Source organism: Bhargavaea cecembensis DSE10 (genome assembly GCF_000348905.1).
GTDB classification, from domain to species: Bacteria; Bacillota; Bacilli; order Bacillales_A; family Planococcaceae; genus Bhargavaea; species Bhargavaea cecembensis.
On sequence record NZ_AOFT01000013.1, the window covers coordinates 1 to 56269 of the forward strand.

60 protein-coding genes, 1 tRNA gene, 1 other RNA gene and 1 riboswitch (1 of these 63 cut by a window edge) are annotated in these 56269 nt (G+C 56.0%); of the genes, 41 read left to right on the plus strand and 21 right to left on the minus strand.

The genetic code is table 11. The features are described from left to right. The 4 genes from C772_RS11765 to C772_RS11780 all read right to left on the minus strand — a co-directional run. On the minus strand, nt 1-204 hold a 204-nt coding region (locus C772_RS11765; protein WP_035002220.1), incomplete at its 3' end, for an HTH domain-containing protein. A 201-nt stretch (nt 205-405) separates the two neighbouring features. Continuing rightward, nucleotides 406-1623 (minus strand): ABC transporter permease, encoded by a 1218-nt coding sequence (locus tag C772_RS11770; RefSeq protein ID WP_008300220.1) that lies wholly within the window; start codon nt 1621-1623, stop codon nt 406-408. Then, nucleotides 1620-2300: an ABC transporter ATP-binding protein gene (locus tag C772_RS11775; protein ID WP_008300222.1), complete on the minus strand. Its 681-nt coding sequence runs from the start codon at nt 2298-2300 to the stop codon at nt 1620-1622. Before C772_RS11775 ends, C772_RS11770 begins: the two co-directional genes overlap by 4 nt. Nucleotide 2301: 1 nt before the next feature. Beyond that, entirely contained in the window at nt 2302-3621 is a 1320-nt protein-coding gene (locus tag C772_RS11780) for an efflux RND transporter periplasmic adaptor subunit (RefSeq protein ID WP_008300225.1), read from the minus strand. Between the two features lie 331 nt (nt 3622-3952). Between C772_RS11780 and C772_RS11785 the strand changes: the two genes are divergently transcribed. The 4 genes from C772_RS11785 to C772_RS11800 all read left to right on the plus strand — a co-directional run bounded on the left by C772_RS11785 (nt 3953) and on the right by C772_RS11800 (nt 6588). Further along, a complete protein-coding gene (locus tag C772_RS11785) occupies nt 3953-4555 on the plus strand; it encodes a trimeric intracellular cation channel family protein (RefSeq protein ID WP_008300226.1) in 603 nt (200 codons plus the stop codon). A 722-nt stretch (nt 4556-5277) separates the two neighbouring features. Then, a complete protein-coding gene (locus C772_RS11790) occupies nt 5278-6063 on the plus strand; it encodes a class I SAM-dependent methyltransferase (RefSeq protein ID WP_008300228.1) in 786 nt (261 codons plus the stop codon). 13 nt (nt 6064-6076) lie between these two features. Next, on the plus strand, nt 6077-6262 hold the full coding sequence (locus C772_RS11795) for a hypothetical protein (RefSeq protein WP_008300230.1): 186 nt from the start codon (nt 6077-6079) through the stop codon (nt 6260-6262). A 65-nt stretch (nt 6263-6327) separates the two neighbouring features. Continuing rightward, the gene (locus C772_RS11800; protein WP_008300232.1) at nt 6328-6588 is read left to right on the plus strand and encodes an iron-sulfur cluster assembly accessory protein; all 261 of its coding nucleotides are present in this window, start codon (nt 6328-6330) and stop codon (nt 6586-6588) included. A gap of 50 nt (nt 6589-6638) precedes the next feature. Here C772_RS11800 and C772_RS11805 read toward each other — a convergent pair whose 3' ends face one another. From C772_RS11805 to C772_RS16680, 5 genes are all read right to left on the minus strand, one after another. Then, nucleotides 6639-7406, minus strand: a complete 768-nt coding sequence (locus tag C772_RS11805; RefSeq protein WP_008300234.1) for an STAS domain-containing protein — start codon at nt 7404-7406, stop codon at nt 6639-6641. Beyond that, nucleotides 7360-8037: a cobalamin B12-binding domain-containing protein gene (locus C772_RS11810; protein ID WP_008300236.1), complete on the minus strand. Its 678-nt coding sequence runs from the start codon at nt 8035-8037 to the stop codon at nt 7360-7362. Before C772_RS11810 ends, C772_RS11805 begins: the two co-directional genes overlap by 47 nt. Nucleotide 8038: 1 nt before the next feature. Continuing rightward, nucleotides 8039-8383, minus strand: a complete 345-nt coding sequence (locus tag C772_RS11815) for a globin family protein (RefSeq protein ID WP_008300238.1) — start codon at nt 8381-8383, stop codon at nt 8039-8041. Beyond that, complete coding sequence (locus C772_RS11820) at nt 8380-8685, minus strand: antibiotic biosynthesis monooxygenase family protein (RefSeq protein ID WP_008300239.1); 306 nt, start codon at nt 8683-8685, stop codon at nt 8380-8382. Before C772_RS11820 ends, C772_RS11815 begins: the two co-directional genes overlap by 4 nt. Nucleotides 8686-8819: 134 nt before the next feature. Then, nucleotides 8820-8987: a hypothetical protein gene (locus C772_RS16680; RefSeq protein WP_008300241.1), complete on the minus strand. Its 168-nt coding sequence runs from the start codon at nt 8985-8987 to the stop codon at nt 8820-8822. A gap of 177 nt (nt 8988-9164) precedes the next feature. Between C772_RS16680 and C772_RS11825 the strand changes: the two genes are divergently transcribed. Then, nucleotides 9165-9551, plus strand: a complete 387-nt coding sequence (locus C772_RS11825) for an ArsR/SmtB family transcription factor (RefSeq protein ID WP_008300242.1) — start codon at nt 9165-9167, stop codon at nt 9549-9551. Further along, nucleotides 9541-11646 carry a heavy metal translocating P-type ATPase gene (locus C772_RS11830; RefSeq protein ID WP_008300244.1) on the plus strand — a complete coding sequence of 702 codons (2106 nt, stop codon included), beginning with the start codon at nt 9541-9543 and terminating at the stop codon, nt 11644-11646. The genes C772_RS11825 and C772_RS11830 overlap by 11 nt, the downstream gene beginning before the upstream one ends. Before the next feature lie 41 nt (nt 11647-11687). Here C772_RS11830 and C772_RS11835 read toward each other — a convergent pair whose 3' ends face one another. Further along, nucleotides 11688-11948, minus strand: a complete 261-nt coding sequence (locus C772_RS11835; RefSeq protein WP_008300246.1) for a hypothetical protein — start codon at nt 11946-11948, stop codon at nt 11688-11690. A gap of 242 nt (nt 11949-12190) precedes the next feature. Here C772_RS11835 and C772_RS11840 point away from each other — a divergent pair, with 242 nt between their 5' ends. Next, nucleotides 12191-12721: a GNAT family N-acetyltransferase gene (locus C772_RS11840; RefSeq protein WP_008300248.1), complete on the plus strand. Its 531-nt coding sequence runs from the start codon at nt 12191-12193 to the stop codon at nt 12719-12721. Between the two features lie 22 nt (nt 12722-12743). Here the strand turns inward: C772_RS11840 and C772_RS11845 are convergent, their stop codons facing one another. The 5 genes from C772_RS11845 to C772_RS11865 all read right to left on the minus strand — a co-directional run bounded on the left by C772_RS11845 (nt 12744) and on the right by C772_RS11865 (nt 17338). Continuing rightward, nucleotides 12744-13088 (minus strand): DMT family transporter, encoded by a 345-nt coding sequence (locus C772_RS11845; protein WP_008300250.1) that lies wholly within the window; start codon nt 13086-13088, stop codon nt 12744-12746. Next, nucleotides 13085-13408 carry a DMT family transporter gene (locus C772_RS11850; RefSeq protein WP_008300251.1) on the minus strand — a complete coding sequence of 108 codons (324 nt, stop codon included), beginning with the start codon at nt 13406-13408 and terminating at the stop codon, nt 13085-13087. Before C772_RS11850 ends, C772_RS11845 begins: the two co-directional genes overlap by 4 nt. 137 nt (nt 13409-13545) lie before the next feature. Then, nucleotides 13546-14736, minus strand: a complete 1191-nt coding sequence (locus C772_RS11855; RefSeq protein ID WP_008300252.1) for an acyl-CoA dehydrogenase family protein — start codon at nt 14734-14736, stop codon at nt 13546-13548. After that, a complete protein-coding gene (locus tag C772_RS11860; protein ID WP_008300253.1) occupies nt 14736-15932 on the minus strand; it encodes an acyl-CoA dehydrogenase family protein in 1197 nt (398 codons plus the stop codon). The genes C772_RS11855 and C772_RS11860 overlap by 1 nt, the downstream gene beginning before the upstream one ends. A gap of 23 nt (nt 15933-15955) precedes the next feature. Next, on the minus strand, nt 15956-17338 hold the full coding sequence (locus C772_RS11865) for an LLM class flavin-dependent oxidoreductase (protein ID WP_008300254.1): 1383 nt from the start codon (nt 17336-17338) through the stop codon (nt 15956-15958). 172 nt (nt 17339-17510) lie between these two features. Then, nucleotides 17511-17615: riboswitch (SAM riboswitch) on the minus strand. A 206-nt stretch (nt 17616-17821) separates the two neighbouring features. Between C772_RS11865 and C772_RS11875 the strand changes: the two genes are divergently transcribed. After that, nucleotides 17822-18013 (plus strand): hypothetical protein, encoded by a 192-nt coding sequence (locus tag C772_RS11875; protein WP_008300255.1) that lies wholly within the window; start codon nt 17822-17824, stop codon nt 18011-18013. Nucleotides 18014-18099: 86 nt separating this feature from the next. Here the strand turns inward: C772_RS11875 and cspC are convergent, their stop codons facing one another. After that, nucleotides 18100-18300, minus strand: coding sequence for a cold shock protein CspC (gene cspC, locus C772_RS11880; protein WP_008300256.1), 201 nt, complete (start codon nt 18298-18300; stop codon nt 18100-18102). 258 nt (nt 18301-18558) lie between these two features. Between cspC and C772_RS11885 the strand changes: the two genes are divergently transcribed. After that, complete coding sequence (locus C772_RS11885; RefSeq protein WP_008300258.1) at nt 18559-20151, plus strand: long-chain-fatty-acid--CoA ligase; 1593 nt, start codon at nt 18559-18561, stop codon at nt 20149-20151. 59 nt (nt 20152-20210) lie between these two features. On the opposite strand, the gene C772_RS11890 is transcribed toward C772_RS11885, so the two are convergent. Together C772_RS11890 and C772_RS11895 are read right to left on the minus strand one after the other, a co-directional pair. Then, nucleotides 20211-20753 (minus strand): DUF4256 domain-containing protein, encoded by a 543-nt coding sequence (locus C772_RS11890; RefSeq protein ID WP_008300260.1) that lies wholly within the window; start codon nt 20751-20753, stop codon nt 20211-20213. A 416-nt stretch (nt 20754-21169) separates the two neighbouring features. Further along, nucleotides 21170-21946, minus strand: a complete 777-nt coding sequence (locus C772_RS11895; RefSeq protein ID WP_008300261.1) for an enoyl-CoA hydratase-related protein — start codon at nt 21944-21946, stop codon at nt 21170-21172. Nucleotides 21947-22116: 170 nt separating this feature from the next. Between C772_RS11895 and C772_RS11900 the strand changes: the two genes are divergently transcribed. Continuing rightward, a complete protein-coding gene (locus tag C772_RS11900) occupies nt 22117-22482 on the plus strand; it encodes a hypothetical protein (RefSeq protein WP_008300262.1) in 366 nt (121 codons plus the stop codon). Here the strand turns inward: C772_RS11900 and C772_RS11905 are convergent. After that, nucleotides 22479-22985, minus strand: a complete 507-nt coding sequence (locus tag C772_RS11905) for a competence protein ComK (RefSeq protein ID WP_235046409.1) — start codon at nt 22983-22985, stop codon at nt 22479-22481. The two genes, C772_RS11900 and C772_RS11905, sit on opposite strands and share 4 nt — an antisense overlap. 180 nt (nt 22986-23165) lie before the next feature. On the opposite strand from C772_RS11905, the gene C772_RS11910 reads away from it, so the two are divergent. The 4 genes from C772_RS11910 (at nt 23166) to C772_RS11925 (ending at nt 29858) form a co-directional block, all read left to right on the plus strand. Then, on the plus strand, nt 23166-23408 hold the full coding sequence (locus tag C772_RS11910; RefSeq protein ID WP_008300264.1) for an IDEAL domain-containing protein: 243 nt from the start codon (nt 23166-23168) through the stop codon (nt 23406-23408). A 271-nt stretch (nt 23409-23679) separates the two neighbouring features. After that, the gene (gene uvrB, locus C772_RS11915; protein WP_008300265.1) at nt 23680-25662 is read left to right on the plus strand and encodes an excinuclease ABC subunit UvrB; all 1983 of its coding nucleotides are present in this window, start codon (nt 23680-23682) and stop codon (nt 25660-25662) included. A gap of 7 nt (nt 25663-25669) precedes the next feature. Further along, the gene (gene uvrA, locus C772_RS11920; RefSeq protein WP_008300266.1) at nt 25670-28540 is read left to right on the plus strand and encodes an excinuclease ABC subunit UvrA; all 2871 of its coding nucleotides are present in this window, start codon (nt 25670-25672) and stop codon (nt 28538-28540) included. Between the two features lie 97 nt (nt 28541-28637). Continuing rightward, complete coding sequence (locus tag C772_RS11925) at nt 28638-29858, plus strand: DUF4097 family beta strand repeat-containing protein (protein WP_008300268.1); 1221 nt, start codon at nt 28638-28640, stop codon at nt 29856-29858. A gap of 196 nt (nt 29859-30054) precedes the next feature. On the opposite strand, the gene C772_RS11930 is transcribed toward C772_RS11925, so the two are convergent. Continuing rightward, complete coding sequence (locus C772_RS11930; RefSeq protein ID WP_008300269.1) at nt 30055-30612, minus strand: N-acetylmuramoyl-L-alanine amidase family protein; 558 nt, start codon at nt 30610-30612, stop codon at nt 30055-30057. Nucleotides 30613-30764: 152 nt separating this feature from the next. Between C772_RS11930 and hprK the strand changes: the two genes are divergently transcribed. The 12 genes from hprK to C772_RS11990 all read left to right on the plus strand — a co-directional run bounded on the left by hprK (nt 30765) and on the right by C772_RS11990 (nt 41412). Beyond that, nucleotides 30765-31700, plus strand: coding sequence for an HPr(Ser) kinase/phosphatase (gene hprK / locus C772_RS11935; protein ID WP_008300271.1), 936 nt, complete (start codon nt 30765-30767; stop codon nt 31698-31700). A 41-nt stretch (nt 31701-31741) separates the two neighbouring features. Then, entirely contained in the window at nt 31742-32551 is an 810-nt protein-coding gene (gene lgt / locus C772_RS11940; RefSeq protein WP_008300273.1) for a prolipoprotein diacylglyceryl transferase, read from the plus strand. Nucleotides 32552-32610: 59 nt separating this feature from the next. Beyond that, nucleotides 32611-33558 (plus strand): nucleoside recognition domain-containing protein, encoded by a 948-nt coding sequence (locus C772_RS11945; RefSeq protein WP_008300275.1) that lies wholly within the window; start codon nt 32611-32613, stop codon nt 33556-33558. Then, nucleotides 33548-34207, plus strand: coding sequence for a pyrophosphatase PpaX (gene ppaX, locus C772_RS11950; RefSeq protein ID WP_008300277.1), 660 nt, complete (start codon nt 33548-33550; stop codon nt 34205-34207). The genes C772_RS11945 and ppaX overlap by 11 nt, the downstream gene beginning before the upstream one ends. Then, nucleotides 34204-34731, plus strand: coding sequence for an acyltransferase (locus tag C772_RS11955; protein WP_008300279.1), 528 nt, complete (start codon nt 34204-34206; stop codon nt 34729-34731). The genes ppaX and C772_RS11955 overlap by 4 nt, the downstream gene beginning before the upstream one ends. Nucleotides 34732-34974: 243 nt before the next feature. Continuing rightward, nucleotides 34975-36492: a tetratricopeptide repeat protein gene (locus C772_RS11960; RefSeq protein WP_008300281.1), complete on the plus strand. Its 1518-nt coding sequence runs from the start codon at nt 34975-34977 to the stop codon at nt 36490-36492. A 77-nt stretch (nt 36493-36569) separates the two neighbouring features. Beyond that, the gene (trxB, locus tag C772_RS11965) at nt 36570-37520 is read left to right on the plus strand and encodes a thioredoxin-disulfide reductase (protein ID WP_008300282.1); all 951 of its coding nucleotides are present in this window, start codon (nt 36570-36572) and stop codon (nt 37518-37520) included. Nucleotides 37521-37729: 209 nt separating this feature from the next. Continuing rightward, complete coding sequence (locus tag C772_RS11970; protein WP_008300283.1) at nt 37730-38212, plus strand: NUDIX hydrolase; 483 nt, start codon at nt 37730-37732, stop codon at nt 38210-38212. Then, nucleotides 38209-39102, plus strand: coding sequence for an RNase adapter RapZ (gene rapZ / locus C772_RS11975; RefSeq protein ID WP_008300284.1), 894 nt, complete (start codon nt 38209-38211; stop codon nt 39100-39102). Before C772_RS11970 ends, rapZ begins: the two co-directional genes overlap by 4 nt. A gap of 4 nt (nt 39103-39106) precedes the next feature. Next, nucleotides 39107-40087 (plus strand): gluconeogenesis factor YvcK family protein, encoded by a 981-nt coding sequence (locus C772_RS11980; RefSeq protein ID WP_008300285.1) that lies wholly within the window; start codon nt 39107-39109, stop codon nt 40085-40087. 33 nt (nt 40088-40120) lie between these two features. Continuing rightward, on the plus strand, nt 40121-41068 hold the full coding sequence (gene whiA, locus C772_RS11985; RefSeq protein ID WP_008300286.1) for a DNA-binding protein WhiA: 948 nt from the start codon (nt 40121-40123) through the stop codon (nt 41066-41068). Between the two features lie 80 nt (nt 41069-41148). After that, on the plus strand, nt 41149-41412 hold the full coding sequence (locus tag C772_RS11990) for an HPr family phosphocarrier protein (protein WP_008300287.1): 264 nt from the start codon (nt 41149-41151) through the stop codon (nt 41410-41412). A 65-nt stretch (nt 41413-41477) separates the two neighbouring features. Here C772_RS11990 and clpP read toward each other — a convergent pair whose 3' ends face one another. Further along, nucleotides 41478-42107, minus strand: a complete 630-nt coding sequence (gene clpP / locus C772_RS11995) for an ATP-dependent Clp endopeptidase proteolytic subunit ClpP (RefSeq protein ID WP_268743614.1) — start codon at nt 42105-42107, stop codon at nt 41478-41480. A gap of 181 nt (nt 42108-42288) precedes the next feature. On the opposite strand from clpP, the gene C772_RS12000 reads away from it, so the two are divergent. The 15 genes from C772_RS12000 to ssrA all read left to right on the plus strand — a co-directional run. Further along, a tRNA-Arg gene (locus C772_RS12000) sits at nt 42289-42360 on the plus strand. A gap of 208 nt (nt 42361-42568) precedes the next feature. Then, the gene (locus C772_RS12005; RefSeq protein ID WP_008300290.1) at nt 42569-43147 is read left to right on the plus strand and encodes a LemA family protein; all 579 of its coding nucleotides are present in this window, start codon (nt 42569-42571) and stop codon (nt 43145-43147) included. Further along, nucleotides 43147-43986 (plus strand): TPM domain-containing protein, encoded by an 840-nt coding sequence (locus tag C772_RS16945; protein ID WP_008300291.1) that lies wholly within the window; start codon nt 43147-43149, stop codon nt 43984-43986. Before C772_RS12005 ends, C772_RS16945 begins: the two co-directional genes overlap by 1 nt. A gap of 25 nt (nt 43987-44011) precedes the next feature. Continuing rightward, a complete protein-coding gene (locus tag C772_RS12015; protein WP_035002361.1) occupies nt 44012-44242 on the plus strand; it encodes a glutaredoxin family protein in 231 nt (76 codons plus the stop codon). A gap of 123 nt (nt 44243-44365) precedes the next feature. Beyond that, nucleotides 44366-45403 carry a sugar-binding transcriptional regulator gene (locus C772_RS12020; RefSeq protein ID WP_008300293.1) on the plus strand — a complete coding sequence of 346 codons (1038 nt, stop codon included), beginning with the start codon at nt 44366-44368 and terminating at the stop codon, nt 45401-45403. A 46-nt stretch (nt 45404-45449) separates the two neighbouring features. Continuing rightward, nucleotides 45450-46457 carry a type I glyceraldehyde-3-phosphate dehydrogenase gene (gap, locus tag C772_RS12025; protein ID WP_008300294.1) on the plus strand — a complete coding sequence of 336 codons (1008 nt, stop codon included), beginning with the start codon at nt 45450-45452 and terminating at the stop codon, nt 46455-46457. A 91-nt stretch (nt 46458-46548) separates the two neighbouring features. After that, entirely contained in the window at nt 46549-47733 is a 1185-nt protein-coding gene (locus C772_RS12030; RefSeq protein WP_008300295.1) for a phosphoglycerate kinase, read from the plus strand. Between the two features lie 26 nt (nt 47734-47759). After that, a complete protein-coding gene (gene tpiA / locus C772_RS12035; RefSeq protein WP_008300296.1) occupies nt 47760-48521 on the plus strand; it encodes a triose-phosphate isomerase in 762 nt (253 codons plus the stop codon). Beyond that, nucleotides 48514-50046: a 2,3-bisphosphoglycerate-independent phosphoglycerate mutase gene (gene gpmI, locus C772_RS12040; protein WP_008300297.1), complete on the plus strand. Its 1533-nt coding sequence runs from the start codon at nt 48514-48516 to the stop codon at nt 50044-50046. The genes tpiA and gpmI overlap by 8 nt, the downstream gene beginning before the upstream one ends. Nucleotides 50047-50066: 20 nt before the next feature. Further along, entirely contained in the window at nt 50067-51362 is a 1296-nt protein-coding gene (eno, locus tag C772_RS12045; protein WP_008300299.1) for a phosphopyruvate hydratase, read from the plus strand. A 450-nt stretch (nt 51363-51812) separates the two neighbouring features. Further along, nucleotides 51813-52040: a preprotein translocase subunit SecG gene (secG, locus tag C772_RS12050; protein ID WP_008300301.1), complete on the plus strand. Its 228-nt coding sequence runs from the start codon at nt 51813-51815 to the stop codon at nt 52038-52040. A gap of 63 nt (nt 52041-52103) precedes the next feature. Then, on the plus strand, nt 52104-52859 hold the full coding sequence (locus C772_RS12055; protein ID WP_008300303.1) for an alpha/beta hydrolase: 756 nt from the start codon (nt 52104-52106) through the stop codon (nt 52857-52859). Nucleotides 52860-52897: 38 nt separating this feature from the next. Then, nucleotides 52898-55357 carry a ribonuclease R gene (rnr, locus tag C772_RS12060; RefSeq protein ID WP_008300305.1) on the plus strand — a complete coding sequence of 820 codons (2460 nt, stop codon included), beginning with the start codon at nt 52898-52900 and terminating at the stop codon, nt 55355-55357. Between the two features lie 68 nt (nt 55358-55425). After that, a complete protein-coding gene (smpB, locus tag C772_RS12065; protein ID WP_008300307.1) occupies nt 55426-55896 on the plus strand; it encodes an SsrA-binding protein SmpB in 471 nt (156 codons plus the stop codon). A gap of 141 nt (nt 55897-56037) precedes the next feature. Then, nucleotides 56038-56269, plus strand: a transfer-messenger RNA (tmRNA) gene (gene ssrA / locus C772_RS16175) (it continues 126 nt past the right edge of the window).

Genomic DNA, 56269 nt, shown 5'->3' on the forward strand with positions numbered 1-56269 from the left:
TTTTGGTATATCCGGCCCGATCTGCTTGGGATCCAACCCTGCCTCCAGGAAGATTTCATATGGCGTCTTACCTTCCTGATAGGCCTTCACGGCATTCAATTTGAATTCAGGCGCGTATTGTATGGTCTTATCCGTCACATGAAGGACGTTAGGATTGTCCTCGAGAAGTCGGCGAATGGATTCATTAATCGGTTGGCGGCTCATCAAAATCTCCTCCGTTCAACTTTGTGTTCAGTATAGCGGAGTTTTTGACCACGCAAAAACCCCGAACCGGGACTTTTTTAAAGTGTCCGTAGTTCGGGGTTCAGTTCATCATTGCTGATTCGGGGTCTAATTCCACTGTTATTTCTTGTTTTGCACCACTCAACTGAACGGGTTACATCGCATGCGCTGCCTCTTTCCTCATTATTCATACCTCAATGCATCAATCGGACTCAGCTTGGAGGCTTTATTGGCCGGCAAAATGCCGAACACAATCCCGATCATGGATGAGAAGAGAATCCCTACAATGACGACGACCGGATTGATGATCGGGGAAAACGGCAAGAACACGGCGGCTACCGCTGTGACGAGTGCCGCAAAACCGATTCCGATCAGTCCGCCAAGTGAAGTCAGCGTCACCGATTCGATCAGGAATTGCCGGAGAATCTGGCCTCGTGTGGCCCCGAGTGCCTTGCGCAGGCCGATTTCTCTCGTGCGCTCGGTGACGGAGACGAGCATGATGTTCATGACTCCGATGCCGCCGACGAATAGCGAGATGCCGGCGATGCTGCTGATGAACAGGGTGATGGTCAGATAGAAGCTGTCGAATTCTTCGACATAGGCGGACATGTCCTCGGCGACATACATCCCTTCATCGCTGCCGGTGAGTTCCGTCAGCTTCTCTGCTGCGGCAAAACCGGTTTCCGTCAAGTAATCGGGCTGGTCAGCGATGATGTTGATCGTATCAATCTCCGGACTCCCGAACATCATGGAAATGAGTGTGCGGGGCATCAGCATCTGGCCGTTCGAGAATCCCTCCATGTGCCGGAACTCCGGGGGGAGCGTGGACTCGTATACCCCGACCACCTTATACGGATTGTTATTGATGTCGATGATGGCCCCGACCGCTTCTTCATCCGGTGCAAACATGTTCTCACGGGTCAGGGAGTCAATCATCGCGACGCGTGAGTAGCTGTCAGTATCCCTTGTGTTCAGGCGGCGCCCTTCCAATAGTGTCAGGTCTTTGGCGATAAAGTACTGGTTGTCGACACCGATGATTTCCATGTCGGCAGTGTGTTCGTTATGGTTCATCGTGCCCCAGCCGCTGTTGGTGCCGAGAACATATTTCACGCCGGGCACTTCGTTCACTGTATCCAGATGTTCGGCGGTCACTGCCGGCGGTTCGACCCACATCATTTCCCCATTTTCTTCGTACGTGGTTTGTTCAAAGTAGAGGGGGATGGCATTTTCGTCCGTACTGAACAGGTCATCCGCCATCTGCTGGCGGGCACCGTCTCCGATCGCCACGACGATAATGACGGCGCTGACGCCGATGATGATGCCGAGCATCGTCAGGATGGAGCGGATTTTATGGTTCCAGATGGAGGACAGGGCGAGTGCAAAACTTTCCCGGATGTTCATGATGTCACCTGCCTGTCATCCACGATCAGGCCGTCACGCAGGACGATGATGCGGTCCGTCCAGGCCGCGATCTCTTCCTCATGGGTAACGATGATGACCGTCTTGCCTTCGCGGTTCAGTTCGGTGAGCAGATCCATGATTTGCGCACCTGTCCTTGAGTCAAGCGCGCCTGTCGGCTCATCCGCCAAAATGACGGTGGGATGGTTGACCAACGCGCGGGCAATGGCGACACGCTGCTTCTGGCCGCCTGACAGTTCGCTCGGCAGATGTCCCGTCCTGTCCTTGAGGCCGACTTTCTCCAGAAGGCCGAGGGCGCGTTCGGACCGCTCTTTTTTCGAAACCCCTGCATAGAGCAGAGGCGTTTCGACATTCTTTTGGGCGTTCAGGCGGGGGAGCAGGAAGAACTGCTGGAACACAAAGCCGATATGCTTGTTGCGCAGGCCCGCCAGCTGTTTTTCATTGGCCTGTTTCACATCTTCTCCGTTCAGGGAGTACGTGCCGCCGGTCTGCTTGTCGAGAAAGCCGATGATGTTCATCAGCGTCGACTTGCCGGAACCGGACGGCCCCATGATGGCCACGAATTCACCGTCCCTGATTTCCAGATCCAGGCCACGAAGGACGGGAACAGAAACACTGCCGCTCCCATAGGTCTTGGTAATCTGAGAAAGCCTGATCATGTCAGTTCGCCTCCGATTCGTCGGCTTCCGGCTCCGTTTCTTCCGGGGCTTCCCCGCCTTCTGCCGGCTCTGCTTCTGTTTCCGTTTCATCCATCATGCCCGGCTCTTCCATACCTTCGACCATATTCACGAAATCCGGAACTTCCTGGCCGGGTTCGAGGTTGTTCATCATGATGACGTAGGGGTTGGTGACGACCAGATCGCCGGGTTCCAGGCCTTCCGCGACGCCGGCGAACTCGTCATTCATCTCACCGAGCACCACCGGGCGCTTTTCAAGGATGTTGTCGTCGTTGATCACATAAACAAATTCATTGCCTTCCTCGTCCATATCCAGCGCCATATGAGGGATGGCCAATTGTTCGCTCTGTTCAAGGTCGGAGACATTGATCTCCAGTGATACATGGAATCCTTGGCGCAGATCTTTCGTGTCTCCGGCAATGGCAACCGTGAACGGATACATCGTCACATTGCCGCCGCCACCTCCGAATTCATCCATGCCGCCCTGGTCACCTTCAGGAAACTGGGAGACGGATTCGATGGTGCCATCCCATGTCCGGTCTTTAAACACTTTGGGCCGGATGACGACCGCCTGTCCCGGCTTGACTTTTACCGTGTCAAACTCGCTCATCGTCCCGATCACTTTGAACGGGCCGCTCGAAATGATGTGGACGATCGGCTCGGCGGATCCGTTTTCGGTGGGTTCCACATTTTTATTGACCTTCACGACGGTGCCGGCAATCTTGCTTTTGACGGTCAGTTTTTCTTTCTGGATGGCCGTCTCATCAATTGTCTGCTGAGCCGAGCTGACTTCATCTTTAATGCCTTCGATGTCCATTTCGAGCTGGACGATTTCCTTGGACGCGGCATTCAGTTCTTCTTTCGTGATGTCGGGATTTTTCTTCATGTCTTTTAAGAGTTTTCGCGCTGCCGCCAATTCATCATTTGCGATGGCCAGGCGCTTTTTTGTCAGATCACGCGTTCGGACGGCTTTATTGTATTCACTGTTCACAGCGGAGTCATCATATGAATACAGCGGAGTGTCCGCTTCGACAACCTGGTTTTCCTCTACGAAAAACTCATTCACTTCACCATTTTCGGCTTCATGGAACACCTTCTGTTCGTCGCTCGGGATAATCTGTCCCGTGACAAGAATGCTCTCGCCCAGCTCCTGCATGGCGACAGGCTGTACCATTACCGGCTCGTCAAGCTCTTCAGATGCACCGGCAAGAAACAGCCGGTCCTTGAAGACAAATGCCGCTGCCCCCAGCAACACGACGGCGAGGACGATGATGCCTGTCCAAATCATGGCTTTCTTCTTCATATTTTCCCCCTTGATATTCAGCGCATCGTTTTCTATCTATTTGCCTTTTGCGCCCTTTATGTTTCCCCGTACCCAAACATGGATTTAGGGCATGAAAAAAGTGCTCCGCCCGTTGCTGGTCATCGGCCACTTACATCTGAAAAAAACGGGATGAGCACATTTCCTCATGATTATACAATATTTTCCGAAAAAGAACCGATATAAATTGGATATTATTGATAGAAATATGATGACAATTGAAGGAATTTGGTGATTGGACTCATTCCGAATGCCATCTATAATGGAGATTCATGAAGGTTGTGATGTTCGATGGGAAGGAAGGGGCTGTCCAATGACTTGGGACGTATTGAATATCATCGGTACCCTCGCCTTTGCCGTCAGTGGTGCGCTCGTCGCGATGGAGGAGGATTTTGACATTTTCGGTGTGATGATTCTTGGGTTCACCACGGCATTCGGGGGCGGGACGATCCGCAACCTCCTCATCGGGATTCCGGTGGAAGACATCTGGACTCAGGGCAATCTGTTTATCCTGGCCTTCACCGCCATTCTGGTGGTGTTTCTGTTTCCGACACACTGGTGGATCCGCTACTGGAACCGATGGGGCATCTTTTTCGATGCGATCGGACTGGCTGCGTTTGCCATACAGGGTGCCCTCATGGCCGTCTATTCCGGCGCATCGCTCGCCGGGGCCATCGTGGCCGCGACCCTGACCGGTGCGGGTGGCGGGATGATCCGGGATGTGTTCGCAGGAAGAAAACCGATGATCTTCCGGGATGAAATCTATGCGCTTTGGGCGGCACTCGGCGGCCTGCTGATCGGCATCGGACTGATTAAAGGGGCGTGGATGACCGGTGCCCTGCTCGTGGCCATAGTGCTGCTCCGGATGCTGTCCGTCCACTACAGATGGCAGCTGCCGAAACGCTCCCTGACATAGATGAGTACGTGGTAATCGAAGAATAACCGACAAGCATCCGACTGTATGGAGAAACGGCGAAAAATGCTTGGCGGACTGACTGATGCCCCTTTCCGAATTGGAGGAAAGGGGTATTCCTGTGGTACTCAGCTGAATCCGCCACGTTTCGGAGTGGGAGCGCATTATACCATTTGAATCATGAAGCTGTTCCTGAAGTCACCGTTCTATTCGGAACCTTAATCCATTCCTACTATTAATAACTAATGTTGAAGGATTTTCCTTTCGTCTTTAGAATAGGATACAGCAAAGAGTTTGGAGAATTCTCCGGAAGTTTATCATCTTTTTGTGCTAGGGGATGGGAAGATTGGAGGAATGAAAAGACAGAACGACTGGAAGACCTGATCAGGAATTGGCGTACATACTGCACAGAAGAAAACTTTATCGGAATAGGATCGTCCAGAAAGGTTTACAAAACCCAAGAAAAGGTCATCGAGGTTCATCTTCACTCGATCGGTCACCTGCAATCCCAAAACGAACTGGCCATATACAACGCCATGATGCAAAGAAACTCCATGCGATTTTTGCGGCCGTTCATTTTGTTGACGAGCAGGCATCAATCAATCTTATTACGGCCCATCCCGCGCAGAGAAAACCAATCATTTGAGATCGATCCGGAGAAAGATACGGATCAGGATAAACGGTGTTATTCATGCGGTAAGGAATAGGACTAAGGAGGCCATTCAATGAATGCTGACTTCGGGAAAGTGGCGAAGGGCTATGCGCTTTACAGGAATGACCTGACGGATAATCTGTTTGAAAACCTCGCGATAAGGGGCCTGACATTTCGGGGGCGGGCAGTTGCGGACCTTGGGGCCGGCACCGGCGTACTGACGCGGATGCTCCTGGAGCAGGGGGCTCAGGTGACGGGAGTCGAGCCTTCTTCAGAACTGATCAGGGAAGCCAGGTACATCGACCGGGAATCAGGTGCGGAAATCGATTACGTGAACCGGTATGCGGAAGACACCGGGCTGCCTGAACAGTTTTTCGATACCGTGACTGCGCTGCGTGCGTGGCACTGGTTCGACGGACCGACCGTACTTAAGGAAGTGAAGCGGATCCTGAAGCCAGGCGGAGATCTTCTGATCATGGACTCCGGATTTGTCAGCGCCGATCCGGTTGTGCAAGAGACGATGGGCCACATGAAAAAGGCCATACCCGGCCGGATCAAGCCCGCGGGAAGAAAGGCGGATTCCGCACAGTCCATCAATAGTTTCCCGGTGGAGTGGTTTGCGGAGTGGCAGTCCCACGGGTTTGAACTCAAAGAGCTGTACAACGAGGATTACACGGTGGCCTTTACTCCGGAAGCCTGGTGCGGGCGGATCAAGACGCTTTCCTGGATGCTGCACCTGGAAGAGTCCGAACGGGACCAGATTATGGACAGTCTGAAACCTCATCTGATCCGGCTGTTCGGGGACCGGACCTATGAAATCGGCCATAAACTCCACGTGGTCTTATTGAAAAATGTCTGAGGAGGATTTCGCAATGCTGAAAAGCAGCGTGAGGTACGGCCTCTTTCTCTTTGCCGGTCTGACGCTGTGGCAGTTGATTGTTCATCGGGAAGTCGAATGGGGGATGGTGGTCGCCGTAAGTGTGCTGGCCGGCTTCTTTAACCTCTTGTGGGATTGGGCGAAGGTGCCATACGACTGGAACAAGCGGAGCGGAGATTGAGCGGCTTCCGTGCAGGCGGTGGTATACTCGAGAGGACAATTGTTCGACCGGAGGAGCGAAGGCACGTGTTGATTACAAATGAAGCCAAAGAGTTATTGGAGCCGTTTCTGAAAGAGCGCGGCCTGGGCGGATTGCGCCTGACCGTGGAAACGGGCGAGTTCGGTCCCCAGTTTGCCATCACGTTCGACGAGCCACAGGAGTTTGATGTCGTGCAGGAGATCAAGGGAATCCGAGTGGCGATCGATGCGCAGCTGAGCGATACGGACCTGTTGACGCTGGACGTCGAGGAAACGCCGGAAGGGCGGGGCATCGTACTCCGGAGCTGACCAAAGAAGATAAGCAGGAGCATCCCCGGCGGGTGCTCCTGCTTTTTTTCTCACCTATGTAAAGAAGTGCTCAGTTCCTCTTTTAATGAATGATTGAACTGTACCCATTGGTTAAGGTGATGATGATTCAGTTCTTTTGCGAGATTCGGCTTGATTCCGATCAGTTTAATGACATTGCCGGTCATGAAGTTCAGGGTCTTCACCAGTTGGATAAATTTTTCGATGCCATCCGCATGGACTTCTCCGACGGCTGTCAGATCAAAGAGGACCACTTCATAATTCCCCCTGAAGACGGACTGCAGGCAACTCTCGGAAATGGTGTTGATCTTATTCGCAGTGATATCGCCAAACAGGGGAATCATGCACAGTGTTTCGGACAGCGGGATAAACGGGCCGGACAGTTCATCCATCCGTCTGAGTACCTGCTCGAGCTCGTCTTTTTTCTCCAATAATTCGAAGTCAGTAGAGGCCAGGCGATATTGGATGTTCATCAGCTTTTCGATCAGCTCCTCATTGGAACTGTCTTTCGGCAGTAGCATCATAGCGGCATGGTTGTCGGCGTCCCATTGAAGGTATACGTCGAACAGGATCAGGGGATTTTCTTTGGTTTTCATATTCAGTTCCAATTTGATCGGTTCCATCCCGGACTCCGAACTGATCCGGCCCAGTTTGTTGATCGATTCTGCATCGACCAGAGATTTAATGTGTCCATTGCTCAAGTCAAACCACTGATCGGCAAGCGCCGAATAGCTGACGATTCTTCCGTCCCTGTTAACGCTCAAATACGGGAGGGGAAGGGTTAGATTCAGTTGTTCCATTTTGCTGTCCTCCCGTCTCTTTATTTTGAATCCATTTTTCGGTTTCCGGCAAATCCTTCAGGATGACTGTATCTTCCGAGCAGTACGGGCGGAGGTCATAAAGATCCGTCAGGCGTCCGCCGACAAGGACAGCCGGCTTTTTCGGAAGTTGGCTGAAAGCCTCCACGTACTGTTTGAGCTTTGGCAGGTGATACACAATGGTGACCGACAGCCCGATCACGTCCGGCTTCCATTTCTCCGCTGTCTGAAGGGCATATTCCAGAGGCAGGCTCGGACCAAAATACCTTGTTTCCCATCCTTGTTCCTGAAACAGGCTGTCGACCATCTTCAGGCCGAGGTAATGCTGTTCACCGTCGAGGCAAAGAAACATTGCCTTGCCGGCGGTCGGTTCTTTCCCGAGGCCGAATGACAGTTTGGACAGGATAAAATCACAGGTCGCGGTTGCCAAATGCTCATCGGCGACCGTGATTTCATTGGTTTCCCACAAATGGCCGATATGCCGCATGGCCGGTGTCATGAGGTTGTGGTAAACATCCGGCCCGGAGGACTTGGGATAATTCTCGATGCATGCCCACGCCTTGTCCGGATCGCCTTCCAATAGACAGGAAGCGAGCGTTTCAATGTGTGTCATGTTACACCTCTTCCTTGAGGGTTGAGATGGCTTTGGTCAAGTATCGTCTGTAGCTTTCGGCCTGTTCGCCCGTTTCTTGTTCGAGCAGGGATCGGATGATTTCAAAGTTATCGATCAGGTGCTTCGTCTTCATGCCGTGCCGGGTCAAGATTCCGTTAAGCCAGACGGCGTAATCCGTGAAAACGTTCGTCTCGTTTAATTCATAGGCGGTATGAAGATGTCTCATATGGTGATGGTTATCTTCCCGGCACTTGGCTTTTCCCTGTTCGCCGAAACGTTCCAGGAGGGCCGGCTCGATTTCATAGATCTTTTCGGTTACCTGATTGACGATCTGATCTACGTTCACCTGGCCACCACCTTGAATTTGGACACCTTTGGAATGATGGAGGCGAGTTCCTGATCCGGATACTTCTTCTCCAGCTCATGGATCCTGCGGAAATCCTCGCTCCGTGCCCAGTTTAAGTAATGTTCTTTTGAATCGAATATCAATTGCACCGTCAATTCGCCGGGACGTCGGTCGTTCTGCAGCAGAAGGAAATCGACAAACCCTTCGGCCTGATCGACCAAGCGGGAGCGGTTCTGATAGATCCGGATGACTTCCTCCGATTTTTCCGGGGGAACATCAAAAGTTGAAAAGACACTATACATTGGCTTTCCCCCTTTTTCTAGCAAATCGTGTCTTGCAAGTTTAACATACTGGCACAAAGGTGGCGTCCAATCCGAATTCTGCGGGCATAAAAAGGGCAGGGCATCCGGTCGGATGCCCTGCCCTATTTTCATTATCACCAGTCAAACAGCCGCCCGAATGATCGGCCGATCCACGTCAGCATGCCCCACAGGAGCCTGAACGGCCAGATAAGCAGTTCAGGGAACCATAAGAAAAATTCCGCAATGTCGCTTCTGTCTTTTTTCCTCTTCTGTCCTCGCCCGTCCTGTCCCTGTCCGTTCATCGGTGATCTCCTCCAGTTAAATTGATCCTTTGCTTATCGATACGGTCCACTGCCTAAAAGGTTTCACCATGCTGCTGAAATTGTCGGATAATTCGTTCTGTCCGGATTGACAAATGAGTCCGGGCTTTCATACAATAAAGTCATACATTCAAACGGATATTAGAATGAGGTGGAACCATGTCATCCGAAAAGGTCACCAGACTTTCCAATGATACATGCGATACATTTAGCTACGACGAAGAGAAAGTCAGCCGCATCCGGGCAAAAATCGACCAGGTCAGCGGCGTTGAGATGATTTTCAAGGCATTGTCGGATGCCACCAGGCTGAAGATCGCCTATGCGCTCACCCTGGAAAAAGAGCTGTGCGTCTGTGACGTAGCCAACATCATCGGCGCCACGACCGCGACGGCTTCGCATCACTTGAGGCTGCTCCGGAACATGGGGCTCGCCAGATACCGCAAGGAAGGCAAGATGGTGTTTTATTCGCTGGAGGACGATCATGTCCGGCAACTTGTCTCGATCGCAATGATTCACGAAAAAGAAGGGATCCGCCATGGAAGATAATCAGAACATCTACCGGCTGCAGGGGCTGTCCTGCACGAATTGTGCCGCCAAGTTCGAGAAAAACATCCGTGCCATCGAAACCGTGGAAGACGTCCAGCTGAACTTTGGTGCGATGAAGATCACGGTGAAGGGAGACGCCTCGATCGAGCAGCTGGAAAAGGCGGGCGCGTTTGATGGCATCAAGGTGTATCCGGAACGCCAGCGGCTGGAGAAGCCGGAGCCGTTCTGGAAAAAGCGCGAGAACATCGCTGCGATGATTTCGCTCGTGTTCATCATCGCAGGGTATGTTGCTTTCTTCCAAGAGGGAGAAAACAGTCCGGTGACCATTGGGCTGTTCGCTTTGGCCATTCTCATCGGCGGATTCGATCTGTTCAAGGTGGGGCTGCAGAACCTGGCAAAGCTCGAGTTCGACATGAAGACGCTGATGACGGTTGCGGTCATCGGTGCGGCACTTATCGGCGAGTGGGCAGAGGGAGCAGTCGTCGTATTCCTCTTTGCGGTGAGCGAAGCGCTTGAAGCGTACTCCATCGACAAGGCCCGCCAGTCGATCAAGGCGCTGATGGAGATTGCGCCGAACCGGGCCACGGTCAGGCGCGGAACGGAAGTCATGGAAATCGATGTGGAGGATGTCCGGATCGGCGACATTATGCTCATCAAGCCAGGCCAGAAGCTCGCGATGGACGGCGAAGTCATCAAAGGGCAGTCTTCCATCAATCAGGCCGCCATCACCGGCGAATCGATCCCGGTCCATAAAATGGCCGGGGACGAAGTGTTTGCCGGCACCCTTAACGAAGAAGGGGCTCTGGAAGTCCGTGTCACCAAGCGGGCGGAGGACACAACCATCGCCAAGATCATCCACCTGGTGGAAGAGGCGCAGGCGGAACGGGCCCCTTCCCAGCAGTTTGTCGACAAGTTCGCGAAATACTACACGCCCGCCATCATGGTCGTCGCCTTGCTGGTGGCGGTCGTTCCGCCGCTATTGTTCGGTGCCTCCTGGTCCGAGTGGGTGTACAGCGGGCTTGCGGTCCTCGTCGTAGGGTGCCCTTGTGCGCTGGTCATCTCCACGCCGGTCGCCATCGTCACCGCAATCGGGAACGCGGCCAGAAAAGGCGTCCTGATCAAGGGCGGCATCCATCTGGAAGAGACCGGGAAGCTGAAAGTGGTGGCCTTCGACAAGACCGGCACGCTCACGGAAGGCAAGCCTGCGGTCACGGATGTGATCAGCTTGTCGGACATGGACACTGATGAGATTCTTGGTGTTTCCGGAGCGATTGAGTCGTTCTCGCAGCACCCGCTCGCGTCCGCAATTGTCCGGAAAGCGGAGCAGGCCGGAGCGGAAACAGTCCCGGCATCGGATTTCCGGTCAATCACAGGCAAAGGGGCTAAAGCTTCGATTGGAAACGAAACGTACTACATCGGAAGCCCGAACCTGTTTGAGGAAACCCTCTCGATACCGGAGGATGTATCCCGGCAGGTAAAAGAGCTTCAGGAACAGGGCAAAACCGTCATGCTGCTTGGGACCGGCCAGGAGATCAAAGGACTGATTGCAGTGGCGGACCAGGTGAGGAAAAGCAGTGCGTCCATCATCAAAAAGCTTCATCAGCTGGGGATCGGGAAGACCGTCATGCTGACAGGGGACAACGAGGCCACCGGCCAGGCAATCGGCCATCAGCTGGGGCTGAGTGAGACGAGGGCGGAGCTGTTGCCTGAAGATAAGCTGGCGTTTATCAGAACCTTGCGCGGACAAAACGGAAATGTCGCCATGGTCGGTGACGGCGTCAATGACGCTCCGGCACTGGCCGCCGCCACGGTCGGGATCGCCATGGGCGGGGCCGGGACAGACGCCGCGCTGGAAACAGCCGATGTCGCCCTGATGGCCGATGATCTTGAAAAACTGCCGTACACGATCGCCCTAAGCAGAAAAACACTGGCGATCATCAAGCAGAACATCTCGTTTGCCATCCTGGTCAAGATCGCGGCACTGCTTCTTGTCGTACCGGGCTGGCTCACGCTCTGGCTTGCCATCTTCGCTGACATGGGCGCAACCCTGATCGTTGTCGCCAACTCACTGCGGCTTCTGCGAACGAAAGAATAAAAAAGCAGGCCGGGATTGTTTTTCCCGGCCTGCTTTTTGTATTATTGGACACCCAGCGCTTCCTCGGTACAGGAGGAATGCGGGGGATAACCCAGTTCTTCCGCTTCCCCCAAGGTCGACTCCTCGATGAAATTGGTCGGGTCGGATTCCTCAAAACAGGAAGGCGCAATGTACGTTTTATGGTTATGGTCCAGGATGACTCTTGAATCTGAAGCGTCATCCTGGAGCAAGGCAAAGGCTGCAACAGCCAGAATGATCAGCAAGATGAGCGAGACAACCAGCACTTTCACGTTTTTCCGCATGTTCCTCCTCCTTCAATTGGGGTGCGTTCTAAAAGCCCAGCATAACATGGCTTCTGTGTATAACGATGTTTGTCCTCATCATGTTCGAAAACTGTAAAAAACAGTCGGGAATCCTGAACTTGGGTATCCCGGCTGCTGAAAATAAAAGTGGACCAAACCGTAAATTCGGCACTGATTATGGATGAAAAATGGTAAACTGACTTTGCAGAATTATTTAACCATGAAGCACGAGAGGAGAAAACATGTTTCCGACCTTAGATACAGAAAGATTGCGATTGAGAGAAATAACGAAGGCTGATGCCGGCGATGTATTCGCCTGTTTTTCCGATGAACGTGTCACCCGATTTTATGGGCAGGAAACATTGGACAGTATCGAAAAGGCAAAAGCTTTTGTTGATTTCTTTGCGAACAGCTACAAGGAAAAACGGGGAATCCGCTGGGGAATTGAAGTAAAAGAGCGCCCGGGCATCATAGGGACGATCGGGTTTAATGCCTGGTCGCCAAAACATAAACGGGCAGAAATCGGCTATGAAATTCACCCCGAACACTGGAGGAAGGGATACGCCTTCGAAGCGGTATCCGAAGTCATTCGATACGGATTTGACGAATTTGGCCTTACCCGCATCGGGGCTGTTGTGTTTATGGATAATGAAGCATCCAACCAATTACTGGCCAAAGCCGGCTTTCAAAGAGAGGGCATTTTGAGAGATTATATGTACCAAAATGGAAAGGCATATGACACCTACGTCTATTCCATTCTAAAAAATGATTGATGGCAAAAGCAGCGGAAAAACCTTAACCTGCAGGTTCCTCCGCTGTTTTCTTTCCGTTAGAGTTCAATAAGACGACGCCGCCGATGATCAGAAGCAGCCCGGCAATTTTTAGAGGGCCGAACAGCTCCCCCCAGACCAATGCGCCGAGCAGGGCAGTGAGGGCGGTCCCGATGCCGGACCAGATGGCATAGGCAAGGCTGAGCGGCACGGTCCTCAGGCAGAGCGACAGACAGTAGAATGACAGACCGTATGCCGTTGCGACGCCGAGGGTAGGGAGGGGGACGGTAAACCCTTCCGACAGCTTCAGCATGGCGGTGCCGAACACTTCGGTGATGATGGAGACGGCGAGATAGACATAGCCTCTCATTCGGCACCTCCGATATTCAGCAGGATGACGCCTGCGATGATCATGGCGAGCCCGGCAAGCTTCCTGCCGCCGAACCCTTCTTTATAGACGATGACGCCGACCATCGCGGTCAGGGCGGTCCCGAGCCCCGACCAGACAGCATAGGTCAGGCCGAGCGGCAGCGTGAGCAAGGTCAGCGAAAGGGCGTAGAAGGCGAGACCGTAGCCGGCAACGACGCCGAGCGTCGGCAACGGCCTCCTGAACCCATCGGTCGCCTTGAGCAGCGAGCTGCCGACCACCTCGCTGATGATGGCAAAGAGCAATAATAGGTAGGCATTCATCAGACGAACCTCTCTTTCTTTCCATTTAAAACTCTATCAACGGGGGGAAGGTTTGGGAAGAAAAAGAGATTCTAGATGCAAAAAAAGCCGGGAGCATTTTGGCTCCCGGCACATTCATCTATTATTTCCTGCGACCATCACAGAGGAGGCAGGCCGACGAGCGCTCTGCCGATTTGGTCCAGTGCGATATTATTCGACGGGGCCATCGGAATGCCGCCGCGTGCGTCGCGGTAAAGCTTTTCGAAAATACCGGTGTGATACCCGTAACCGCCCGCAACATCCATCGCCGTTCTGGCTGCAAAATCAGCAAGTTCTGTGACCTGGATCTTGCACTCGTTCACTTCAGCGGTGACTGTATTTAATGGCTCGCCCGCTTCATTTAATTCATCCAACTGTCGGGCGATGTCGATCAGCCATGCGCGGGAAGACTTGATGCAGATGGCGACCTTTGCAAGCTTGGCCCGGATCACTTGATGATCGGCAAGCGTATTCTGGAAGCCATGATTTTTTGTTTTCACCACATGATCGGTCGCTGCATCCAGCGCTGCCTGTGCGACACCAAGCCAGACGGCATTCAGGCCGATGATGGCCGCAGAATTTTGGTAGATGTCTTCCGGCGTCGCGTTCAGTAAGCATTTTTTATGAACACGGACATTTTCAAAAATTAGCGGGCCGCTGTGATTACCCCTCACGCCCAATGCACTCCACGGCTTAGCTGTAATTCCTTTATGCCGGCCATCCACAATGAAATAACTTTGTGCACCCAACTCTGTCGTGTTTGCCGTTCCGGTCTGGGTAACATAGAAATCCGCCTGGCCGCCGCTCGTGGCAAAGGATTTTGTGAAGTTTAAGATGAACTCATCGCCATCCTGGACGGCACGGCTCAGATTGTACCAGACGTGTCCGCCAGTATTCTTCTCGCTAATGGCGAAAGTCGTGATGGATCCCTTTTCCCGTACCGGAAGCAGCCAACGCCGCTTCTGGTCTTCGGTACCATAAAGATACACTTTCTCCGATGCGGCCACATGCATGGCATACACGAGGCCGGTTGAGGCGTCTGCCTTCGCAATTTCTTCCGCTGCAATCACAAATTCCGTATAGCCCAAGCCCAAACCTTTCAGGCTTTCATCAAACAGGATTGAATTCCAGCCTGCCAGGCCTAATGCTGTAAGGCTCTCTCGCGGGAACAGGCATTCCCGGTCATCCACCTTAACGTGGGGAGTCACATTTAGGGAAACGAATTCGTTTATCTCGTTTCGTACGGATTGCAAATACCGGCGGTCATCACGTTGTTTGTTGACTGTGCTGATCCCATGTACTCCCCCCATTAGAAGTAAACCTCATGAATCGGAAGTTCTTCATCATTTAACAGGTAATTGCCGATCCAACGCTCTTTATAGACAGTCGGATTATGGGAAGCGATGGTGCGGATATTGCGCCAGTGCCTGTCGTATTGCTTGGCTTCCCGGACAGCAGACGATCCGCCGACTTCAAATAGGATACTTGCCGACTGCAGGGCCAGTTCATCGACAATCACTTTTGCCTCTGCGGCTTCAAGTGCTGCCTGGTGTGTCTCGCTTAGCTGCACTTCGCCGTTTTGTGCGCTGTCCACCGTTCTTTGCAGGGCCTGGGCCGCCTGCAGGACAAGCGCTTTTGCCGCATAGGCATTGCTCGCCAGACGGCCCACCACTTGCTGAAGCTGAGGGTCTTCCGCAGGCGTATCGGACGTTGCATAGGTGAAGGTCCGTTTGCGGGTGAGGATGATCTCCTCGGCATCGGCTACAATTTCTTGCGCGATGCCGGCGATGACTGCCTGCAAAAACAACTGCAGATAGGAATTAAACGGCGTCTTGGCTTCCATCAGACTGAACTCATTTGGAGAGACGGTTACGTTATGGAAGCGGGTGGTTCCGCTGCCGGTGGAGCGCTGCCCGAATCCGTCCCAGTCATCCACAATCTCCACGCCCTCGCGGTCAGCTGGGACCACAGCCGCCACAGCTTCATTTCGCTCATTGGCCGCTGTGACGACAATATAGTCTGCGTACATCGTGCCTGTACTGTAGTATTTCGTCCCGTTCAATACATAGCGGTCCCCGTCCGGGAGGAGGGTTGTGTTAAATTGCAGTTTTCCTACGTTCTTCGATGAGATTTCCGTATAGGCATTGCCGAGGATGGCGCCTTCCGCCACTTTTCTAAGCCATTCTTTATTCCCTGAGGCTTCTTTGTCCAACAAATAGGCTTCCACCTGCCAGAAGTGGGCGCGCAAAACATGTGCAACGTCCGGGTCTGCAGCGGCCAGCCGGATCAGGGCTTCGAAAAGCTCCGGTATGGAGGCACCGCCGCCTCCGAGTTCAGCCGGCAGGCGCAATGCGCCGAACCTTGCTTGTTTCAGCAGGCGGATGGAGCGATAGGGATGTTCGGTTTCGGGCAATTCGCGTCTCCGTCTCGCATCGTCCCGGACAGCGGCAATGAGTTCGTCAAATTCAGAAGTGCCATATCGGATGGCTTGTTCTTTCACTGTCATTTTGCAGGCCTCCTGTCTTTGGGTTATTTAACCGGTTCCGCGATTCTCTTATACCTGTGTCCGGTATGGTCGCTCCGGAGATAAGGCGACTCACCGAAGAGCTTTTCGCGCAGTGTGCCTTCCCCGTATTCTTTCTTGAATAGGCCGCGCTTCTGCAGTTCCGGGATCACCAGCTCGACGATATCCTCGAAGGTGCCGGGGGTAATGGCGTATGCCAGGTTGAAGCCGTCAATGTCGGTTTCATCGATCCACTCTTCAAACAGATCTGCGACCGTCTCCGGTGTCCCGATGAATACCGGACCCAATCCGCCGATGCCGGCAAAGTTGGCGAGTTCACGCGGAGTCCATTTCTTGTTCGGGCTTGCTTTCGTCAGACCTTCCAGCATGGACTTGATGGCGTTCGTCTCGATGTACTTCAGCTCTTCGTCGGGGTCGAACTCGGAAAAGTCGATGCCCGACCATCCGCTCAGCAGGGTCATCGCCCCTTCGTAGCTCACATATTGGGCCAGGTCCTCATACTTGGCTCGGGCTTCTTCTTCCGTGTTCCCGACAATAACCGTCGCCAATGCGAGAACCTTGAGGCTCTCCGGGTCTCTGCCTTGCTTTGCGGCTTCTGCCCGCAACTTTTTCACATAGGTTGCGGTCGCTTCCTTGGACGGTGTCGAGATGAACGTCAATTCGGCATGTTTGGCGGCAAATTGTGTTCCGCGGGGAGAGGCGCCTGCCTGGTAAAGAACCGGCGTTCGCTGCGGGGACGGTTCGCACAAGTGAATCCCCGGAACGTTGAAGTACTCACCCTGATGCCCGATTTCGTGAACCTTATCCGGATCCGTAAATACGCCTCGTTCTGCATCCCTGACAACTGCGCCGTCTTCCCAGCTGGATTCCCACAGTTTATAGCAGACCTCCAGGTATTCATCTGCGATGTCATAGCGTTTGGAATGCTCGAACTTGTCGCCGATCTCAATGTTTTTGGTCCCGCTTTCCAGGTAGGAAGTGACGATATTCCAGGCAATCCGTCCTTTGGTCAGGTGGTCGAGTGTGGAAATGCGGCGGGCGAACGTATACGGATGCTCGAATGTGCTCGACGCCGTCAGACCGAAGCCGATATGCTCGGTGGCGTAGGCCATGGCAGAAATCAGCATGGCAGGATCATTGACCGGAACCTGTGTCGCTTCGCGAATGGTGGCTTCACGGTTGTTTTGGTAGACGTCATACAGTCCGATCACATCCGCGATAAACAGGCCGTCGAATTTGCCCTTTTCCAATAACCTTGCGAGATTCACCCAATATTCGATCGTGTTGTAGGTGTCGGATTGATCGTTGGGATGCTTCCAGAGCCCGGGGGACTGGTGCCCGACACAGTTCATGTCAAATGCGTTCAGATAGATTCTTTTTTTGCTCACCTGAAAAACCTCCATTACTGTTTTTCTCGCCAATTACTCTTATCAGTCTAGTCGGGATAAATGTTAATGGGGGCTCGGTGTTTTTCTGTGATGGGTTTCAGGCCGCTCCGCATGGGAACGACAACAAAAAGCCCCTTCCTGATGAGGAAGAGGCAATCATTATGATATTCCGCCCTCATCTTTCAAGCATACGCTTGCTGGACTTAGCACCTTGTTACATCGTAACGGTTGCTGCGGGATCTCAGGACCAGGTTCCTCCCCCGACTCTTGATAAGGAAAACGAGCTATTCAATTAGCGAGTAACCACATCGTAACCGAAAACCATTTAACTGTCAACAGTGAATTTTCTTATAATTAAAATCAGGTCAAACCCGCATGAGGGGGGGAACGGGGAGTCGCCAGTGGCTTGCTGAACCCGCCGGCCGGCCCCCGCGTGATCAGGTCATATGCTAGTATTGGAAATAAGAGGATAGGAGCGGGCGGATGTATCTGAAAACTCGTATCAGGCACTACTTGCCGGTGCTTGCGGCCATGGCGGCCACGTTTGCGGTGATTTCCATGGTGGTGGAGAAGCCTGACTATTCGACGGCACTGATTGCAATCGGGCTCGGCTTCGTGGCGGGGGAAACGATCCATTACCTGAATTCGAAAAAGACCGGTCGGACCACCAGATAACCCTTTCAGATGAGTGGTGCTGCAAACCGCATGCCAACGAAAAAGACCGCCGAATCAGCAATTGATTCGGCGGTCCTCATTTAAGATTAAGCTTTTTGAACGTTAGCTGCCTGAGCTCCGCGAGCGCCTTGCTCAACGTCGAACGTTACTCGTTGACCTTCGTCCAAAGATTTGAATCCGTCGCTTTGGATTGCGGAGAAGTGTACGAATACATCGTCTCCACCTTCACGTTCGATGAAGCCAAAACCTTTTTCTGCGTTAAACCATTTAACTGTACCTTGTTCCATTTTTGTTGCCTCCTAGTGCTTTCCCGCACATTGTATTACTATCGTTGCTCAAAGTATCCTCAAGATGAAGAGTGGATATTCATCTTATCCTTTACGCCGAACAAAAATAAGTTATTTGTATCATAACAGGCTTCGGAAAAAAATGCAAATTTAAATGATGACTGGAAAAAGCAATTCTTCCTGATGCTGTTGTAAACGTTTTCTGTTTCTATTAAAATAATTCTGACAAGATAAATGATTCTGAAGGGAGAGGGTTACATGTTTGCTGCGCTGACGCCGCTGGACTGGAAGCGGAGGGCGGTCAAGTACTACCCGGAGAAAATTGCGGTGATTGATGAGGACAAACAATTTACGTATAAAGAGTTTGCGGAGCGGGCGGACCGGCTGTCCATCGCACTGCACAACGCCGGCATCCGCGAGGGGGACCATGTCGCGGTCATGCTGCCGAACACGCACTATATGCTCGAAGCCTTCTACGGCATCTGCCAGATCGGGGCGGTCATGGTGCCGCTCAACTACCGGATCTCGCCTGCGGATATGGAATATATCCTGAACCACAGCGATTCCAGGATGCTCATCGTCGACGAGGAGTTCACGGCTCCGATCAAGGAGATTGAGGACAAGCTGAACTTTGACCAATTCGTCGTCGTGAAAGTGGACGGAGCGGAGCATGGCCTGCCTGCGGCGGACTATGAGACATTTATCGGGGACATCCCGGAAGACGCCAAGGTGCCGGAAGTGCAAATTGACGAGAACCAGCTGCTCACGCTGAACTACACGAGCGGCACGACGTCCCGTCCGAAGGGCGTCATGCTGACGCACCGGGGCAACTATCTGAATGCTGCGAACTTCATGTACCACCTGAGCGTGAAGCATGACGACGTCTACCTGCACACGCTCCCGATGTTCCATGCAAACGGATGGGGCGGGGTCTGGGCAATCACCGCGGCCGGCGCGACACATGTATGCCTGCGGAAGGTCGTGCCGCCTACTATTCTGGATCTGTTCGAAGACAAGAAGATCAGCCTGCTGTGCGGTGCTCCGACGGTCGTCAACATGCTCGTCAACGAACCGAAGGCCCAGGAAGTGAAGATCACGACAAAGCCGCGCATGGCGACTGCAGGATCCCCGCCGGCAGCAGCGCTGATCCAGCGCGCCCAGGACCTTCTCGGCCTGAACATGATGCACGTCTACGGCCTCACCGAGACGTCGCCGTTCATCCTCTACAACGAGTGGAAAGCGGAGTTCGACGGCAAGTCCGCCGACGAGCAGGCGGCGATCAAGGCGCGCCAGGGAATCGAGCTGGCTTTTAACGGCGAGACAAAGGTTGTCCGGGAAGACGGCACCGAAGTGGACTGGGACGGCATGGAGCTCGGCGAAATCGTCACACGCGGCAACGTCGTCATGGACGGCTACTACAAGGACCCGGAAAAGACCGCCGAAGCGATCAGGGACGGCTGGTTCCACACCGGCGACCTCGCCGTCACGTATCCGGACGGCTACATCGAAATCCGCGACCGCGCCAAGGACATGATCATCTCCGGTGGCGAGAACATCTCCTCCACCGAGATCGAAGGCGTCCTCTACAAACACGGATCCGTCCTGGAAGCGGCCGTTATCGCCGTGCCGGACGAGAAGTGGGGCGAAGTCCCGAAAGCGATCGTCGTCCTGCAAAAGGACCGCCCGGCGACGGAACAGGAAATCATCCAGTTCTGCCGTGACAACATGGCCCACTTCAAGGCACCGAAGTCGGTCGAAATCGTCGACGCCCTCCCGAAAACCGCAACAGGAAAACTCCAGAAATTCAAGCTGCGGGAAATGTACTGGGAAGGCGCGACGAAGGTGAACTGAATCGATGAAACTAAGCCCCGGACGGCTGTCCGGGGCTTTTAATGTTGGGCATTTGGCTGTCAGACCCTGAGGGATCCGCGGAATCCTCTGGCTGCGTAATATGAATCAGCACCGTTGTGATAGAGGAAGACCGTGTCATACCGGCGGTCACAGAAAAGGGCGCCGCCCAGCTTGCGGATACGCTCCGGAGTCTGCACCCAGCTGGACGTTTTCTTATCCACCTGCTCCAGCTCCTGCAGATGCCGGTACTCTTCCTCCGTCAGCATTTCGATGCCCATCTCTGCGGCCAGATCCATCGCGGAATTCTCAGGCTTATTCTTCTTTCTCTTCTCGAGTGCCTCCCGGTCATAACAGATGCTCCGGCGGCCTTTCGGGCTTTCCGGCGAGCAGTCATAGAACAGATACTCGCCCGTTTCCGGGTCTTTCCCGACGACATCCGGTTTACCTTCGGTGTCTTCCATCGCCTGGAGGGAACGGAGCTTGTCCGGAGCGGCTTCCAGACGGGATTGGACGTCCACCCATTCGATGCCTTCGTGGCGGTGCATGTTTTCTTCGAATCGTGTTTTCAGTACGTCGAGCAGTTCGTTTTGGTTTTGTGTCATGGAGGAGCCTCCTTGATCATGGGATGGATTCAGTATACCTAAATTTCATCAGATGCTCCGGCAAAAATGCCGACTTGATATAAGTAGGGCGGATTTGCAATTAGGATGCTGTAGCTGAAATATGGAGACCGAAGTTCCAGTAAGGAAGCCTGATTTGAAATAAGGAAGGTCAAGTTGCAATATGGCATCCGGAGTTGCTACATGGGATCGGAAGTCGCCACATGGGCCTTGGACTTGCCACAAGGGCTCCGAAGTTGCCACAAGGGCTCCGAACTTGCCATATGGGCTCCAAAGTTGCCTAAAGGAGTCCTAACTTGCCACATGGTCCCAAAATCGCTGCAAGACTCGATTTGCAACATCGGACCGCCTCAAACTAAAAGCCGGAAAGTCCCGCAGCGGACTTTCCGGCTCTCACATTATCTCCCTTTAAACTCCGGCTTCCGCTTTTCTGCAAATGCGTTCAGCGCCTCGATCCGGTCTTCGGTCGGGATCGTCACTTCATACGCCTTGCGCTCGATGGCGAGTCCGGTCTGGATATCGGCGTTCATGCCGTGCTTGATGGCGAATTTCGCCTGCTGGAGGCCGATCGGGCCGTTGGCGAGCATCTGGCCGGCGAGTTCACTGGCCGCGTCCATCAGTTGCGCGGCAGGCACGACTTTTGTGACGACGCCGTACCGGTAGGCTTCTTCGGCCTTCATCCGCTTGGCGGTGAGGATGAGTTCAAGTGCTTTCGCTTCGCCCATGAGGCGGGGCAGGCGCTGTGTGCCGCCGGCGCCCGGGATGATGGCGAGGCTTGTCTCGGTCAGGCCCATGACGGCCGTTTCCGAAGCGATGCGGAAGTCGCAGGCAAGCGCCAGTTCCATCCCGCCGCCGAACGCGTAGCCGCCGATGACGGCGATGGTCGGCTGGGGCAGGTTTTCAATGGCGGTGAATACTTCGCCGATTTTATACAGGTTCCGTTTGACGTGCTGCTCGGGAAGCGTCTTCCGTTCCTTCAGGTCGGCACCGACGCTGAATGCACGGTCTCCTGATGCCGTAAACAGCACGACTCGGATGTCCGGATTGATTCGGATCGATTCGACGACCTGACCGAGATCGGTGATGAGTTCATAGTTGAATGCGTTCATCGCGGCCGGCCGGTCGAGCGTCACAATGCCGAGATGCCCTTTTTGTTCGTAGCGGATCGTTTCCATATTCAGTCCCCCTTATTGTTCGAAAAATCCCCCGTTTACAAAAACATTACCATGAGGCGGCATGTTCCGCCACCGCATGACAGAAAAAGGTCATTGCATAAACATGAAGGAATGGGGTAAGATAAAAACACGAACAGATGTTCTTTTTCTTCGGAAGGAGGGGAGGGACGATGCCGCTGATCCCGCCGGAGGCACTGCCTCACTTTGAAAACCAGATCTACCTGCCGATGCTCCTGATCATCCTGGAGCGCGACCGGCTCGCATTTGAAAAAGGCCCGTTCAAGCTCAAGCGCCCGTACCTCGCGATGATTGCGGAGGCGGAAAAGCTTGTGCAGAAGGACCTGAAGGAATCCCGTCTTTACATGCGCCGCCACTCGATGAAGGTGATCAAGGGGGACCATGACGACATGTTCACGGAGTATGTATTTATCCATGGCGGCTACGAGGACCACCGGCGCTACCTGAACGTCCGGCTGCGGAACCGGTCGGAGGAGCTGCTCGGGGTGTACCTGGCAATGGGCGACCGCGCCATCTAAATGAATTCCCGGTCAAGTCCGGGGTGGCGGAGATAATACTGCATCCGGGAAAACTTTTTGTCCAGCCGGCAGGCAAGGGCATACTGCCGGTTCATCGTCTGGATCGAGACATTGACCCGGATAGTGTCGCCATTCTCCAGCAGCACTTCACAGGAGCTGGAATCGCCCCAATAATCCTCAATGCCATGGAGGCCAATCCATACATTGTTCTCGGACTGGGGCGAAAGGGTCGGGAGGAAGATGCACGGCATTCCCATGTCCTGGACAATAAGAACAGGAACCTTGTGATGGTTTCCGATCAGCTTGCTGGAAATCTGGATTGCCTGGCGGAGAGTGGTCCCGTACATCTCGCAGGCCCGCTTAAGGTTATTGAGCGGCCTGTTGTCGAGAAGGAGCTTGTCTTTCTTCTCTGTAACGACTGTGCAGACCTTGCCGTCAATCACTTTAGGCTCAAGGGCCAGTGTGTCGAATGAAATATAATAAGGAGATGCCAGCCGTTTCATATCCAAAATAGATGACCCCCTGACTATGTATGCTTCTAATTATAGGAATGATTGGAAAGAAATCAAGACTTATTTCTTATTATTGCTAATTAACTGTGAATACCGAAAATTTAAAAATAACCGTTGCATTCCCCATCCTTTTGCATATATAATAGGAAAAAGCGCCAGGTGGTGAATGGAATGGAACATTACTATTCGTACGCGGAATTCCTGAAGGCGGTCGGCAAGGGTCAGGCGAGTCCGTCTGAGCAGCTGCTGAACGACATCTACATGGACCTGTTCCTGAAGCATGTGCACCGTGAACAGAACAGGGAGCGCCTGCTCAGCCTGATCGATGAGGCACTCGACAAGAAGGACATGGAAGCCTTTAACCTGTACACCGAACAGCTGAATCAGCTGGACGACGAAACCGGGAAACCGTAACGCTGGAGGATTGCTGACATCATGCCGAAATCATATTCTTGAACCGTCCGTACTGAAGGGGATCTGAGCCCTGTGTGCGGGCGGTTTTGTGTGTCCGGACCCGTTCAGACCGGCCGCTTGGAGGAAAGGATGACCGCTCCGATTCCTCAAAAAGCTGGTGTCAGAATGATAGAAAACACCTGTTCGCTTTTTGCTCGAGAAGAATAGGGGAATATGGTACGATAGTGACATTATCGTACGTTTTATGAACGCAATCGGAAGGGGACGGGACATGGTCCAGAAATTTGAACTGCAGGCACCGTATGAGCCTTTGGGCGACCAGCCGAGGGCAATCGACCGGCTGGTGGCCGGCGTCAGGGAAGGCAAACGGCATCAGACGCTGCTCGGGGCGACCGGGACGGGGAAAACGTTCACCGTCTCGAACGTGCTGACGGAGATCAACAAGCCGACGCTTGTCATCGCCCACAACAAAACGCTCGCCGGCCAGCTGTACAGCGAGTTCAAGGAATTCTTCCCGAACAACGCCGTCGAATACTTTGTCAGCTACTACGACTATTACCAGCCGGAGGCCTACGTGCCGTCGACGGATACGTATATCGAAAAGGATGCGAGCATCAACGACGAGATCGACAAGCTGCGCCACTCGGCGACGTCTTCGCTGTTTGAGCGGAACGACGTCCTGATCGTGGCGTCGGTGTCGTGCATCTACGGTCTCGGTAATCCGGACGAATACCGAGAGATGCTCGTGTCGCTCCGGGTGGGCATGGAGATCAGCCGCAACGAGCTGCTGCGGCGCTTTGTCGACATCCAGTACAACCGCAATGACATGAACTTCATCCGCGGGACGTTCCGCGTGCGCGGGGACGTCGTGGAAATCTTCCCGGCATCGCGCGATGAGCGGTGCATCCGGATCGAATTTTTCGGCGACGAGATCGACCGGCTGCGCGAGGTCGATGCGCTGACCGGCGAGATCCTCGGCGACCGCGACCACGTCGCGATCTTTCCGGCTTCCCACTTCGTCACGCGGGAAGAGAAGATGAAAAAGGCGATCGAGAACATCGAGATCGAGCTGGAAGAACAGCTGAAAGCGCTGCGCGCGGAGGACAAGCTGCTGGAGGCCCAGCGGCTCGAACAGCGCACGCGATATGACCTGGAAATGATGAAGGAGATGGGTTTTTGTTCGGGCATCGAGAACTATTCCCGTCACCTCACCCTGAAGCCGGCGGGCGCGACGCCTTATACGCTGCTTGACTACTTCCCGGACGACTTCCTCATGATCATCGACGAAAGCCACGTCACGCTTCCGCAGATCCGGGGCATGTACAACGGGGACCAGGCGCGCAAGCAGGTGCTCGTGGACCACGGTTTCCGCCTGCCGTCCGCGCTCGACAACCGCCCGCTGAAGTTCGAGGAGTTCGAGGCGCGGCTCCGCCAGGCGATCTATGTGTCAGCGACGCCGGGCCCTTACGAACTCGAGCATTCCCCGGAAATGGTCGAACAGATCATCCGGCCGACGGGGCTGCTTGATCCGGTCATCGAAGTGCGTCCGATCGAAGGCCAGATCGATGACCTGATCGATGAGATCCAGGAGCGCATTAAGAAAAACGAGCGCGTCCTCATCACGACGCTGACGAAGAAGATGTCGGAAGACCTCACCGACTACCTGAAGGAAATCGGCATCAAGGTCAACTACCTCCACTCCGAAGTGAAGACGCTGGAGCGGATCGAGATCATCCGCGAGCTCCGGCTCGGCACCTACGACGTGCTTGTCGGGATCAACCTCCTGCGGGAAGGGCTCGACATCCCGGAAGTTTCTCTTGTGGCCATTCTCGATGCCGACAAGGAAGGGTTCCTCCGCTCAGAACGCTCGCTGATCCAGACGATCGGCCGTGCCGCACGGAATTCGAACGGACACGTCATCATGTACGCCGACCGGATGACCGACTCGATGCGCGCGGCGATCGACGAAACCGCGCGGCGCCGCGAAAAGCAGATTGCCTACAACGAAGAGCACGGCATTACGCCGACGACGATCAAAAAGCAGATCCGCGACTCGATCCGTGCGACGCACGAAGCCGACGAAACGGCCACGTATGCGGAAAAGGCGACACAAGGGAAGAAGCTGACGAAGGACGAGAAGCAATCGCTCCTCGCTTCCCTCGAAAAGGAAATGAAAGAAGCGGCAAAGGCGCTCGATTTCGAACGGGCCGCCACACTGCGCGATACGATACTCGAACTGAAAGCAGAGGGGTGAGACTTGCATGAAGAACCAGGAAATCGTCATTCAGGGCGCACGGGCGCATAACCTGAAGGACATCAATGTCACCATTCCGAGGGACAAGCTGGTCGTCGTGACCGGCCTGTCCGGGTCGGGCAAATCCTCGCTCGCCTTTGACACGATCTATGCAGAAGGGCAGCGGCGCTATGTGGAATCGCTGTCCGCCTACGCCCGCATGTTCCTCGGCCAGATGGACAAGCCGGACGTGGACGCGATCGAAGGGCTGTCGCCGGCAATCGCGATCGACCAGAAGACGACGAGCCGAAACCCGCGGTCAACCGTCGGGACGGTCACGGAAATCTCCGACTATCTCCGGCTGCTGTACGCGAGGATCGGCAAGCCGATCTGCCCGAACCACGGGATCGAAATTTCCTCCCAGACGGTCGAGCAGATGGTCGACCGGGTGATGGAGCTGCCGGAGCGCACACGCCTCCAGATTCTCGCGCCCGTCGTCTCGGGACGCAAGGGCACGCACAAAAAGCTCCTGGAAGACATCAAGAAACAGGGCTATGTCCGCGTGCGGGTCAACGGGGAACTGTATGACCTGGATGATGACATCGACCTGAACAAAAACAAAAAGCACGACATCGAAGTCGTCATCGACCGGATCGTCGTGAAGGATGATGTGGAAGGGCGCCTCTCGGACTCCCTGGAAACGGCAGCGTCGCTTGCCGGGGGCCGCGCGATCATCGACATCATCGGCGGTGAAGAACTGATCTACAACGAACATCATGCCTGCCCGGTGTGCGGATTCTCCATCGGCGAACTCGAACCGCGGCTGTTCTCGTTCAACAGCCCGTTCGGCGCATGCCCGGAATGTGACGGGCTCGGCTCAAAGCTTGAAGTCGACCCGGACCTTGTCATCCCGGACAAGAGCCTGTCCCTTGCCGAAGGCGCCATCGCCCCCTGGGAGCCGACAAGTTCCCAGTACTATCCGGAACTCCTGAAGGCGGTCTGCAAGCATTACGGGATTTCCATGGACGTTCCGGTAAGCGAGCTTCCGGACAGCCAGCTGGACAAGATTCTCTACGGCTCCGGCAGCGACCGGATCCGCTTCCGCTATACGAATGAATTCGGGAAAACCCGCGACAACCAGATTTATTTTGAAGGGGTGCTCAAGAACGTCGAGCGCCGCTACCGGGAGACGAGCTCCGACTGGATCCGCGAGCAGATGGAGAAGTACATGGCGGAGCGGCCGTGTCCGGTATGCCAGGGCGACCGGCTCAAGGAAGAGGCCCTTGCGGTGAAAGTCGCCGGCCTCAACATCTCCCAGGTAACCCGGTTCCCGATCACCGAAGCAGTCGACTTTTTCAATAGCCTCAACCTGTCGGAAAACGACCGGGCGATCGCAAACCTGATCCTGAAAGAGATCAACTCACGGCTCGGCTTCCTCGTGAACGTCGGGCTGGATTACCTGTCGATGTCCCGGGCGGCGGGCACGCTGTCCGGCGGTGAAGCCCAGCGGATCCGGCTGGCCACCCAGATCGGCTCGAAGCTGTCGGGCGTCCTGTACATCCTCGATGAGCCGTCGATCGGTCTCCACCAGCGTGACAACGATAAGCTGATCGGCACGCTGAAGGAGATGCGCGACCTCGGCAATACACTGATCGTCGTCGAACACGATGAGGATACGATGATGGCCGCCGACCACCTGATCGACATCGGACCGGGTGCCGGCCTGCACGGCGGGGAAATCATCGCGCAGGGAACGCCGCAGGAAGTGGCGGAAGATCCGGACTCGATTACGGGCGCTTACCTGAGCGGCAGGAAGTTCATTCCGGTTCCGGTTGAGCGGCGCAAGCCGGACGGCCGCACCGTCCGGATCGAAGGCGCATCGGAAAACAACCTGAAAACGGTTGACGCCGAGTTCCCGCTCGGCCAGTTTATCGCCGTCACGGGTGTGTCCGGCTCCGGGAAATCAACGCTCGTCAATGAAATCCTCTATAAGACCCTTGCCCAGAAACTGAACCGTGCCAAGGCGAAGCCGGGTGCGTATGCAGCCGTTTCGGGCCTTGAAGAGCTCGAGAAGGTCATCGACATCGACCAGTCCCCGATCGGCCGCACCCCGCGCTCGAACCCGGCGACGTATACCGGCGTGTTCGACAACATCCGCGACCTGTTCGCTTCGACCAACGATGCAAAGGTCCGCGGCTTCCAGAAGGGGCGCTTCAGCTTCAACGTGAAGGGCGGACGGTGCGAGGCCTGCAGGGGTGACGGCATCATCAAGATCGAGATGCACTTCCTGCCGGATGTCTATGTGCCTTGCGAAGTGTGCCACGGCCGCCGGTACAACCGGGAGACGCTTGAAGTGCGCTATAAGGGGAAGAACATCTCAGACGTGCTCGATATGACTGTGTCGGATGCTGCGGTGTTCTTCGAGAACATCCAGAAGATCCACCGGAAGCTCCAGACACTCGTCGACGTCGGTCTCGGATACGTGAAGCTCGGCCAGCCGGCGACGACGCTCTCGGGCGGGGAAGCACAGCGGGTCAAGCTCGCATCCGAACTGCACCGCAGGTCAAACGGCAAGACGTTCTACATCCTGGACGAGCCGACGACGGGCCTCCATGCGCATGACATTTCGCGCCTGCTCGAAGTGCTCCACAGAATCGTCGACAATGGCAATACCGTATTGGTCATCGAACATAACCTCGACGTCATCAAGACGGTCGACCATATCATCGACCTTGGGCCGGAGGGCGGCGACCGCGGCGGCCAGATTATCGCGACCGGCACGCCGGAGCGAGTCGCGGAAGTCAGGGAATCCTATACCGGCCGCTATCTGAAGCCGATCCTCGAGCGGGACCGGAAGCGGACAGAGGCACTTCTGGCGGAAGCCGAAAGCCGGGCCTGACGGATTTTCCGGATACCGTTGTGAAACTTTTCCTGCTCCCGGCACGTAACATAACTATCAACGGAAGCGCCATGCCGCTTTCGAAGGAGGAACGCACATGAAAGACGAGAAAAGCCGTATTCTGGACATGCTGGAACAAGGGACGATCAGCGCAGACGAAGCATTGCGTCTTTTGGAGAAGTTCGAGAGCAACCGGGAAGCCGTGAAGGAAAGTCATCCGGAAATCAGTGACGGGCAGAAGGACAAGCAGGAAACAGAATCGCAGCCGGCAGCCGCGGGCGAGGAAGCGGACAACTGGCAGGGGGACTTCCAGCAGGACGCCCAGCCGGAAAGTGAAGAAGAACGCTCCGGAAAGCAGGCCTCGATGGATGACTTCCTGGAAGATGTCCGCCGCGACTTCACGACCATCGGCAACCGTTTCATGCAGTTCATGCAGACGGCGGTCGACCGCGTGAAGACGTTCGACCTCGACAAGCCGTTCGGTGAGCCGGTTGTCTTCCATGAAACCTTCTCGAAAAGTGCGGAAGGCATTGAGGAAATCGTTGTCGACCTTTCCATGGGAAGCTTTGATATCCGGCTCGGCGAAGGGGAAGAGCTCCGGGCGGAGTGCGAAGTGAAGGTCCACCGGGCAGAGGATGAGGCGGAAGCGAAGCAGGAATTCCAGGAGCGCTTCCTCTTCGCAGCCGACAGCGGCCGTCTCCGGATCTCGAACGACCAGAAGATGACCCAGGTGAATGTCGTGCTCCATGTGCCGGAAAAGCAGTACAAGAAACTTTCGGTTCGCATGTTCAACGGCACGTTCAAGTCCGGTGCCGGCCTGACGGCTGCAAACGTGCGGGTGCGCACAGCCAACGGCAAGATCGAGGCGGATAACCTCCACTTCGATGAAGCTGAGTTCGAGACCGCAAACGGCGCGATCCGCCTGACGGATATCCATGGTGAGCAGGTCGAGGCGGAAACGCTCAACGGCCGGATCGACATCGACGGCATGCTGAAGGACATCGAGGCCCAGTCCGTGAACGGCCATGTCATCGTCACGACACGCGATGCCGAATCCCGCAAGGTGGAAGCGACCGCCATGTCCGGAAGCGTCGAAGTGTATGTGCCGCAGGATGCCGGCATCGAAGGGGAAGTCTCCTCAAACTTTGGCCGCATGGACATCCGAATGCAGGACGTTACCCGGACGAAGGAACAGGAGCAGCTGCTCCAGAAATCCATCCGATTCCGCAAAGAAGGCGGGAACCCGGACCTTCCTCCGCTCCGCGTCAGGGGCGAGGCCAAGACGGGCTCCGTTATCGTCGGTTACATCGGAAGCTGAGGAACATCAAAAGGACGGAAGGCTCAAGTGGCCTTCCGTCCTTTTTGGCGTTTGGTGCCCGTTTTTGCGAAAGTGACGAATCGGTCGGCGAAAGTGACGAAAGCCGCCTTGAAAGTGACGAATCCGCATGCGAAAGTGACGAATGGCGCCTTGAAAGTGACGAACCGGCTGACCGCCATCCCCAATTACTTACACTCTATTGCCCCTTGCCGTAGTACCAGTTCACGACGGCGAAGGCGATGGCACTGGCGCATTGCCTCCTGTACCGGTCGTTTTTCAGAAGTCCGGCTTCCGTACGGTTCGTCATGAATCCGCACTCGAGAAGGACGGCAGGCATGCGGGTATCGCGGACGACGGCAAAGTTTGCCCGCTTTACTCCGCGGTTTTTCCGTCCGGTGGCGGAAACGAGTGCTGCCTGAACATGTCCCGCCAGCAGTTCTGACTGGCGCTGCGCACGCGGATAAATATAGGTCTCGATGCCGTTCGCCTCATTCCAGCCGGTGCCGAACGCGTTGGCGTGGATCGAGATATAGGCGTCCGCCCCCCAGCTGTTCGCCTTTCGGACGCGTTCCGCCAATGGCACGTCGCGCCCGGATTCGTGCGCTTTCATGACCGTGATCCCTTCGGCCCTCAGGAGCTTTTCCGCATAGGCGGAGACCGATGCGTTAAATGCAAATTCCAATAGCGTGCCGTCCGGTGTCCGCTTGCCCGGTGTTGCTGGGCCGTGGCCCGCATCCAGCATGATTTTCTTCATCTCTATCCCCCCTCCGCCTGTTACATAGAGCCAACCCGCGAGTCGGATACGCCTGATTCCGGGCTTTCCGGATAAAAGCGATGTTCATTGACCGAATCTTTGTTAGAATATAGGGCATGGCCGACATTCGGCAGTGAAGGGGGCAAATGCCGATGGATCACGTGACGGTAAAAGACGTGATGGAACGTTTCGGACTTGAACTGTCTGCGGGTGCGGAAGGGATCGGGCGGCATATCGCAAGCAGCGACATTTCCCGTCCCGGACTTGAAGTGGCCGGTTTCTTCGAATATTATCCGGCAAACCGCATCCAGCTTCTGGGGAAAAGCGAGATCTCATTTTTCTCGATGCTTCCCCGTCTCGACAAGATGGAGCGCGCACGGAAGCTCTGCTCTCCGGATACGCCGATGATCGTCGTCTGCCACAGCATGCGGATTCCGCCGGAACTGGTGGCGGCGGCGGAAGAGGAGCAGGTGCCGCTCCTTTCGTCGCCGATGACGACGACCAAACTGTCCAATAAGCTCAGTGACTTCCTTGAAAACCGCCTCGCACCGATGACGGCAGTGCACGGAGTCCTGCTCGACATTTATGGGCTCGGCGTGCTGATCACGGGCAAGAGCGGCATCGGCAAAAGCGAGGTGGCGCTCGACCTCGTCAAGCGCGGGCACCGGCTCGTGGCGGACGATATGGTGGAAATCCGCCAGGTGGCGGAAGACACGCTGGTCGGAAATCCGCCCGAACTGCTCCGACATCTGCTCGAGATCCGCGGGCTCGGCATCATCGACGTACAGATGCTTTTCGGGGCGAGCGCGATCCGTGACTTCAAGCGGATCACGCTCATTATCGACCTGGAACTCTGGGATCCGGAGCGCACCTACGACCGTCTCGGCCTCGAGGAGGAGAAGCTGAAGATCCTCGACACCGAGCTGACACGGCTCACCGTGCCGGTGCGTCCGGGACGGAACATGTCATCGATCGTCGAGGTGGCGGCGATGAACCACCGCATGAAACAAATGGGCATGAACGCAGCCGAGCAGTTTTCCGACCGGCTGAACGATATGATCGGACGGGAACAGGACCCGTCCTACTAAGCCGGCATCCCGCCGGCGTGCACGGAAGAAGGGATCAATGAATGCAGTTTACTCTCGCGGCGATCGATCCGATCGCCTTTTCTCTCGGACCGATTGATGTCCGGTGGTACGGGATCCTCATTGCGACGGGGATCGTGCTGGGGTTCCTTGTCGTTCAGCGGGAAGCGGTAAAGCGGGGGCTCCACCCCGACTTTATGACTGATTTCCTGATCTGGGCGGTGCCGATCTCGATTGTCGGTGCCCGGCTCTACTATGTCATCTTCCAATGGGAGTACTACCGGGACGACCTCGGGAAGGTCTTCAGAGTATGGGAAGGCGGGCTCGCCATTCACGGCGCGCTGATCGCGGCGGTGATTACAGCCATTATCTACACGAGAAAGCATGGCGTGTCGTTCTGGAAAGTCGCGGACATCACGGCGCCGGGCCTGCTCATCGGCCAGATTCTCGGCCGCTGGGGAAACTTCGTGAACCAGGAAGCGCACGGCGGGCCGGTCGCCGACGACTGGTGGGGCTATTCCGCGCTGCCGGACTGGATCGTCAATCAGATGACAATCGACGGCGTGACCTACCATCCGACATTCCTCTATGAATCGGTCTGGAACCTGATCGGGCTTCTTCTGATCCTGTTTGTGCTCCGCAGGATGAATCCGCTGCGCGGCGTCATCTTCCTGTTTTACATCGCCTGGTATTCGTTCGGCCGCTTCTTTATCGAGGGAATGCGGACGGACAGCCTGATGGCTTCGGGTCTGAAGGCGGCACAGATCGTCTCGATGATCGGTTTCTTCGGCGCGATCCTGATTTACCTGATCCGCCGTTTCGCGATGAATATCCGTACGCGTTATAAAGAATAAGTCAGCAGACGGCCCGGATGAGGGGCCGGAAACATAAGTAAAGGATGTCGAACAGAAACATGTCTACTCTACGCAAAGGAATCCGGGCGGGGCTGAATACGACGTGGACACTCGGCAAGATCATCTTCCCGATCACGCTGCTGGTCGTCATCCTGCAGCACACGCCTGTATTGCCTTGGATCATCGATCTTGTGGCACCGCTCATGGGAATATTCGGGTTGCCCGGGGAAGCGGCAATTCCGCTTGTCCTCGGGAACGCACTGAATCTGTACGCCGGCATCGCCGGTATCCTGTCGCTGGAACTGACGGTGAAGGAAGTCTTCATCCTGGCCGTCATGCTGTCGTTTTCACATAACCTGTTTATCGAGTCCGGCGTCGCAATGCGAGTCGGGGTCAAGCTCTGGGTCATTCTGGTCGTCCGCCTCGGGCTTGCTTCGATTTCCGCGATTCTGATCAACCTGTTCTGGAAGGGCGGATCGGAAATTGCTCAGTACGGTATGGCGCCGTCTCCGGAAGCGGCACCGGAAACCTGGGGAGGCATCGCCCTGCTCGGGCTTGAAAAAGCCGGATTCGGGGTCCTGCAGCTTGCGGTCATCGTCATTCCGCTTATGGTCGCCATCCAGTTCCTGAAAGACGGAGGCTGGATGCAGAAGCTGTCCGCCAAGCTCGGACCGCTCACGAAGCTGATCGGCGTCCAGCCGAACGCCGGCATGACACTGGCTACGGGGCTGGTCGCAGGACTGGCAATGGGAGCGGGCGTCATGATCCAGGCGGTGGAGGAAGACGGTGTCAGCAAAAAGGACGCCACCCTTGTCCTCATCTTTCTCGTCAGCTGCCACGCGGTCATCGAGGATACGCTGATCTTCGTCCCGCTCGGCATTCCGGTCTGGCCGCTCCTGCTGATCCGTGTGGTGACCGCATTCGTGCTGACGATGGCGGTTGCCTGGGCATGGAAGCGGGCAGAACTATCCAAAGGGAAGGGAGTCGTGCTGCCGCATGGCCAATAAAATCGAAACCATCCTGTTCGACTTTGACGGGACGCTGTTTGATACGAACGATCTGATCATCGAAACATTCATGGCGGTGCTCGGCAAGCATTTCCCGGGCCGCTATACCCGCGAGGATTGCCTGCCGTTCATGGGCCCGCCGCTTCGCGAAACATTCGAGGCGCTGGCGCCTGAGAATGTCGATCAGCTGATGGAGGAATACGTGTCCTGGAACCTGGAAAACCACGACAGGCTGACGTCAGAGTTTCCCGGCGTGTCTGATGTGCTCAAGCAGCTGAAGGAACGCGGCCTGAAGATGGCGATCGTTTCCACAAAACGGAACAGAACCATCCACAGGGGCCTCGGCCTCATGGATGCGGACGGCATCTTTGACGTCGTGATCGGACTGGATGATGTCACTCACGCCAAGCCCCACCCTGAACCGCTCCAGAAAGCGATGGACGCGCTCGGGGCAAACCCGGCAACGACGCTGATGGTCGGCGACAACTCGCACGACATCGACGGCGGCCGCAATGCCGGCACCCTCACGGCGGGCGTTGCATGGAGCGCGAAGGGCAGGGCATTTATGGAATCGCTCAAGCCGGACTATATGCTGGATGCCATTGAGGACCTGCTGGAAATAGCCGATGGAAAGGTCCGGGCGCAATGAGGCGGACCGACCGCCATCCTGCGCCGGTCAAAGGGACGAATCCGCTCTGGCATATGTACCGGACGGTCTCGTTTTTCAAGGTCGCCAAGAATTTCATTGTGATCCAGATCGGACGGTATACGCCGTTCCTGTCTGTGAAGCGCTGGCTCTACCGGACGTTTCTCGGCATGGGAATCGGGGAGAAAACGGCGCTTGCACTGATGGTCGTCCCGGATACGATGTTTCCGGAACGGATCCGCATCGGCCGCAATTCGATCATCGGGTTTAACACGACGATCCTGGCGCACGAATACCTGACCGACGAATACCGTCTTGGTGATGTCATCATCGGTGACAACGTCATGATCGGCGCCAATACGACGATTTTGCCGGGCGTGGAAATCGGGGACGGCGCCACCGTCTCCGCCGCCTCGCTCGTCAACCGCGACATCCCGCCCGGCAGCCTCGCCGGGGGGAACCCTGTCCGCATCATCTACACTGCGGAACAACTGAAGGAACGGAAGAGAACCCCCCGTCAGAGCTGACGGGGGGTCTCCTGTTTGCGTCTGGGCGTTATAGCAACGTTTTTTAATCGGTATGTCAACAACTCACCCCGGTATCGCAACGTTTCAACCCGATTCTCCGGCGTCACCTGCCCCCGCCCGCACCGCAACCATCCATTACCGGCGACCGGCCGCATGTGTCTGTGATATAATGGGTAGCTGAAACCTTTGACCCTTTTGTATATTACGCGGCCCTGCCGCTTCCATAATCCGGAGGAATTTTTATTGAACAATCATTCTCAACAGGGAAACCATAAAAAAGTCATCAACTTCATTCCGAACGGGGAATTCTATTACAAGAAGGCACTCGGCGCACTCAAGCGCGACGAGGTGGAAAAGGCCCATAAGTTTCTCAGCAGGGCGGCGGACCTGAGCCCGGAGGATGCCGACATCCTCCTGCAGTACGCCATCCTGGAGATTGATATGGGCCGCTTTGAGCATGCCCGCGACCTCCTGATGGCCGCCCATGATTCGGGCCCGGAAGATCCGGACACCCTGTTTTATCTGTCCGAGGTGCATGTCAATCTGGGCTATCTCCGGGATGCGATCCGGTACGCGCAGAGATACCTCAAGCTGGCTCCGGAAGGGCTGTACCGTGGCGAGGCGATGGACATCATCGAGTTCTCCGAGCATGAACTGTACGGGTTGCCGGATGATGCCGAAGGGGACGGGCGGCTGGACTACATTCTTGACCGCGGCCGCCGTCTGATGGAATCCGGGGAATTCCGGGAAGCCGTCAACCTGCTGGAATCTGCGATCGAGGAACACCCTGATTTCTGGGCGGCCTATAACAACCTGGCGCTCGCCTACTTCTATATCGGCGACACCGAGCAGGCGGAGGCGCTTCTGAACCAGGTGCTGCGGGGAGACAACGGCAACCTCCATGCCCTCTGCAACTTTGCGGTCTTCCACTTTTATAAGCAGGACGCGGAAGCGCTCAACCGGATGGTCTCCATCCTGCTGAAGATCCGCCCGATGCTCGTCGACCACCGCTATAAGCTCGGGGCGACACTTGCTCTGGTCGGCCGCCATCAGGAGGCGTACGGTTGGCTCCGCGGCCTGCAACGGATCGGCTTCGAAGGCGATCCGGGCTTTTACTTCTGGCTGGCGCATGCCGCGGCCATGATCGGAGAGGATAAGGTCGCTCGCGATGCATGGGCGGTGCTTGTGTCGATGGATCCGTCCAAGGAAGGCAAGGAGCCGTGGCTGCGGGCACGGATTCCGGATACGCCCGAAAACGACCCGAAATTCGTCATCGGTAAACTGAACAGCGGGGAAGAGGGGCTGCGCCTGCTCGGCCTGTTCCTGACGGGGAAATCGATGCGCCGCGAGGATATCCTGACCCACCCGGAATGGCCGGACGTCGAAAAGATGTCGACGACGGAAAAGCTGTTCCTGGCAAATGGCCTCGGCCACCGGCTCCCCGGGAGGGATCGCGGAGAACTCCTTTATAATCGGGTGTTCGAAGCGACCGACCTGCTTTACAGCCGCTATGAGCCGCTCACGGAGGAGAACATGCCCATCCTGGAAATGTGGTTCCTCATGTGCAGCCGTGCCATCGACGAAAGCTACGCTTTCCGCAATCCGCAGGCCATCGCCGCATCGGCGGAGTACATGTACCGCTCTTCACGGCACGAAGGCGTCACGAAAAAAGAAACGGCGGAGGCCTATGGCATCTCTGTAAAGACCCTCACGAAGTATGTCAATGAACTGTTCCGCTTCCTGCCGTTCCCGCGCAGTTAGGCAGAATGTTTGAGCCTGCGCTGCAAATGGAATAGCATGAATGCAGACAGGCGTTCAAAGCTAAGGAGGAACCATTCATGGCTGAAGATAAGATTTATGACGTCATCATCATCGGTGCCGGTCCCGCCGGCATGACTGCCGCGGTCTATACGAGCCGTGCCAACATGTCCACGCTCATGCTCGAGCGCGGCATCCCGGGCGGCCAGATGGCCAACACTGAAGATATTGAGAACTATCCGGGATTCGACAGCATACTCGGTCCGGACCTCTCCAATAAAATGTTCGAACACGCGAAAAAGTTCGGCGCCGAGTATGCATACGGCGACGTTTCCGAAATCCGTGACGGTGAAGAATACAAGACGATCGTCGCGGGCGGCAAGGAATACAAGGCCCGCTCGATCATTATCGGCACGGGCGCAGAATACAAAAAGATGGGCATTCCGGGCGAATCCGAACTCGGCGGCCGCGGCGTCAGCTACTGTGCGGTCTGTGACGGGGCGTTCTTTAAACAAAAGAACCTCGTCGTGGTCGGCGGCGGCGATTCCGCAGTCGAGGAAGGCAACTTCCTGACACGGTTTGCGGATAAGGTGACCATCGTGCACCGCCGCGATGAGCTGCGTGCGCAGAAGATCCTTCAGGACCGTGCATTCGCGAATCCGAAGATCGACTTTATCTGGAGCCATACCGTCAAGTCGATCAATGACAAGGACGGCAAGGTCGGCAGTGTCACGCTCGTTTCGACAAAAGACGGCAGCGAGCGCGAGTTTGAAGCGGACGGCGTGTTCATCTACATCGGCATGGTGCCGCTCACCGCTCCGTTCAAGACGCTCGGCATCACCGACGGGGACGGCTATATCCCGACTGATGAACACATGAAGACTTCGATCCCGGGTGTCTTCGCAGCGGGGGACGTACGCGCGAAAACGCTCCGCCAGGTCGTCACGGCGACAGGGGACGGCAGCATCGCCGCGGAGTCCGCACAGAAGTATGTCGAGGAACTTAAGGAAAAAATCGGCACGGGTGCCTGATTTTAATCTGTTCTTAACCGCACTGTAACAGCGCTGCAATAAAAAGGGTGTATAGTAAGAAGTGTAAATTGACCCCCCTTTATGATAGCAACACCTTTAGACGGCACCGGAACGCCCGGCTGCCGTCCTTTTTTGCATTCCTTTTGTATCCCCTATCCGTTGCATAGTATAATAAAGGGTAGAATGTTTTCCGGGAAGGTGGGAGACCGATGCAGCGGATCGCCAATCTGTTGGTTATCCAGGACGGAAAAGTCCTGTTGTTGAAGAAGCCCCGCCGCGGCTGGTATGTCGCGCCGGGCGGGAAGATGGAGGCGGGAGAGTCTGTCTATTCGGCCGCTTTCCGGGAGTTTACGGAAGAAACCGGCGCGACACCGCTCGAGCCGCATTTAAAAGGGATTTACACAATGGTGATCCGGGACGAGGCAAATACCCGGACGCTGGATGAATGGATGCTCTATACATTCGCGGCACGCGGCCTTGAGGGCGTGCCGTTTGAGGAGAACCGGGAAGGAAAGCTTGAATGGCATGATGTCAGCGAGCTGGATACCCTGCCGATGGCAGAAGGCGACCGCATGAACCTGAAATTTGCCGCCGGAAGCCCGGGAACCCAATACGGCACGTTCACCTATACGGAGGAATTCAGGCTGCTCGGGGCTGACCTCCAGCAGTCGGAAGAAAGGGTGGGACCATGACGGAGCAGAAAAAAGAAAACAGCGGCAACATGGAACTGGTCGTCATCACCGGAATGTCCGGTGCCGGCAAGACAGTCGCCATGCAGAGTTTCGAGGATCTGGGCTATTACTGCATCGACAATCTTCCGCCGGAACTGCTCCTGACATTCCTGAAGCTCCTTGCGGATTCGGACCGGAAGCAGAAACGGGTGGCTGCCGTTATGGACATGCGCGGCAGGGAGTATTTTGATTCACTGACCGGGACGCTGGACCAGATCGAGGCGGCGGATGGATTTGACCTGCAGGTTCTCTTCCTCGACGCCGACGACAGCACGCTCGTCAAGCGCTACAAGGAAACCCGCCGCAAGCATCCGCTGTCACACGGAGGGCTGGTCAGCGACGGCATCCGCAAGGAGCGGGAGATGCTGTCCGAGCTCAAGGGCAGGGCGCGCTACCTGTTCAACACGACTTATCTGCGGCCGCGGGAACTCAGGGAAAAGATTGTCGAGAGCTTTTCCGATACAGAAAAGGGAACGTTCACGGTCAACGTCATGTCGTTCGGCTACAAGCACGGCATCCCGATCGACGCTGACATCGCACTTGACGTGAGGTTCCTGCCGAACCCGTACTATATCGAGGAACTGAAGCCCCTTACCGGCCTGCAGTCGGATGTCTATGAATATGTCATGAATCAAAACGATACAAAGGAACTGATCGCGAAGCTGGAAGATCTCTTCCGCTTCCTCATCCCGAGATACAAGGAAGAGGGCAAGGCGCAGCTTGTCATCGCATTCGGCTGCACGGGCGGCCAGCACCGCTCCGTATCACTCGCGGAGTATTTCGCGGAGAAGCTGAGCGGCGAGTACAAGACGTCGGTAACCCATCGGGATATCAAACACAGAAAGGGCTGATCCCATGCCCGGAAAAAAGGGGAAAAAGCGCATTGTGGCGATTGGCGGGGGAACCGGCCTGTCCACGATCCTGCGCGGCCTGAAACAGTATGATGTCGACCTGACCGCCATTGTGACTGTCGCCGATGACGGAGGCAGCTCAGGGAAGATCCGGAAAGACTACATGATTCCGCCGCCGGGTGACGTCCGGAACGTCATCGCGGCGCTTTCCGATGTCGAGCCGCTTGTGCTGGAAATGTTCCAGTACCGTTTTGCCGCATCGGAGGGGCTTGGCGGCCACTCGCTCGGAAACCTGATGCTGGCGGCGATGACGAACATCACCGGTGATTTCTCCAGCGCAGTGGCGGAAATGAGCAGGTTCCTCAACATCAAGGGACGTGTGCTTCCTGCCGCGAACCAGATCATCACGCTCGGGGCGGAACTTGAAGACGGCTCGATCATCAACGGCGAGTCGAAGATCCCGGTTTACGGCCACCGGATCCGGCGGGTATTCCTGCTCCCGGACGAAGTGGAGCCGTTGGATGATGCCGTCCGTGCAATTCGCAGGGCTGACATGATAATCGTCGGGCCCGGCAGCCTGTATACCAGCATTTTGCCGAACCTGCTCGTACCCGGAATCGGGGAAGCCGTACTTAAATCCAAAGCGCGCAGGCTCTACATATGCAACATCATGACCCAGCCGGGCGAGACATCGTCGTTCAGCGCGTCGGACCATGTCCGCGTGATGTACGACCATCTCGGCGCCCGGTTCCTCGACGGCGTCGTCGTCAATGACGGCACCGGTCTGGACGCAGTGGCGGAAGATTATCGCCAGCAGCAGTCCGTTCCGGTGCAGGGTGATGTGGAGAACCTCGGGAAACTGGCGGATGATGTCATCCTGGCAGATATCGCGACCATCGTGGGCGGACATGTCCGGCACGATGCGGGCAAGGTGGCGGAGCTGATCTGCAGCTACCTGGATAGCCCGGACGGGGCGGCCGTCTGACCTGACGGCCGCCCGTGAAAGGAGAGGAAGCCGGTGTCTTTCGCATCGGAAACGAAAAAAGAACTGACGCAGGTGGAGATGGACGATTGCTGCACCCGTGCGGAGCTGTCAGCCTTTATCAAGATGAACGGGGTGCTGTCGTTTTCAAACCGGCAGATGAGCCTCGACGTCCAGACAGAAAACGCGGCGATTGCCCGCAGGATGTATACTAACATGCGGCGCCTGTACCCGTACAAGGTGGAGCTGCTCGTCCGGAAGAAAATGCGGCTGAAGAAAAACAATGTTTATATATGCAGGATCCGCGAAGGCGCGAAGACAATGCTGGAGGATCTGAAGATCACCGGAGAGGGCATCAGTTTCGCCGAAGGCGTCTCTAAGGAAATCGTCAAGGACGACTGCTGCAGGCGTTCCTACCTCCGCGGTGCATTTCTTGCGGGCGGTTCGGTCAATAATCCGGAAACCTCGTCTTATCATTTGGAGATCTTCTCGCTTTACCAGGAGCACAGCGAGGCGCTGGTGGAGCTGATGAACGCCTACGGCCTGAATGCCAAATCGATCGAGCGCAAAAAAGGATTCATCGCCTATCTGAAAGAGGCGGAGAAGATCTCCGACTTCCTCAGCCTGATCGGCGCCCACTCCGCACTGCTCAAGTTCGAGGATGTCCGCATCGTGCGGGACATGCGCAACAGCGTCAACCGCCTCGTCAACTGCGAGACGGCAAACCTGAACAAGACGATCGGAGCCGCCATGCGCCAGGTGGAGAATATCCAGTACATCGACCAGATGATCGGCATCGAAGGGCTGCCGGAGCGGCTGCAGGAAATCGCCCGGCTCCGTGTCGAGTACCAGGACATTACATTGAAGGAACTCGGAGAGATGGTATCGGGCCCGCCGATCAGCAAGTCGGGGGTCAACCACCGGCTGCGCAAGATTGACGAGATCGCGGAAAAGCTGCGAAAAGGCGGAGTATCGCTGAAGTAAGTTTGTTCTTGTCCTTTTCGGGCTTCTCCGATACGATAAAGGAATAGACAAGCAACCGGTTGCAAAGGAGGAAGTCGGCCATGACCGAACGGACACTAGAGGTGAAACTGAAATCCGGCCTGCAGGCCAGGCAGGCGGCGCTGTTCGTCCAGGAAGCGAACCGTTTCTCCTCGGACATCTACCTGGAGAAGGGGGCGCGCAAGGTGAACGCCAAGAGCATCATGGGCATCATGAGCCTTGCCATCGCCAGAGGGGTAGAGGTGACGCTGAGCGCGGACGGCCACGATGAGGAAGACGCCGTAACGGCTCTTGCTGCAATTATTGAAGATGAAGCGGCCAAGTGACCATCAGCCGTTTTTGAATGAAACCAACAAGAAAAGACCCGGCATCCCGCCGGGTCTTTTGGCTTTTACTTGTCTTCTTTTTTGTCTTTCTGAAGTTCGTTCCGCTCGATGATGTGGTCGATGAGGCCATATTCCTTCGCGCGCTCAGCAGTCATGAAGTTGTCGCGCTCTGTATCGCGCTCAAGGACTTCAAGCGGCTGGCCGGTGCGTTCGGCAAGGATCGTGTTGAGTTTTTCGCGGAGGAAGAGAATGCGTTTTGCCGCGATCTCGATCTCCGTTGCCTGGCCCTGTGCGCCGCCGAGCGGCTGGTGGATCATCACTTCCGCGTTAGGGAGGGCATAGCGCTTGCCCTTCGTTCCCGCAGCGAGAAGGAAGGCGCCCATCGATGCTGCCATGCCGATGCAGATTGTCTGCACATCCGGCTTGATGAACTGCATCGTATCGAAGATCGCCATACCTGCAGTGATGCTGCCTCCCGGGCTGTTGATGTAGATCGAGATGTCTTTGTCCGGATCTTCAGCCTCGAGGAAGAGAAGCTGCGCGACGATCGAGTTCGCCACGTTATCGTCAATGCCCGAGCCGAGCATGATGATGCGGTCTTTCAGGAGCCGCGAGTAAATGTCGTACGCCCGCTCACCGCGGTTCGTCTGTTCGATTACTGTAGGGATGAGATTCATCTGTTCGTCCTCCTTCAAGTGGATGAGTAAATACCTGCACTGGAACACTATACCCTCCAGCCCTTGAAAATATCATAAGCTATTTGGTCAATGAAGGTCAAATGGGACGCTTCATTCAAAATGAAAAAGGGGCTTGCATCCCGGACGGCATACTTGTATAATGAAAACTGTCGTCCGGTAAGGAGACTATAAATGTTCTGCCCTCGTGGTGCAACGGATAGCACGTAAGATTCCGGTTCTTAAGATGTGGGTTCGATTCCTGCCGAGGGCGCTGACAGACGCACACCTGTAAAGGTGTGCGTTTTTTGTTGTTCCCGGAAAACGGTGTCTGCCTGTTACTCCCTAGCTTCATTCCACATCTCCTGAAACTTTTCCTTCTTTTGTACGTAGAGAATAATGAAACGGCCGTTGTTTCGAGGGCAATTCGGATAGGGTAAGGTAGGGTTAGATATCGCAGGCAAGAGAGGGGACTGAAACGTATGAGAAAAATGATGGGACCGCTGCTGATCATTGTCGGCATCCTGGTCGTCCTGGCCATTATCCTTGTGCCAAAATACAATTCCTTCGTGAATCTGGAGGAAGACGTGAACCAGGCCTACAGCCAGATCGAGAACCAGCTGCAGCGGCGGATGGACCTGATCCCGAACCTCGTTGAAACCGCAAAAGGCTACGCTGCGCATGAAGAGGAAGTCTTCACGGACATCGCGGATGCGCGCTCCCGGCTCGCAGGGGCAGGATCTCCGGAAGAACAGGCAAATGCCAACGAAGAACTGACCGGCGCGCTGAGCCGGCTGCTCGTCATTGCCGAAAACTATCCGGACCTGAAGGCGAACGAGAACTTCCGCCAGCTCATGGATGAACTGGCCGGGACGGAAAACCGGCTTGCGGTCGCAAGGATGGACTATAATGAAGCGGCCACCGAGTACAACCGGAATGTCCGGAGATTCCCGGGCAATCTCGTAGCCGGCATTTTCGGATTCGACCAGAAAGAGTACTTTGAAGCGTCGGAGGCCGCCCAGGAAGCGCCGAAAGTCGATTTCGGGGAGTACGGTAACTGATGAAGCAGCTCTGCAGGACCCTTCTGTTTGTCCTGCTTCTCTTTGCCGGAACGCCCGCTCTGGCGGCGGAGCCGGACGTACCGGAACCGATCGGTGACAATATTTACGTGCAGGACCATGCCGGCATCCTGACGGCCGATCAGCGATCACAGATTGTCTCAATGGCCTCGGCTCTTGATCAGGGGACAGGCGCACAGATCGCCGTGCTGACTGTTCCGTTTGCGGTGGAGATTCCCGAGATGTATGCCCTTCAGGCACTTCGTGAGTACCAGCTTGGAGCTGCGGGAGAGGATAATGGCGTTCTGCTGCTTGTCTCGACTGTTAAAAACTCCTCAGATGACAGGGCATTTGAAGTGTCTGTAGGCTATGGTCTTGAGGGGGCTCTCCCGGACGGGAAGGTTGGTCGCATCATAGATGAGTATGGAATGCCGTATCTGAAACCACCGAACCCTAATGTGGAACCCGACCCACAGACTGCCATCATGAACGTCTACCGAGTTCTCCACAATGAAGTGGCCAATGAATACAACTGGGAAGGCACCGTCGAGCAGCCCGAGCCCTATGCGGGCACAGGAAGTGGTGGCGGCGGTGGCGGAATCAGCCCGATTGTCGCAATCATCATCATCTTCGTCCTTGTCAACATGTTCTTCGGAGGCGGAGGACGAGGAGGCGGCGGAGGACCTGGCGGCAGACGCCGGAGGGGCGGCCCGTTCATCTTCATCCCTGGTTCTTTCGGCGGGGGCGGAGGCTTCGGAGGAGGCGGCTTCGGCGGAGGAGGCGGCTTCACTGGAGGCGGAGGTGGCTCCGGTGGCGGAGGCGGCGCCGGCCGGGGCTGGTAACCTGACTGGAAAGAAGGATTACAATATGAACGTAACTCTATATGTAGGCAACGACTGTCCGCTCTGCGACGAGGCGTTGCTTAATCTGAAGCTTGCAGCGGAGGATGTCCCGCTTGATGTCGAAGTGATCGACATCAGGCAGGACGACCGGCTGCACGAAAAATACATGCTGATGATCCCGGTCCTTGAAAAGGACGGCGAAGTCCTTCTGTACGGGAACATCGGCTACGGTGATGTTATGGAAGCGCTCCTGTAGCGCTTCTTTTTTTATTTGGATAAAAAGTTTGCAACTGTCCAATACGTGGAATACAATAAGTACGAAGTGGGACATAATTTTAATCACCGGGACGTTAGTTGTCCCGAAGTGAGGAGGATGTCCATGGATGCGGTGACACAGTCATTGCTCAGTGTTCTCCCCGAGATGCCGGAGCTGCTGTCCGTCCGCTGCAGCATCCTGAATGCCATCCGGCAGGAAGGGCCCGTCGGCAGGCGTTCGCTTGTCGGGCGGGAGGGGCTCAGCGAACGTGAAGTGCGTGCGATATGCGACCTTCTTCGGAAACAGGGCCTGATCACCGCGGAAACCTCGGGCATGAAAGTGACGCCTGAAGGAGAAACTGTGCTGGGTACGCTCCAGCCGGTGATCCGGCGCTGGACAGGACTTGAAGAATTGGGGACTGAACTATGCCGGAAATTGGGTATACAGAAAGTGATGGTCGTCCCGGGCGGGGATGACGACGAGCTGACAAAACGCAGGATGGCAAGAGCTGCTTGCGGCCATCTGGCCAATGTCCTCCGTGACGGTTCTGTTGTGGCCGTAACCGGCGGCAGCACCATCGCAGCGGTTGCCGATGAGGCGGGAGTTGCCGGTCTTCCGGCAGGGATCCGCTTTATCGCAGCACGCGGCGGGACAGGCGGCGATGTGAAGTCGCAGGCCAATATGATTGCGGCCATGCTTGCTGCTGCGACGGGCGGTGAGTGGACACCGCTTCATCTGCCCGAGACGCTCGCGGAATCATCGATCGCTCCGCTCATGGAAGAGCCTTCAGTGATGGAGGCGGTGGCCCTGTATGACCGGACAGACTGTATTGTCCACGGAATTGGTGATGCACTGGAACTGGCACGCCGCCGTGGATCGGATGAAAAGACCCTGGAAAAGCTGGCCCGGGAAGGCGCAGCCGCGGAAGCGTTCGGCTACTATCTCGGCCGGGACGGCTCGGTGATCCATCGGCTCCGCACAATCGGGCTAAATAGGGACCAGGCAGACCGCATCCCGCATCCGCTTGCCGTGGCAGGCGGGAAGGAAAAGGCCGCACCGATTCTCGCCTATATGAAACAGGCGCCGGAACAGACGGTCCTTGTGACCGACGAAACGGCCGCAAGAGAAATGCTCCGCCTTTACGGCGGGGAGACGACGTGAATGTTTGAAACTGACGAATGAATGATAAAACCGGAGGGATTCTGATATGGCATTGAAAGTGGCAATCAACGGATTTGGGCGGATCGGACGCGTGGTCTTCCGCCAGGCTTGGGACAACCCGGAACTCGATATCGTAGCGGTCAACGACCTGACGGATGCGGCGATGCTTGCCCATCTCCTGAAGTTCGACTCTGTTCACGGCACATTCGGCCCTGAAGTGGACAGCGACGAAGAGCACCTGATCGTTGCGGGCAAGAAAATCCGAGTATTTGCAGAAAAAGATCCAGCAGCCCTTCCATGGGGCGACCTCGGAATCGACGTTGTTCTTGAATCAACCGGCGTCTTCCGGGACCGCGAATCGGCAGGCAAGCACCTTGAGGCCGGCGCCAAGCGCGTGCTCCTTTCCGCACCGGGCAAAGGCGACATCAAGACGCTTGTCATGGGCATCAACGAAAACGACTTTGATCCGGAAAAGGACGAAATTGTCTCGAACGCATCCTGTACGACAAACTGCCTGGCACCGGTCGTCAAAGTCCTCAATGACAAGTTCGGCGTGAAAAAGGGTCTCATGACCACTGTTCACTCCTACACGAACGACCAGCGCATCCTCGACCTCCCGCACAGCGACTTCCGCCGGGCACGTGCGGCTGCGGAGTCGATGATTCCGACGACTACCGGCGCTGCGACTGCCGTTACAAAAGTGCTTCCTGAGCTGAAGGGCAAGCTGGACGGCATGGCAGTGCGCGTACCGACACCGAACGTCTCCCTCGTCGACTTCACGGCACAGCTGGAACAGCCGGCGACACCGGAAGATGTGAACGCGGCGATGAAGGAAGCGGCTGAAGGCGAGCTGAAGGGTCTCCTATTCGTATCCGAACTGCCGCTCGTCTCCAAGGACTACAACGGCGTGCCGGCTTCGTCTACGGTCGATGCGCTGTCGACGATGGCGATCGGCGACGATATGGTCAAAGTCATCAGCTGGTACGACAACGAAAGCGGCTATTCTGCACGTTGTATCGATCTGATGGTCCACATGTCGAAGGCAGGAATCTGATAGCCTTCCCATAAAGAAACCACTATAATGGAATGGGGCCAGGAACGGACGCCCCGTTCCTTTTTACATACGGAGAATTGGAGGGGTTTTCATGATCCGAAAAAAATCCATTAATGATCTCGATGTCGCCGGCAAGCGCGTGTTTGTCCGTGTCGACTTCAACGTGCCGCTCGACGGCGGCCATATCACGGACGATACCCGCATCCGTGCGGCACTGCCGACGATCGAAAAACTGGCCGGTGCGGGTGCGAAAGTCATTCTCGCGAGCCACCTCGGACGGCCCAAGGGCCAGGTCAATGAGGACATGCGCCTTGCTCCTGTGGGCAAGCGCCTGACCGAACTGCTCGGAAAGGATGTCCGTGCTCTTCCGGAATCGACAGGTGATACCGTGAAGGAAGCGGTAGCGTCCATGCAGGAAGGCGATGTCATTCTTCTTGAGAACGTCCGCTTCCATGCAGGCGAAGAAAAGAACGATCCGGAGCTGGCAAAGCAATTTGCGGAGCTTGCGGACCTGTATGTGAACGACGCTTTCGGCGCCGCACACCGCGCGCATGCATCCACTGCCGGCATTGCGGAACATCTTCCGGCAGCTTCAGGCCTGCTCATGGAAAAAGAGCTGGACGTGCTCGGCAAGGCGCTGGCTGAACCGGAGCGGCCGTTCACCGCCATCATCGGCGGCGCAAAGGTCAAGGATAAAATCGGTGTCATCGACCACCTCCTCGACAAGGTCGATCATCTGCTTCTCGGCGGCGGCCTTTCCTACACGTTCACGAAGGCCCAGGGCCACGATGTCGGAAACTCGCTTGTCGAAGAAGACAAAATTGACCTTGCAAAGTCATTCATACAAAAGGCCGGGGAAAAGGGCGTGAAGCTCCATATCCCGACTGATGCGGTGGTAGCTTCCGAATTCAAAGCGGATGCGGAAACCAGGACAGTAAGCACGGATTCCATCCCTGAGGGGTGGATGGGACTGGATATCGGCCCAGAGACAGCGGCCGAATATGCCGATGTCATCCGCCAGTCCAAGACGATCCTCTGGAACGGGCCGATGGGTGTGTTCGAGATGGATGCTTTTGCGGAAGGCACCAAGAAAGTCGCTGAAGCGGTTGCCGAAACAGAAGGCTACACGATCATCGGCGGCGGGGACTCGGCGGCTGCCGTCGAGAAATTCGATCTGGCAGACCGGATGGACCATGTCTCGACGGGCGGCGGGGCTTCCCTAGAGTTCATGGAAGGAAAAGACCTTCCGGGTGTGTCTGCCCTGGACGACAAGTAAACGGCGAAAAATTGGAGGGAACGGATATGCGAAAACCGATCATTGCAGGCAACTGGAAAATGCACAAAACACTCGGTGAAGCGGAATCGTTCTTTGACTCGGTCAAAGGAAAACTCCCGGATGCCGATCAGGCGGACACGGTAATCTGCGCACCGGCACCTTTCCTGGCAGCTCTTTCGGGACGTGCCGGTGATGGAACACCCGCGGTCGGCGCACAGACGATGCACGAAGAAGAAAAGGGTGCCTTTACCGGAGAAGTCAGCCCGGTGATGCTGACGGACCTGGGCGTCAGGTACGTCATAATCGGCCACTCCGAGCGCCGTGAGTACTTTAACGAAACCGACGATTCGGTCAACCGCAAGGTGAAGTCTGCATTCGCCCATGGACTCATTCCGATCGTCTGTGTCGGCGAGTCGCTGGAAGAGCGCGAAGGCAACAAGACTGCGGAGAAAATCTCCGGACAGGTGCGGGCAGCACTGGAAGGCATCAGCGCGGAAGAGGCAGCCAGGGCCGTGGTCGCTTATGAACCGATCTGGGCGATCGGGACAGGGAAGACCGCAACATCCGACATGGCGAATGAGGCATGCGCCGAAATCCGGAGCACGCTTGCCGAGCTATATGGGCAGGAAACTGCAGAGCAGGTCCGGATCCAGTATGGCGGAAGCGTGAAACCTGAGAACATCGCAGAACTTCTTGCGCAGCCGGACATCGACGGCGCCCTGGTCGGAGGCGCGAGCCTGGAACCGGAGTCGTTCATCGCGCTGGCGGAGGCGGCGAGCCATGAATAAACGTCCTGTCGCGCTGATCATCCTTGATGGCTTCGGCCTCAGGAGCGAGACGGCCGGCAACGCCGTCGCGCAGGCGGACAAGCCGAACTTCGACCGTTACCATGCGCACTATCCGACGACGACGCTCACGGCGAGCGGGGAAGCGGTCGGCCTGCCCGAAGGCCAGATGGGCAATTCCGAGGTCGGCCACCTGAACATCGGAGCCGGCCGGATTGTCTACCAGAGCCTGACCCGCATCAACAAATCGATCCGGGAAAAGGATTTCTTCGAAAACGAAATGCTTCTGTCCGCTTTCCGGAACGCCAAAAAACCGGGGAGGGCGCTCCATATCATGGGGCTGCTGTCGGACGGCGGTGTTCACAGCCATATCAGCCATCTGCATGCCCTGATCGACCTGGCCAAGAAACAGGAAGTGGAGCGCGTCTATCTGCACGCCTTCCTGGACGGCCGGGATGTCGGCCCGAAGACGGCGCTCGGCTACATCGAGGAGACCGAACGGCATCTTGAAGAAGCAGGCGTCGGAAGGTTCGCATCGGTCAGCGGCCGGTACTATGCGATGGACCGGGACCGGCGCTGGGACCGGGTCAAGCTTGCATACGACGCCATCACGGACGGCACGGGCGGACTGGCACGTTCCGCCGCGGAAGGAGTCGAAGCTGCATACGGGCGGGGGGAGACGGATGAGTTTGTCATCCCGTTCGTTGTGTGTGGAGAAGACGGCAAGCCCGTCGCCACGGTCAATGACGGCGATTCCATCATCTTCTTTAACTTCCGGCCGGACCGGGCAATCCAGCTGACATCTGCATTCGTTTCGGATGACTTCAGCGGCTTCGGCACAACCTATCGCCGTCCGGCAGACCTGACCTATGTCACCTTTACGCAGTACAGCGAGGATTTTGAGGGTCTGGCACGGGTTGTCTATCCGAACGTGAACCTGCGGAAAACGGTCGGAGAAGTGATTTCGGAGGCTGGACTCCGCCAGCTCCGGATCGCGGAGACGGAAAAGTATCCGCACGTCACGTTCTTCATGAGCGGCGGCCGGGAAGAGGTTTTCCAGGGAGAGCAGCGGATCCTCATCGATTCGCCGAAAGTCGCGACCTACGACCTGAAACCGGAGATGAGCGCCTACGAAGTTGCGGAAGCGCTCGTCGGCGTGATCGATCGGGATGAAACCGATGCCGTCATCCTGAACTTCGCCAACCCCGACATGGTCGGCCATAGCGGCCGGCTGGAGCCGACGGTCAAGGCGATCGAAGCTGTCGATGAATGCCTCGGGCAGGTCGTCGATGCCATCCTCGCAAAAGGCGGGGCTGCCATCATCACTGCGGACCACGGAAACGCGGACGAAGTCGTCACGACCGAGGGCCGGCCGATGACCGCGCACACGACAAACCCGGTTCCGGTCATCGTGACCGAAGACGGGCTGGAACTCAGGGAAGGCATACTTGCCGACCTGGCACCGACCATGCTGAAGCTTCTGGGCGTCGATCAGCCGGAAGACATGACAGGCAAACCACTATTCTAATCAGAGGGAGTGTCAATGAAATGCCAATCATCAGCCAAATCCAAGCACGTGAAGTACTCGATTCCCGGGGGAACCCGACAGTGGAAGTGGAGGTCTTCACGGACAGCGGCGCTTACGGGCGCGCAATTGTGCCTTCCGGCGCGTCGACCGGTGAATACGAAGCGGTCGAACTGCGTGACGGAGACAAGGCCCGTTATCTCGGCAAGGGCGTCCTGAAAGCCGTCGATAATGTCAACGGCGTCATCGCGGATGAACTGTCGGGCATGTATTCCGTACTTGACCAGGTATCGATCGACCAGGCACTCATTGAACTGGACGGAACGGAAAACAAGGGCAAGCTCGGCGCCAATGCCATTCTGGGCGTGTCCATTGCAGTCGCGCACGCAGCAGCGGATTACCTGGATCTCCCGCTTTATCAGTACCTCGGAGGCGTCAATGCCAAGCAGCTGCCGGTTCCGATGATGAATATCCTGAACGGCGGCGAGCACGCCGACAACAACGTCGACATCCAGGAATTCATGGTTATGCCGGTCGGCGCGGAATCGTTCCGCCAGGCACTGCGCATGGGCGCGGAAGTATTCCACTCCCTGAAAGCGGTACTGAAGGATAAAGGCCTCAACACGGCGGTCGGCGACGAGGGCGGCTTTGCTCCGAACCTCGGTTCCAACGAAGAAGCGCTCTCGACAATCATGGAAGCGATCGAGAAAGCAGGCTACAAGCCGGGCGAAGATCTCGTCCTCGCAATGGATGTGGCTTCTTCCGAGTTCTATGATAAGGAATCCGGCAAGTACAACCTGTCGGGCGAAGGCATCTCCCGCACTTCTGAAGAAATGGTTTCCTGGTATGAAGAACTGTGCAACAAGTACCCGATCATCTCAATTGAGGACGGCCTGGATGAAAACGACTGGGACGGCCACCGCATGCTGACCGAGCGCATCGGCGACAGGGTCCAGCTTGTCGGCGACGACCTGTTCGTGACCAACACGAAAAAGCTGGCGCGCGGCATCGAGGAGGGCGTCGGCAACTCCATCCTCGTCAAGGTGAACCAGATTGGCACACTCACCGAAACATTTGACGCGATCGAAATGGCGAAGCGCGCCGGCTATACGGCCGTCATCTCCCACCGCTCCGGTGAGTCGGAAGATGTGACAATCGCTGATATCGCGGTCGCGGTCAATGCCGGACAGATTAAGACCGGTGCACCGTCGCGCACGGACCGCGTCGCCAAGTACAATCAGCTTCTCCGCATCGAGGACCAGCTGGCTGCAACTGCGCAGTACCCGGGTATCAAGACGTTCTACAACCTGAAGAAGTAATGGAAAGGACCGGCGCGCCTGCCGGTCCTTTTACTTTGGATGGGAAAGCGGAGTTTAGAGATGCAAGTCGCAATAAGGAGTGCCGACTTGCAACATGGAATGCCAGGTTGAAATAAGGAGTGCCGACTTGCCATATGCGGTGCCAACTTGCCACATGGCGCACGAACTTGCCACATGGCGCACGAACTTGCCACATGGCGCACGAACTTGCCACATGGCACGCGGACTTGCCACATGGGACCCGGACTTGCCACATGGCACCCGGACTTGCCACATGGCACACGAACTTGCCGCATGGAGCCCAAATTTGCCGCATGGCACGTTGACTTGCAACATGTCACCTGCCGGCAGCATTCTACAACCTATCACAAAGTTTTTCCGAGATAGTTGTGGCGGCAGTCCTGCTTTGATAGAATGGATATTGTTGAGAATGTTTCAGGAGGTGGAAAAATGCATACACTGCTCATGACGCTGCTGCTGATCGTATCGATCGCGCTGATTGTCGTCGTCCTGTTGCAATCCGGGAAAAGTGCAGGTCTTTCCGGAGCCATCTCCGGTGGAGCGGAGCAATTGTTCGGCAAGCAGAAGGCGCGCGGTCTTGACCTCGTCTTTCATCGCGTGACGATCATTTTGTCGGTCCTTTTCTTTGTGCTTGCCATTGCCGTTACGAAGTTCTGAATTTAAACCATCCGCCCGGCCGCATGCGCGGTTGGGCGTTTTTACATAGGAGGCGAGACCACCATGAAAAAAGTGAAATTGACCCCTCCAAAACCGTTTTTCTTCAAGCATGGACCCAGGGCGGTATTGCTTCTGCACGGTTTCCGGGGAAGCTCGGCGGACGTCCGCATGCTCGGGCGGTTTCTCGAGAAGCATGACTACACCTGCATGGCGCCGCATTACTCGGGTCATGGCGTGGAGCCTGAGGCACTTTTAAAGACGGGACCGTCCGACTGGTGGGCAGATGTCGAAGCCGCTTATGAACGTCTAAAAGAGGAAGGCTACGAAGAGATCGCAGTGGTCGGATTGTCGCTTGGAGGTGTGTTCACGCTTAAATTAGGGTATAACTATCCCGTAAAAGGGCTTGTGACCATGTGTGCGCCGATGATCATGAAAACGACGGATATCCTTTTTGAAGGTGTTCTCCAGTATGCGGAGGAATTCAAGAAATATGAAGGGAAAGAACCGGACCGGATCGAAGAGGAAGTTGAACAGATCCGTCAAAAGGGAATGGCATCCCTTCCGGCACTACGGGACTTTGTCCATGATGTCAGGGACCATGTGGATGAGGTGTATGCACCCGTCTTCGTCGTCCAGGCAGAGCAGGACAGGGTCATCGATCCGAAATCCGCCGATATGATTTATGAGACCGTCGGATCCCCGGTGAAAGATTTGAAAATGTATCCGGAGTCGGGCCATGTCATCACGCTCGGCCCGGAAAAAGAACAGCTCCACCGGGATATCCTCGAGTTCCTGGAATCACTGGATTGGAGCGAATAGATCACCGGAAAATGACAGGCCAATGCAGGAGGGATATTGTGGAAGACTATTTAAAAGAATTGCGTGACCGGCTTCTTTCGTTCATGCGGGAAGACAGCTACAAACCGCTTACCGTACAGGAGATCCAGGAAGAACTGGAACTGACGGATGCAGGGGAATTCAAGGAACTTGTGAAGGTCCTGGTGGAACTGGAGGAAAAGGGTGACGTGATCCGGTCCCGTTCCGACCGCTACGGGGTACCGGAGCGGATGGACATTATCCGCGGCCGGTTTGTCGGACATGCCAAAGGCTTCGGGTTCGTCGTGCCGGAAGAAGAAGGAATGGATGATGTCTTCATTCCGCCGAACGAGACGAATACCGCGATGAACGGGGACACGGTCCTCATCAAGATCATGAAAGAATCGGGCGGCGACCGGCAGGAAGGGTCTGTCATCCGGATCGCGGAGCGGAAAAACACGAAGGTCGTTGGCACATTCCAGGCGCACCGCGGCTTCGGCTTCGTCATCGCTGACGACAAGAAACTGCCGATGGATGTGTTCGTATCCAAGGAAAACACGCTTGGCGCGGTTGACGGGCATAAGGTCGTTGTGGAAATCACCGAGTGGCCGAGCGAGCGGAAATCGGCGGAAGGCATCGTGGTCCAGGTACTCGGACACAAAAACGATCCTGGCGTAGACATCCTCTCGATCATCTATAAATATGGCATTGAGATCGAGTTTCCTGATGAAGTCATCGAGCACGCGAACCGTGTGCCAGACGAAATCCGGGAGCAGGACCTGTTCAAGCGGCGCGACCTCCGCGGCGAGCAGATCGTCACGATCGATGGCGCGGAAGCGAAGGACCTGGACGATGCCGTCACAGTCACCAAAAACAGCGACGGAACATACAAGCTCGGCGTCCACATCGCGGATGTCAGCTATTATGTGACGGAAAACTCTGCGATTGACGAAGAGGCCCGTGAGCGCGGGACGAGCGTCTACCTGACGGACCGGGTCATCCCGATGATCCCTCACCGGCTGTCGAACGGAATCTGCTCGCTGAACCCTCATGTCGACCGCCTGACACTCAGCTGTGAGATGATCATCGACAGCAAGGGCAAAGTGGTTTCCCATGAAATCTTCCAGAGTGTGATCCGGACTGTGGAACGGATGACCTATCACGACGTCTATAAGATCATCGAAGAAAAGGACGAAGAGCTCCGGGCACGCTACGAACCGCTCGTCCCGATGTTCGAGCATATGGCGGAACTGGCTGCCATCCTGCGCCAGCGCCGATTTGACCGCGGGGCGATCGATTTCGACTTCAAGGAGTCGAAAATCATCGTAGACGAAGAAGGCTGGCCGACAGACGTTGTCGTACGGGAACGTACGGTTGCGGAGAAGCTGATCGAAGAGTTCATGCTGGTCGCGAACGAGACAGTCGCTGAGCACTTCCATTGGCTGCGGGTCCCGTTTATCTACCGGATCCACGAAGATCCGAAATCAGAAAAGCTGGAGCGGTTCTTTGAATTCATCACGAACTTCGGTCTTCTCGTGCGCGGGACGTCCAACAAAGTTCATCCGAGGGCACTGCAGGAAATCCTCGAATCGATCTCCGGTGAGCCGGAAGAGCCGGTCGTTTCGACGATGCTCCTGCGTTCAATGCAGCAGGCAAGGTATTCCGAGCTGAGCCTCGGCCACTTCGGACTGTCCAGCGAGTTCTACACACACTTCACATCGCCGATCCGCCGGTATCCCGACCTTCTCGTCCACCGGCTGATCCGCACATACCTCATCGAGGCGGACACCTCGCCGGCCACTGTCGCAAAGTGGAAGGGTGAAATTCCGGAAATCGCGGAGCACTCTTCAGACATGGAACGCCGGGCAGTCGATGCCGAGCGGGACACGGAAGCGCTCAAGAAAGCCCAGTTCATGGTGGACAAGGTCGGCGAAGAGTTCGAGGGCATCATTTCCTCCGTCACGAACTTCGGCCTGTTCGTTGAGCTGGAAAACACGATCGAAGGACTTGTCCACGTCTCTTATATGACCGATGACTACTATTGGTTCGATGAGCGTAATCTGATGATGGTCGGCGAGCACACGGCCAAGCAGTTCCGCATCGGGGACAAGGTAAAAGTACGCGTCATCTCCGTGAAGCCGGAAGAGTCGGCGATCGACTTTGAGCTGGCGGATATGGACAGTACCAATGCGCCGGTCCGCCGGACACGCAAAGACAGCCCGAAAGTCATCCGGACAAAGGGTGATACAAGGGGCGGCGGCAAAGGCCGCGGAGAAGGCGGACGTGACTCCGGCGGCAACCGAGGCGGCGGCCGGAACGGCGGCGGACGCAGTGGCGGCGGCCGTGGTGGAAGCAACGGCGGCCGCGGAGGCAATCGCAGCGGCGGTTCCGGTTCGGGCAGGCCGTCTGGCCAGGGCGGTTCCGGTGGCAGGAACCGGTCCCGGGGCGGCAGCGGAGGCGGTCGCGGAAATTCCCCGCGCGGCGGCAACCGGCAAAAGTAACTTCAAATAAACCATGACACCGGACGGCATCCTGCCGTCCCGTTGTCCGTTATAGAGGGGGGAAACCGATGGCAAAAGGAAATGACCAGCGTGTCCTGGCACAAAACAAGAAAGCCGGACATGATTACTTTATCGAAGATACCATTGAAGCGGGAATCGTCCTACAGGGGACCGAGATCAAGTCCATCCGGAACGGCAAAGTCCAGCTGAGGGATGCCTTTATCCGGATCCGGAACAATGAGGCGTGGATCTCGAATATGCACGTCAGCCCGTATGAGCAGGGGAACCGGTACAATCACGATCCTCTCCGCGCCAGGAAACTGCTGCTTCACAAAAAGCAGATCAGCCAGCTGATCGGCAAGACGAAGGAAGAGGGATTCTCAATCATCCCATTGAAAATGTACATCAAGAACGGCTATGCAAAAGTGCTGATCGGCGTGGCAAAAGGCAAGAAGAAGTACGACAAACGGGAAGACCTGAAGAAGAAAGAGCACAAGCGCGAGATGGAACGGGCATTCAAGGCGAAGCAACAATATTAAATGCGCTCCGCCTGCAAGCGGCGAAGCAGTACTGAGTGCCCTCCGCTTGCCATTTGGCGCAAAATACCCTATAATAAGGTTACAGATTGCCAGTATACCGAGTTTCACTAATCCTATTCAGGATTTCCATTCTTCCCAAACGGGGACGTTTTGGATTCGACAGGGATGGTCTGAGCTCCGGTTGCGCGTCGGAGGGTCGGCTCCGTATCAACGACATTTAACAATAACTGGCAAAACTAACAACAACCTCGCTTTCGCAGCGTAAGCTGCTGAAACGGTCCTCCGGTTCCATCGCCCATGTGGCATCTGAGGACTCACTTATCAGTGGGATACGACGTCTGTCCGCCGCCTGAGGCTGACGTAAGAGATTAAC

What these genes read in the sequence shown, in the direction of transcription:
- C772_RS11970 (WP_008300283.1), top strand. Translation starts at nt 37,730, where the DNA reads ATGCAGCGGATCGCCAATCTGTTGGTTATCCAGGACGGAAAAGTCCTG.
- C772_RS11820 (WP_008300239.1), bottom strand. Translation starts at nt 8,685, where the DNA reads ATGTATAGTGTCTTTTCAACTTTTGATGTTCCCCCGGAAAAATCGGAG.
- C772_RS11840 (WP_008300248.1), top strand. Translation starts at nt 12,191, where the DNA reads ATGTTTCCGACCTTAGATACAGAAAGATTGCGATTGAGAGAAATAACG.
- C772_RS11945 (WP_008300275.1), top strand. Translation starts at nt 32,611, where the DNA reads ATGTCTACTCTACGCAAAGGAATCCGGGCGGGGCTGAATACGACGTGG.
- secG (WP_008300301.1), top strand. Translation starts at nt 51,813, where the DNA reads ATGCATACACTGCTCATGACGCTGCTGCTGATCGTATCGATCGCGCTG.
- C772_RS11930 (WP_008300269.1), bottom strand. Translation starts at nt 30,612, where the DNA reads ATGAAGAAAATCATGCTGGATGCGGGCCACGGCCCAGCAACACCGGGC.
- hprK (WP_008300271.1), top strand. Translation starts at nt 30,765, where the DNA reads ATGGATCACGTGACGGTAAAAGACGTGATGGAACGTTTCGGACTTGAA.
- C772_RS11775 (WP_008300222.1), bottom strand. Translation starts at nt 2,300, where the DNA reads ATGATCAGGCTTTCTCAGATTACCAAGACCTATGGGAGCGGCAGTGTT.
- ppaX (WP_008300277.1), top strand. Translation starts at nt 33,548, where the DNA reads ATGGCCAATAAAATCGAAACCATCCTGTTCGACTTTGACGGGACGCTG.
- rapZ (WP_008300284.1), top strand. Translation starts at nt 38,209, where the DNA reads ATGACGGAGCAGAAAAAAGAAAACAGCGGCAACATGGAACTGGTCGTC.
- C772_RS12030 (WP_008300295.1), top strand. Translation starts at nt 46,549, where the DNA reads ATGATCCGAAAAAAATCCATTAATGATCTCGATGTCGCCGGCAAGCGC.
- uvrA (WP_008300266.1), top strand. Translation starts at nt 25,670, where the DNA reads ATGAAGAACCAGGAAATCGTCATTCAGGGCGCACGGGCGCATAACCTG.
- cspC (WP_008300256.1), bottom strand. Translation starts at nt 18,300, where the DNA reads ATGGAACAAGGTACAGTTAAATGGTTTAACGCAGAAAAAGGTTTTGGC.
- C772_RS11825 (WP_008300242.1), top strand. Translation starts at nt 9,165, where the DNA reads ATGTCATCCGAAAAGGTCACCAGACTTTCCAATGATACATGCGATACA.
- C772_RS11855 (WP_008300252.1), bottom strand. Translation starts at nt 14,736, where the DNA reads ATGGGGGGAGTACATGGGATCAGCACAGTCAACAAACAACGTGATGAC.
- gap (WP_008300294.1), top strand. Translation starts at nt 45,450, where the DNA reads ATGGCATTGAAAGTGGCAATCAACGGATTTGGGCGGATCGGACGCGTG.
- C772_RS11770 (WP_008300220.1), bottom strand. Translation starts at nt 1,623, where the DNA reads ATGAACATCCGGGAAAGTTTTGCACTCGCCCTGTCCTCCATCTGGAAC.
- C772_RS11905 (WP_235046409.1), bottom strand. Translation starts at nt 22,985, where the DNA reads ATGAAACGGCTGGCATCTCCTTATTATATTTCATTCGACACACTGGCC.
- C772_RS11910 (WP_008300264.1), top strand. Translation starts at nt 23,166, where the DNA reads ATGGAACATTACTATTCGTACGCGGAATTCCTGAAGGCGGTCGGCAAG.
- C772_RS11990 (WP_008300287.1), top strand. Translation starts at nt 41,149, where the DNA reads ATGACCGAACGGACACTAGAGGTGAAACTGAAATCCGGCCTGCAGGCC.
- C772_RS11925 (WP_008300268.1), top strand. Translation starts at nt 28,638, where the DNA reads ATGAAAGACGAGAAAAGCCGTATTCTGGACATGCTGGAACAAGGGACG.
- C772_RS11805 (WP_008300234.1), bottom strand. Translation starts at nt 7,406, where the DNA reads ATGGAACAACTGAATCTAACCCTTCCCCTCCCGTATTTGAGCGTTAAC.
- C772_RS11790 (WP_008300228.1), top strand. Translation starts at nt 5,278, where the DNA reads ATGAATGCTGACTTCGGGAAAGTGGCGAAGGGCTATGCGCTTTACAGG.
- uvrB (WP_008300265.1), top strand. Translation starts at nt 23,680, where the DNA reads ATGGTCCAGAAATTTGAACTGCAGGCACCGTATGAGCCTTTGGGCGAC.
- C772_RS11810 (WP_008300236.1), bottom strand. Translation starts at nt 8,037, where the DNA reads ATGACACACATTGAAACGCTCGCTTCCTGTCTATTGGAAGGCGATCCG.
- C772_RS11850 (WP_008300251.1), bottom strand. Translation starts at nt 13,408, where the DNA reads ATGAATGCCTACCTATTATTGCTCTTTGCCATCATCAGCGAGGTGGTC.
- C772_RS11875 (WP_008300255.1), top strand. Translation starts at nt 17,822, where the DNA reads ATGTATCTGAAAACTCGTATCAGGCACTACTTGCCGGTGCTTGCGGCC.
- C772_RS11885 (WP_008300258.1), top strand. Translation starts at nt 18,559, where the DNA reads ATGTTTGCTGCGCTGACGCCGCTGGACTGGAAGCGGAGGGCGGTCAAG.
- tpiA (WP_008300296.1), top strand. Translation starts at nt 47,760, where the DNA reads ATGCGAAAACCGATCATTGCAGGCAACTGGAAAATGCACAAAACACTC.
- C772_RS11900 (WP_008300262.1), top strand. Translation starts at nt 22,117, where the DNA reads ATGCCGCTGATCCCGCCGGAGGCACTGCCTCACTTTGAAAACCAGATC.
- C772_RS16680 (WP_008300241.1), bottom strand. Translation starts at nt 8,987, where the DNA reads ATGAACGGACAGGGACAGGACGGGCGAGGACAGAAGAGGAAAAAAGAC.
- trxB (WP_008300282.1), top strand. Translation starts at nt 36,570, where the DNA reads ATGGCTGAAGATAAGATTTATGACGTCATCATCATCGGTGCCGGTCCC.
- C772_RS11835 (WP_008300246.1), bottom strand. Translation starts at nt 11,948, where the DNA reads ATGCGGAAAAACGTGAAAGTGCTGGTTGTCTCGCTCATCTTGCTGATC.
- C772_RS12020 (WP_008300293.1), top strand. Translation starts at nt 44,366, where the DNA reads ATGGATGCGGTGACACAGTCATTGCTCAGTGTTCTCCCCGAGATGCCG.
- C772_RS11980 (WP_008300285.1), top strand. Translation starts at nt 39,107, where the DNA reads ATGCCCGGAAAAAAGGGGAAAAAGCGCATTGTGGCGATTGGCGGGGGA.
- C772_RS11785 (WP_008300226.1), top strand. Translation starts at nt 3,953, where the DNA reads ATGACTTGGGACGTATTGAATATCATCGGTACCCTCGCCTTTGCCGTC.
- gpmI (WP_008300297.1), top strand. Translation starts at nt 48,514, where the DNA reads ATGAATAAACGTCCTGTCGCGCTGATCATCCTTGATGGCTTCGGCCTC.
- C772_RS11955 (WP_008300279.1), top strand. Translation starts at nt 34,204, where the DNA reads ATGAGGCGGACCGACCGCCATCCTGCGCCGGTCAAAGGGACGAATCCG.
- C772_RS12005 (WP_008300290.1), top strand. Translation starts at nt 42,569, where the DNA reads ATGAGAAAAATGATGGGACCGCTGCTGATCATTGTCGGCATCCTGGTC.
- C772_RS11890 (WP_008300260.1), bottom strand. Translation starts at nt 20,753, where the DNA reads ATGACACAAAACCAAAACGAACTGCTCGACGTACTGAAAACACGATTC.
- C772_RS12015 (WP_035002361.1), top strand. Translation starts at nt 44,012, where the DNA reads ATGAACGTAACTCTATATGTAGGCAACGACTGTCCGCTCTGCGACGAG.
- eno (WP_008300299.1), top strand. Translation starts at nt 50,067, where the DNA reads ATGCCAATCATCAGCCAAATCCAAGCACGTGAAGTACTCGATTCCCGG.
- C772_RS11895 (WP_008300261.1), bottom strand. Translation starts at nt 21,946, where the DNA reads ATGGAAACGATCCGCTACGAACAAAAAGGGCATCTCGGCATTGTGACG.
- lgt (WP_008300273.1), top strand. Translation starts at nt 31,742, where the DNA reads ATGCAGTTTACTCTCGCGGCGATCGATCCGATCGCCTTTTCTCTCGGA.
- C772_RS11845 (WP_008300250.1), bottom strand. Translation starts at nt 13,088, where the DNA reads ATGAGAGGCTATGTCTATCTCGCCGTCTCCATCATCACCGAAGTGTTC.
- smpB (WP_008300307.1), top strand. Translation starts at nt 55,426, where the DNA reads ATGGCAAAAGGAAATGACCAGCGTGTCCTGGCACAAAACAAGAAAGCC.
- C772_RS12055 (WP_008300303.1), top strand. Translation starts at nt 52,104, where the DNA reads ATGAAAAAAGTGAAATTGACCCCTCCAAAACCGTTTTTCTTCAAGCAT.
- C772_RS11830 (WP_008300244.1), top strand. Translation starts at nt 9,541, where the DNA reads ATGGAAGATAATCAGAACATCTACCGGCTGCAGGGGCTGTCCTGCACG.
- C772_RS11860 (WP_008300253.1), bottom strand. Translation starts at nt 15,932, where the DNA reads ATGACAGTGAAAGAACAAGCCATCCGATATGGCACTTCTGAATTTGAC.
- C772_RS16945 (WP_008300291.1), top strand. Translation starts at nt 43,147, where the DNA reads ATGAAGCAGCTCTGCAGGACCCTTCTGTTTGTCCTGCTTCTCTTTGCC.
- C772_RS11780 (WP_008300225.1), bottom strand. Translation starts at nt 3,621, where the DNA reads ATGAAGAAGAAAGCCATGATTTGGACAGGCATCATCGTCCTCGCCGTC.
- C772_RS11795 (WP_008300230.1), top strand. Translation starts at nt 6,077, where the DNA reads ATGCTGAAAAGCAGCGTGAGGTACGGCCTCTTTCTCTTTGCCGGTCTG.